At 66.9% G+C, this 57,671-nt stretch carries 45 protein-coding genes, 2 tRNA genes and 1 pseudogene (1 of these 48 only partly in view); 12 read left to right on the top strand and 36 right to left on the bottom strand.

Features of this window, described 5'->3' with window-relative positions; all coding sequences use genetic code 11:
• From BACI349Y_RS08435 to BACI349Y_RS08420, 4 genes are all read left to right on the top strand, one after another.
• On the top strand, nt 1-479 hold the final stretch of the coding sequence (locus tag BACI349Y_RS08435) for a 3-oxoacyl-ACP synthase III (protein WP_159631732.1). 544 nt of this gene lie to the left of the window's left edge; the window shows 479 of its 1,023 coding nt (coding positions 545-1,023); its start codon lies off the left edge, out of view; the stop codon is at nt 477-479.
• Nucleotides 473-3,175, top strand: a complete 2,703-nt coding sequence (locus tag BACI349Y_RS08430; protein WP_159631731.1) for an alpha/beta fold hydrolase — start codon at nt 473-475, stop codon at nt 3,173-3,175. The genes BACI349Y_RS08435 and BACI349Y_RS08430 overlap by 7 nt, the downstream gene beginning before the upstream one ends.
• Nucleotides 3,172-4,143: an NAD-dependent epimerase/dehydratase family protein gene (locus BACI349Y_RS08425; protein WP_159631730.1), complete on the top strand. Its 972-nt coding sequence runs from the start codon at nt 3,172-3,174 to the stop codon at nt 4,141-4,143. Before BACI349Y_RS08430 ends, BACI349Y_RS08425 begins: the two co-directional genes overlap by 4 nt.
• Nucleotides 4,144-4,537: 394 nt before the next feature.
• Entirely contained in the window at nt 4,538-9,295 is a 4,758-nt protein-coding gene (locus BACI349Y_RS08420; RefSeq protein WP_159631729.1) for a DUF4082 domain-containing protein, read from the top strand.
• A gap of 14 nt (nt 9,296-9,309) precedes the next feature.
• Here BACI349Y_RS08420 and BACI349Y_RS08415 read toward each other — a convergent pair whose 3' ends face one another.
• The 8 genes from BACI349Y_RS08415 to coaD all read right to left on the bottom strand — a co-directional run bounded on the left by BACI349Y_RS08415 (nt 9,310) and on the right by coaD (nt 15,497).
• Nucleotides 9,310-10,353: a TolB family protein gene (locus tag BACI349Y_RS08415; RefSeq protein WP_159631728.1), complete on the bottom strand. Its 1,044-nt coding sequence runs from the start codon at nt 10,351-10,353 to the stop codon at nt 9,310-9,312.
• Nucleotides 10,350-11,624, bottom strand: a complete 1,275-nt coding sequence (locus BACI349Y_RS08410; protein WP_159631727.1) for an MFS transporter — start codon at nt 11,622-11,624, stop codon at nt 10,350-10,352. Before BACI349Y_RS08410 ends, BACI349Y_RS08415 begins: the two co-directional genes overlap by 4 nt.
• 2 nt (nt 11,625-11,626) lie before the next feature.
• The gene (locus BACI349Y_RS08405) at nt 11,627-12,271 is read right to left on the bottom strand and encodes a hypothetical protein (RefSeq protein ID WP_159631726.1); all 645 of its coding nucleotides are present in this window, start codon (nt 12,269-12,271) and stop codon (nt 11,627-11,629) included.
• Nucleotides 12,272-12,387: 116 nt separating this feature from the next.
• Nucleotides 12,388-13,353: a bifunctional DNA-formamidopyrimidine glycosylase/DNA-(apurinic or apyrimidinic site) lyase gene (gene mutM, locus BACI349Y_RS08400; protein ID WP_159631725.1), complete on the bottom strand. Its 966-nt coding sequence runs from the start codon at nt 13,351-13,353 to the stop codon at nt 12,388-12,390.
• A 6-nt stretch (nt 13,354-13,359) separates the two neighbouring features.
• A complete protein-coding gene (rnc, locus tag BACI349Y_RS08395; RefSeq protein WP_159631724.1) occupies nt 13,360-14,088 on the bottom strand; it encodes a ribonuclease III in 729 nt (242 codons plus the stop codon).
• A gap of 21 nt (nt 14,089-14,109) precedes the next feature.
• Nucleotides 14,110-14,313 (bottom strand): 50S ribosomal protein L32, encoded by a 204-nt coding sequence (rpmF, locus tag BACI349Y_RS08390; protein ID WP_009356569.1) that lies wholly within the window; start codon nt 14,311-14,313, stop codon nt 14,110-14,112.
• Nucleotides 14,314-14,349: 36 nt separating this feature from the next.
• The gene (locus tag BACI349Y_RS08385; RefSeq protein ID WP_159631723.1) at nt 14,350-14,874 is read right to left on the bottom strand and encodes a YceD family protein; all 525 of its coding nucleotides are present in this window, start codon (nt 14,872-14,874) and stop codon (nt 14,350-14,352) included.
• Between the two features lie 122 nt (nt 14,875-14,996).
• A complete protein-coding gene (gene coaD / locus BACI349Y_RS08380) occupies nt 14,997-15,497 on the bottom strand; it encodes a pantetheine-phosphate adenylyltransferase (RefSeq protein ID WP_159631722.1) in 501 nt (166 codons plus the stop codon).
• 43 nt (nt 15,498-15,540) lie between these two features.
• Between coaD and BACI349Y_RS08375 the strand changes: the two genes are divergently transcribed.
• Together BACI349Y_RS08375 and BACI349Y_RS08370 are read left to right on the top strand one after the other, a co-directional pair.
• Nucleotides 15,541-16,770: an aminotransferase class I/II-fold pyridoxal phosphate-dependent enzyme gene (locus tag BACI349Y_RS08375; RefSeq protein ID WP_201302410.1), complete on the top strand. Its 1,230-nt coding sequence runs from the start codon at nt 15,541-15,543 to the stop codon at nt 16,768-16,770.
• The gene (locus BACI349Y_RS08370; protein ID WP_201302409.1) at nt 16,770-17,558 is read left to right on the top strand and encodes a spermidine synthase; all 789 of its coding nucleotides are present in this window, start codon (nt 16,770-16,772) and stop codon (nt 17,556-17,558) included. The genes BACI349Y_RS08375 and BACI349Y_RS08370 overlap by 1 nt, the downstream gene beginning before the upstream one ends.
• Here BACI349Y_RS08370 and rsmD read toward each other — a convergent pair.
• Genes rsmD through thiL form a run of 4 tightly spaced genes read right to left on the bottom strand, consistent with a single transcriptional unit; the run spans nt 17,555 to nt 22,557 of the window.
• Entirely contained in the window at nt 17,555-18,199 is a 645-nt protein-coding gene (gene rsmD / locus BACI349Y_RS08365) for a 16S rRNA (guanine(966)-N(2))-methyltransferase RsmD (protein ID WP_159631720.1), read from the bottom strand. The genes BACI349Y_RS08370 and rsmD overlap by 4 nt on opposite strands.
• Nucleotides 18,200-18,241: 42 nt before the next feature.
• Nucleotides 18,242-20,512 carry an ATP-dependent DNA helicase RecG gene (locus tag BACI349Y_RS08360; RefSeq protein ID WP_159631719.1) on the bottom strand — a complete coding sequence of 757 codons (2,271 nt, stop codon included), beginning with the start codon at nt 20,510-20,512 and terminating at the stop codon, nt 18,242-18,244.
• A complete protein-coding gene (locus BACI349Y_RS08355; RefSeq protein ID WP_159635397.1) occupies nt 20,502-21,488 on the bottom strand; it encodes a DAK2 domain-containing protein in 987 nt (328 codons plus the stop codon). Before BACI349Y_RS08355 ends, BACI349Y_RS08360 begins: the two co-directional genes overlap by 11 nt.
• Before the next feature lie 22 nt (nt 21,489-21,510).
• Nucleotides 21,511-22,557, bottom strand: a complete 1,047-nt coding sequence (gene thiL, locus BACI349Y_RS08350) for a thiamine-phosphate kinase (protein WP_159631718.1) — start codon at nt 22,555-22,557, stop codon at nt 21,511-21,513.
• A gap of 69 nt (nt 22,558-22,626) precedes the next feature.
• Between thiL and BACI349Y_RS08345 the strand changes: the two genes are divergently transcribed.
• A complete protein-coding gene (locus tag BACI349Y_RS08345; protein WP_159631717.1) occupies nt 22,627-23,130 on the top strand; it encodes a DUF3515 domain-containing protein in 504 nt (167 codons plus the stop codon).
• Between the two features lie 131 nt (nt 23,131-23,261).
• On the opposite strand, the gene BACI349Y_RS08340 is transcribed toward BACI349Y_RS08345, so the two are convergent.
• From BACI349Y_RS08340 to leuC, 6 genes are all read right to left on the bottom strand, one after another.
• Complete coding sequence (locus BACI349Y_RS08340) at nt 23,262-24,410, bottom strand: D-alanine--D-alanine ligase family protein (protein ID WP_159631716.1); 1,149 nt, start codon at nt 24,408-24,410, stop codon at nt 23,262-23,264.
• Nucleotides 24,411-24,412: 2 nt separating this feature from the next.
• Nucleotides 24,413-25,462 carry an NAD(P)H-dependent glycerol-3-phosphate dehydrogenase gene (locus tag BACI349Y_RS08335; protein WP_159631715.1) on the bottom strand — a complete coding sequence of 350 codons (1,050 nt, stop codon included), beginning with the start codon at nt 25,460-25,462 and terminating at the stop codon, nt 24,413-24,415.
• Nucleotides 25,459-26,229 (bottom strand): lysophospholipid acyltransferase family protein, encoded by a 771-nt coding sequence (locus BACI349Y_RS08330; RefSeq protein WP_159631714.1) that lies wholly within the window; start codon nt 26,227-26,229, stop codon nt 25,459-25,461. The genes BACI349Y_RS08335 and BACI349Y_RS08330 overlap by 4 nt, the downstream gene beginning before the upstream one ends.
• A 9-nt stretch (nt 26,230-26,238) precedes the next feature.
• A complete protein-coding gene (gene murA, locus BACI349Y_RS08325) occupies nt 26,239-27,564 on the bottom strand; it encodes a UDP-N-acetylglucosamine 1-carboxyvinyltransferase (RefSeq protein WP_026265620.1) in 1,326 nt (441 codons plus the stop codon).
• Nucleotides 27,565-27,712: 148 nt separating this feature from the next.
• The gene (gene leuD / locus BACI349Y_RS08320) at nt 27,713-28,315 is read right to left on the bottom strand and encodes a 3-isopropylmalate dehydratase small subunit (RefSeq protein WP_159631713.1); all 603 of its coding nucleotides are present in this window, start codon (nt 28,313-28,315) and stop codon (nt 27,713-27,715) included.
• Between the two features lie 9 nt (nt 28,316-28,324).
• Nucleotides 28,325-29,779, bottom strand: coding sequence for a 3-isopropylmalate dehydratase large subunit (leuC, locus tag BACI349Y_RS08315; protein ID WP_159631712.1), 1,455 nt, complete (start codon nt 29,777-29,779; stop codon nt 28,325-28,327).
• A 113-nt stretch (nt 29,780-29,892) separates the two neighbouring features.
• On the opposite strand from leuC, the gene BACI349Y_RS08310 reads away from it, so the two are divergent.
• Entirely contained in the window at nt 29,893-30,612 is a 720-nt protein-coding gene (locus BACI349Y_RS08310; RefSeq protein WP_009356552.1) for an IclR family transcriptional regulator, read from the top strand.
• Nucleotides 30,613-30,671: 59 nt separating this feature from the next.
• Nucleotides 30,672-31,217 carry a DUF1697 domain-containing protein gene (locus tag BACI349Y_RS08305; RefSeq protein WP_159631711.1) on the top strand — a complete coding sequence of 182 codons (546 nt, stop codon included), beginning with the start codon at nt 30,672-30,674 and terminating at the stop codon, nt 31,215-31,217.
• Here the strand turns inward: BACI349Y_RS08305 and BACI349Y_RS08300 are convergent.
• The 4 genes from BACI349Y_RS08300 to BACI349Y_RS08285 form a co-directional block, all read right to left on the bottom strand.
• Complete coding sequence (locus BACI349Y_RS08300; protein WP_159631710.1) at nt 31,214-32,830, bottom strand: GTPase; 1,617 nt, start codon at nt 32,828-32,830, stop codon at nt 31,214-31,216. The two genes, BACI349Y_RS08305 and BACI349Y_RS08300, sit on opposite strands and share 4 nt — an antisense overlap.
• Complete coding sequence (locus BACI349Y_RS08295; RefSeq protein WP_236560768.1) at nt 32,827-34,596, bottom strand: dynamin family protein; 1,770 nt, start codon at nt 34,594-34,596, stop codon at nt 32,827-32,829. The genes BACI349Y_RS08300 and BACI349Y_RS08295 overlap by 4 nt, the downstream gene beginning before the upstream one ends.
• Nucleotides 34,597-34,944: 348 nt before the next feature.
• A tRNA-Glu gene (locus BACI349Y_RS08290) sits at nt 34,945-35,020 on the bottom strand.
• A 128-nt stretch (nt 35,021-35,148) separates the two neighbouring features.
• A tRNA-Gln gene (locus tag BACI349Y_RS08285) sits at nt 35,149-35,220 on the bottom strand.
• 383 nt (nt 35,221-35,603) lie between these two features.
• Between BACI349Y_RS08285 and BACI349Y_RS08280 the strand changes: the two genes are divergently transcribed.
• A complete protein-coding gene (locus tag BACI349Y_RS08280) occupies nt 35,604-37,088 on the top strand; it encodes a hypothetical protein (protein WP_236560767.1) in 1,485 nt (494 codons plus the stop codon).
• Nucleotides 37,089-37,161: 73 nt separating this feature from the next.
• On the opposite strand, the gene BACI349Y_RS08275 is transcribed toward BACI349Y_RS08280, so the two are convergent.
• From BACI349Y_RS08275 to BACI349Y_RS08260, 4 genes are read right to left on the bottom strand one after another with little or no spacing between them, the layout of a single operon-like run.
• On the bottom strand, nt 37,162-37,899 hold the full coding sequence (locus BACI349Y_RS08275; protein WP_159631708.1) for an HAD family hydrolase: 738 nt from the start codon (nt 37,897-37,899) through the stop codon (nt 37,162-37,164).
• A complete protein-coding gene (gene gltX / locus BACI349Y_RS08270; protein ID WP_159631707.1) occupies nt 37,899-39,413 on the bottom strand; it encodes a glutamate--tRNA ligase in 1,515 nt (504 codons plus the stop codon). The genes BACI349Y_RS08275 and gltX overlap by 1 nt, the downstream gene beginning before the upstream one ends.
• A gap of 57 nt (nt 39,414-39,470) precedes the next feature.
• A complete protein-coding gene (locus BACI349Y_RS08265) occupies nt 39,471-40,247 on the bottom strand; it encodes a fumarylacetoacetate hydrolase family protein (RefSeq protein WP_159631706.1) in 777 nt (258 codons plus the stop codon).
• A gap of 10 nt (nt 40,248-40,257) precedes the next feature.
• Nucleotides 40,258-41,076, bottom strand: a complete 819-nt coding sequence (locus tag BACI349Y_RS08260; protein WP_159631705.1) for an MBL fold metallo-hydrolase — start codon at nt 41,074-41,076, stop codon at nt 40,258-40,260.
• A 133-nt stretch (nt 41,077-41,209) separates the two neighbouring features.
• Here BACI349Y_RS08260 and BACI349Y_RS08255 point away from each other — a divergent pair, with 133 nt between their 5' ends.
• On the top strand, nt 41,210-41,803 hold the full coding sequence (locus tag BACI349Y_RS08255; protein ID WP_159631704.1) for a hypothetical protein: 594 nt from the start codon (nt 41,210-41,212) through the stop codon (nt 41,801-41,803).
• 82 nt (nt 41,804-41,885) lie between these two features.
• Here BACI349Y_RS08255 and BACI349Y_RS08250 read toward each other — a convergent pair whose 3' ends face one another.
• The 10 genes from BACI349Y_RS08250 to ilvD form a co-directional block, all read right to left on the bottom strand.
• Nucleotides 41,886-42,998, bottom strand: a complete 1,113-nt coding sequence (locus BACI349Y_RS08250; protein ID WP_159631703.1) for a branched-chain amino acid aminotransferase — start codon at nt 42,996-42,998, stop codon at nt 41,886-41,888.
• Nucleotides 42,999-43,101: 103 nt separating this feature from the next.
• Nucleotides 43,102-44,154: a 3-isopropylmalate dehydrogenase gene (locus tag BACI349Y_RS08245; protein WP_159631702.1), complete on the bottom strand. Its 1,053-nt coding sequence runs from the start codon at nt 44,152-44,154 to the stop codon at nt 43,102-43,104.
• 93 nt (nt 44,155-44,247) lie between these two features.
• Nucleotides 44,248-45,804, bottom strand: coding sequence for a methionine--tRNA ligase (gene metG, locus BACI349Y_RS08240; protein WP_159631701.1), 1,557 nt, complete (start codon nt 45,802-45,804; stop codon nt 44,248-44,250).
• Nucleotides 45,805-45,843: 39 nt separating this feature from the next.
• The gene (locus tag BACI349Y_RS08235; protein ID WP_159631700.1) at nt 45,844-46,599 is read right to left on the bottom strand and encodes an ABC transporter ATP-binding protein; all 756 of its coding nucleotides are present in this window, start codon (nt 46,597-46,599) and stop codon (nt 45,844-45,846) included.
• Nucleotides 46,596-49,394, bottom strand: coding sequence for an ABC transporter permease (locus tag BACI349Y_RS08230; RefSeq protein WP_159631699.1), 2,799 nt, complete (start codon nt 49,392-49,394; stop codon nt 46,596-46,598). The genes BACI349Y_RS08235 and BACI349Y_RS08230 overlap by 4 nt, the downstream gene beginning before the upstream one ends.
• A 217-nt stretch (nt 49,395-49,611) precedes the next feature.
• A complete protein-coding gene (gene serA, locus BACI349Y_RS08225; RefSeq protein ID WP_018768338.1) occupies nt 49,612-51,201 on the bottom strand; it encodes a phosphoglycerate dehydrogenase in 1,590 nt (529 codons plus the stop codon).
• 125 nt (nt 51,202-51,326) lie between these two features.
• Nucleotides 51,327-52,352, bottom strand: coding sequence for a ketol-acid reductoisomerase (gene ilvC, locus BACI349Y_RS08220; protein ID WP_159631698.1), 1,026 nt, complete (start codon nt 52,350-52,352; stop codon nt 51,327-51,329).
• An 85-nt stretch (nt 52,353-52,437) separates the two neighbouring features.
• Nucleotides 52,438-52,950 carry an acetolactate synthase small subunit gene (gene ilvN / locus BACI349Y_RS08215; RefSeq protein ID WP_141160110.1) on the bottom strand — a complete coding sequence of 171 codons (513 nt, stop codon included), beginning with the start codon at nt 52,948-52,950 and terminating at the stop codon, nt 52,438-52,440.
• 2 nt (nt 52,951-52,952) lie between these two features.
• The gene (locus BACI349Y_RS08210; protein ID WP_159631697.1) at nt 52,953-54,860 is read right to left on the bottom strand and encodes an acetolactate synthase large subunit; all 1,908 of its coding nucleotides are present in this window, start codon (nt 54,858-54,860) and stop codon (nt 52,953-52,955) included.
• A 314-nt stretch (nt 54,861-55,174) separates the two neighbouring features.
• Nucleotides 55,175-56,896 (bottom strand): dihydroxy-acid dehydratase, encoded by a 1,722-nt coding sequence (ilvD, locus tag BACI349Y_RS08205; RefSeq protein ID WP_159631696.1) that lies wholly within the window; start codon nt 56,894-56,896, stop codon nt 55,175-55,177.
• 258 nt (nt 56,897-57,154) lie between these two features.
• Here ilvD and BACI349Y_RS08200 point away from each other — a divergent pair.
• Nucleotides 57,155-57,671: pseudogene (locus BACI349Y_RS08200) on the top strand (hypothetical protein); the annotation flags it as partial.

Here is a 57,671-nt window from a genome sequence, read left to right as displayed (position 1 = left end):
GGGAGTTCGCCACCCTGACCCTGGGATCCGGGGCGGCCGCGGCCGTCCTGGGGCCCGCCGACGAGCACCCGGGAGCACACCGGGTGGTGGGCGGCGTAATGCGCGCCGGCACCGAGCACCACGAGTTGTGCGTGGGCGGCATCGACGGCATGAACACCGACACGAAGGGGCTGCTCGACGGCGGCCTCCGGCTCGTGGTCGATGCGTGGCAGGAAGCCCAGCCCGAATGGGACTGGGCCGCGATGGACCGCTACGTCACGCACCAGGTCAGCAACGCCTACACCCAGGCCATCATCGATGCGATCGACCTGGACCCGGACAAGGTGCCCATCACGTTCCCGCACTGGGGCAATGTGGGTCCGGCATCGCTCCCTATGACGCTCGCAGCCGAGGCGCAGTCGTTGGGCAGCGGTGACAGGGTGTTGTGCATGGGCGTCGGATCCGGCCTGAACACCGCAATGCTGGAAATCGTTTGGTGATCGCGGACTGGCCGGGCGTCAACCCCGAGTGGTCGCGCCACATCGATGTCCCCTCCACATCGGGGGCTGACTCCCCCGGCACGGTGCGCCGCTGGCACCTGCTGGACAACGGCGGGGAACTGGCACGCCGCGGCCTGGCTCCCCAGGGAACCCTGTTGTGCGTTCACGGCAACCCCACGTGGTCCTACCTGTGGCGGAGCCTGCTGGCCGCCGGTTCGGATCCCGCGCACCCGTGGCGCGTGGTGGCCGTGGACCAGCTGGACATGGGTTTCTCCGAGCGGACCGGGACCTTCCGGCGGCTGGCGGACAGGATCAACGACCTTGGCGACGTGACCGCCGCCCTGGACCTGGCAGGGCCCGTGGTCTCGGTGGGCCACGACTGGGGCGGGGTCATCAGCCTCGGCTGGGCGCTGGCCCACACCGACCAACTGGCCGGCGTGGTCCTGACCAACACCGCCGTCCACCAGCCCGCCGGCTCCCCCATCCCGCCGGCGCTGCGCCTTGCCCTCCACCCTGCCGTGCACCGGTGGGGCACCACCACTACCGATGCTTTCCTGCGGGTGACGCATTCGCTGGCACACCCGCCGCTGCCCGCGGACGTGCGGAACGCCTTCATGGCCCCGTACCGCAGCGCCCCACGCCGTGCGGGGGTGGGCAACTTCGTGGCGGACATTCCCGTTGACGCCTCACACCCCAGCTTTGCTGCCCTCAACGGCGTCGCGGACGGCGTGCGCGGCCTTGAGGTGCCGGTCCTGATGCTGTGGGGCCCACGGGACCCCATCTTCTCCGACCGCTACCTGAAGGATCTGCTCACCCGCCTCCCTCACGCGGACGTGCACCGCTACGAGGGTGCGGGGCACCTGGTGGCAGAGGACCGGAACATCGCGCCGGCGGTCTTCGACTGGCTTGCCGGCCGCCTCACGCACGGCGGGGACAGTGTTGCTGACCCTGGCCCAGCTGCTGAAGGCGACGCGGTCACTGGACCCGCCGCCCCGGCTGAAGGCCGTGGCTTCACGCCCTTGTGGACGCTTCTTGGGCAGCTGGCCGGCGGCCCGTCCGCGGGCGGAAGGGCCGTCGTCGAAATGGCACCGGATGGCACGGTGGCCCGCTCCCTCACCTGGCGGCAGCTGGAAGAAAGCGTCGGGCACCTCTCCGCAGGCCTGCAGGGGGCCGGAGTAGGACCGGGCAGCCGGGTGAGCCTGATGGTCCCGCCAGGGGTGGACCTGACCATGGCCCTGTATGCCTGCCTGCGGCTGGGAGCCGTGGTGGTGGTTGCCGACGCCGGCCTGGGCACCAGGGGGCTGAGCCGGGCGGTCAAGGGAGCGACGCCCGATGTCCTGATCGGGATTGACAAAGCCCTTGCCGCTGCCCGGGCACTGGGCTGGGCATCCAGGCGCATCAGTGTGCAGGACCTGCCGGCAGGTCGGCGCCGGCTCCTCGGGGTGGAGACCTCACTCGCCGCCCTGGCCAGGGCAGGCGCGGGGCGTGCCGCTGCCGGCACCGCTCCCGCCTCCAGCCCGGACGCGGACTCCCCCGCCGCCGTGCTTTTCACGTCCGGCTCCACCGGTCCCGCCAAGGGCGTGCTGTACACCCACCGGCAGCTTGCGGCCATGCGGGACACCGTGGCGGGAACCTTCGGCATCAAGCCGGGCCAGAAGCTGGTGGCAGGCTTTGCGCCGTTCGCCTTGCTGGGGCCGGCGCTGGGAACCGTGTCCGTAACGCCGGCCATGGATGTCACAGCGCCCCGGACCTTGACCGCGCGCGCCCTGGCCGATGCTGCAGCGGCCATCGACGCCACGGTGGTCTTCGCGTCCCCTGCCGCCCTGCGCAACGTCGTCGCCACCCGGGACGGCCTCAGCCCGGAGGGCACCGCTGCCCTCGGCCGCGTCCAGCTGCTGCTCTCTGCCGGCGCACCGGTTCCGGAACCCCTCCTTGCGGAGGTGCAGCGGCTGCTGCCCGCCGCCTCGTTGCATACCCCCTACGGCATGACCGAGGCCCTGCCTGTCACCGATATCAGCCTCGAACAGATTCAGGCCGCGGCGGCCGACGCCGAAGCCGGAAGAACGCCAGGGGCCGGCAAGGGCGTCTGCGTAGGGCATCCCGTCCAGGGCGCCCGCATAGCCGTGATCCCGTTGGCGGCCGACGGTACCGCCCCGGGGGCCGAGCCGGTGACGGAACCGGGGGTAACGGGGGAAATCCTGGTCAGCGCGCCGCACGTCAAGGACGGCTACGACAGGCTTTGGCTGACCGGGCAGGCGAGCGCCGGGCCGGCCGGCTGGCACCGCACCGGAGATGTGGGCCATTTCGACGCCGATGGCCGCCTGTGGGTGGAAGGGCGCCTGGCGCACATCATCACGGCGCCCCCTGGAGTGGTCACTCCGGTCGGCGCCGAACAGGCCATCGAACGGCTGGACGGTGTTCGGATGGCAGCCGTCGTGGGCGTGGGGCCCGCGGGCACCCAGGCCGTCGCCGCCGTCGTCGAAACCGTACCGCCGGCCCGTAAGGCCGGCCCTGCGGGCACGGAACTGGCCAGGAAGGTACGGAGCGCCGCCCAGGGTGCAGGCGTGTCCGTGGCGGCAGTCCTGGTTGTCCCCGCGCAACCCACCGACATCCGCCACAACGCAAAGATCGACAGGTCGCGGCTGGCCCAATGGGCCTCGTCAGTGCTGGCCGGCGGCAGGCGGGTTGCGCCGTGAAAATCCTGGTCACCGGGGCAAGCGGCCTGCTGGGGCGGGAAGTGGCAGGGCTGCTGGTGCGCAGGGGCCACGCCGTCACCACCTTCCAGCGGCGTCCCTCAGGGGTCGACGGCGCGGCGGACCATTGCGGTTCGCTCACCGACGACGCCGCCGTCAGGACTGCCGTGGGGGACACCGAGGCAGTCATCCACCTCGCGGCCAAAGTATCCTTCACCGGCCGGGCCGACGAGTTTGACCGCGTGAACGTGGAGGGAACACGGCGCCTGGTCCTGGCGGCGCGCGAAGCCGGAGTCAGCGACTTTGTATTTGTCTCCTCACCGTCGGTGGCCAATTCAGGCGCCGCCATCGCCGGACTCGGCGCAGAACCGGCCGATCCGGCACGCGCCCACGGCGACTACGCCCGCACCAAAGCGCAGGCGGAGCTTTTGGCCCTCGACGCGGACGCCCCGGGCTTCCGCGTCGCCGCCGTGCGGCCGCACGTGGTCTGGGGACCCGGTGACACCCAGCTGGTGGAACGCGTGCTGGCGCGGGCGGCCCGGAACCGCCTGCCGCTGCTGGATGCGGGCGCTGCGCTTATCGACACCACGTATGTGGACAATGCGGCCGCGGCGATCGTTGCGGCCCTGGACCGTATCAGTGAAATCCACGGGAGGGCGCTGGTTGTCACCAATGGCGAACCGCGGCCGGTAGGCGAACTGATTGCCGGCATCTGCGCCGCCGGGGGCGTTCCCGCGCCGTCGTGGTCCGTACCGGGAAAGCTTGCCCGGATTGCGGGATCAGTGGTGGAAAAAGCGTGGCCCAGGCTCGGCAAAGAGGACGAACCGCCCATGACCAGGTTTCTTGCTGAACAGCTGTCCACGGCACACTGGTTCGATCAGCGTGAGACCCAAAAACTCCTTGCCTGGACTCCCGCCGTCTCCATCGATGAAGGCCTTGAGCGGCTGGCGGACTACTACCGCTCCCGCTGAGCCCCTTCACCGGCGCTGGGGCGCCAGGCTCCCGTGACGTTGCCGGGACAGCTCATGGGCGCAGGGCCCATATCCCGGTGACGACGGGGCCCCAGGGGCCTGTGTGGATTTCCACACACCTGCCCGAAATGGTTTTCCATTTCCTGCAGGCGCGTCCCGGCCGCCCCTAGACTCTCGCTTACAGGGCAGCCTGCTGGCTGGCGTTGGTGGTCTCAAAAGGTCTTTCGGACCGGTTCCCGCCAACGCCTTCCAACTGCCAGTGCAGACAGCTCCGGTTATTGGGTCCTGACGCAGGGACAACTGAATATCTTGGTTTGGCTGCCCCGGGGGGAGCGGCTTTCGGAAGGGACGCCAATGTCCCACCGATACCTTCGCTTCAACCCAGGAGTTCACAATGCCCGCATCGAAGGCGCATCACCGGCTGGTCCTGAAAAGGACAGCTGCCACGTTGGTACTCGCTCTTCTTGCAGCATTGCTTCCCGCATTTGCACCCCTGGGAGTCCTCCAGTCCGCCTACGCCACGGACCCTTGCGCGCCGCTGCTCAATCCCATTGCGTGCGAGAATTCGAAGCCGGGCAGCCCGTCCTCGGAATGGGACATCGACGGAGCCGGTGACAGCACCCTGCAGGGCTTTTCGACGGACATCAGCGTCAACGCGGGCCAACCGCTGCAGTTCAAAATCGATACAACCGCCAGCAACTACACCATCGCGATCTACCGGACCGGGTGGTACCAGGGACTTGGTGCCCGGAAGGTCGCCGATGTGGTTCCCTCCGCGCTCCGGCAGGCCCAGCCGCAATGTACTTCGGACGTGGCCACCGGACTTTACGACTGCGGCACGTGGGCCGTCTCCGCCACGTGGCAGGTCCCGTCCACAGCCGTCTCCGGCATCTACCTTGCAGTCCTCAACCGTCCCGACACCGGCGGCCGGAGCCACATCACCTTCATCGTCCGCAACGACAGCAGCCAGGCCCCTGTAGTCTTCCAGACCTCCGACCCGACCTGGCAGGCCTACAACACCTACGGCGGTTCCGATTTCTATGAAGGCGGCAGCAACGGGCGCGCCTACAAGATCAGCTACAACCGGCCCGTCGCCACCCGCAGCGGTCCCGATGGACGTGACTTCTACTTCAGCAATGAGTACCCCCTGGTCAGGTTCCTCGAAAAGAACGGCTATGACGTCTCCTACATCAGCGGCGTGGACACTGACCGGAACGGTTCGCTGCTGCTCAACCACAAAGTGTTCCTGTCCGTGGGCCACGACGAGTACTGGTCCGGCGCCCAGCGCGCCAATGTCGAGAAAGCGCGCGATGCCGGAGTGAATATGCAGTTCCTGTCCGGCAATGAAGCCTACTGGCGCACCAGATATGAACCATCGAAAACGGACGGGGCGGCGTACCGCACCCTGGTCTCCTACAAGGAAACCTGGTCGAACGCCAAAATCGACCCGAGCACTGAATGGACGGGAACGTGGCGCGATCCCCGCTATGCCGCACCCGCCAATGGCGGCGGACGGCCGGAGAACGGCCTGACAGGCACGATGTACATGTCCAACTTCACGGACCTGCCGGTCACGGTGAGCGCAGCGGAGGGGAAGTCCCGTCTGTGGCGCAACACGTCCCTTGCGTCGCTCCCCGTGGGAGGCTCCGCCCAACTTGCGCCCCACACAGTGGGCTACGAATCGGACGAAGATCTGGACAACGGTTTCAGGCCGGCAGGACTGGTCAGGCTCTCCACCACTACCGGGGCCGTGGACCAGTACCTGCAGGACTTCGGCAATACCGTGAAGCCCGGCACAACAACCCATAACGTCACGCTGTACAAGGCCGCCAGCGGGGCCTTGGTGTTCTCTGCAGGCAGCGTGCAGTGGACCTGGGGGCTCGACCAGCAACATGACGGCCCCGGCGCGGCTCCTGATCCCCGGATGCAGCAGGCGCAGGTCAACCTTCTGGCGGACATGGGAGCCCAATCCGCCACTCTTGACGCGGCATTGACGGCTGCGAGCGCCAGCACCGACACAGCAGGACCGACGGTGTCCATCACCTCCCCCGCAGACGGCACCACCATCGCGCACGGATCGTCCGTGACGGTATCCGGAACCGCCACCGACACCGGGGGCATCGTGGCCGGCGTCGAGGTGTCAACGGACGGCGGCAACACCTGGCACCCTGCCCAGGGAAAGCAGAACTGGACGTACACCTACATCCAGAAGGGCCTGTCCACCGCCAGCGTCCGGGTCCGGGCAATCGACGACAGCGCGAACGCCGGAACCGCGGCTACCCGGAGTATTTCGCTTAGCGGCCCGTACACCGTCTTCGGGCAGCAAGTCCCCGCGGTGGACGACGGCCAGGACGGCGGAGCCTACGAACTCGGCATGAAGTTCACCCCCACCACCGACGGTTTCATTACCGGCGTGCGCTTCTACAAGAGCACATCCAACACCGGAACCCATGTCGGTTCGCTGTGGAGCCCTGACGGACAGCGGCTTGCCAGCGCTACTTTCGCTTCCGAGACCGCAACCGGCTGGCAAAAGGTTCTCTTCACCCAGCCTGTGGCTGTCACCGCAGGGACGACCTACACCGTCTCCTACACCGATCCGAAAGGACATTACGCGGTCAAGGACTACCAGTGGGCGTACTTCGGCTTCAGCGATCCGCCCATGACGGTGGCGGGAGGATTCGGAAGCCCGGCGGCAGGCGTCTACGGCAGCCCTGATACGTATCCGTCCGCCTCGTACGGCAACGGAAACTACTTCGTGGACGCAGTCTTCGACACCACGGACAACACCCCCCTGACGGCTTCGGGACAGTGGCCGTTGCCGGGATCCTCAAGCGTTCCCCAGTCGACCACCGTGGGCGCTGTATTCTCCAAGCCCGTGACGGCCTCCAGCGTGCAGCTCAACCTCACGGCCGCGAACGGTACCCAGGTGGCCGGAACAACGGTGTACGACTCCGTGAGCCGCAAGGCGACCTTTACGCCGTCCTCCCCGTTGGCGCTGGCGACGACGTACACCGCCGTACTCTCCGCGACGGCTTCCACGGGCGGCACCCTGACGGCGGGAGGGACGTGGTCGTTTACCACAGTCGTCTCTCCGCCGACCCCCGGCACCTGCCCATGCAGCTTCTACGACGACTCGGTCCAGCCCGGCATCCCGGAGGTCAAGGACGGGACGCCGCTGACCCTGGGCATACGCTTCTCCAGCACCGCTGACGGCACTGTGACCGGCGTGCGCTTCTACAAGTCGGCAGGCAACACCGGAACCCACACCGGAACGCTCTTCTCGGGGTCGGGCACCGCCCTGGCGACGGTCACGTTTGCGAATGAGTCAACCTCGGGATGGCAGACGGCCTACTTCAACCAGCCAGTGGCAATGACCGCAAACACCGAATACATCATGGCGTACAAGAGCACCACCGGCACGTATTCGGCCACTGTCAACGGCTTTGGTTCCGGCCTCTCGTCGGGCAACCTCCGGGCGGTGTCCGACGCCGGAGCCTACTCCTACACCAGCGATTTCCCGGCCAACCGCTCGACAACGAGTTACCTGGTGGACGTCGTGGTCCAATATCCGGATCCGCCGTTCACCGCGACCGGCCAAACGCCGCTTCCCGGCTCGTCAAGTGTTCCCCTCAACACCCTGGTATCGGCGACGTTCTCCAAGCCGGCCACAGCCTCAACGGTTGCCCTGGTCCTTACCGGGCCTGATGGTGCGGGAGTGCCAGGGGCCACGGCTTTCGACTCCACGGCCGGAAAAGTGACCTTCACACCGTCCGTTCCCCTGAACCCGTCCTCAACCTACACGGCAACCGTCACTGCCACGTCCAGCACAGGGCAGCAGCTCAGCGCCGGCGGCAGCTGGACCTTCACCACGGTTCCTCCGCCACGGGTCGAAGGCACGTGCCCCTGCACGCTCTACCAGGACACGGTGACGCCCACCACCCTCGAGGTCAAAGACGGTGTCCCGCTGTCACTGGGAGTGCGGTTCGCCAGCTCCGCCAGTGGCAACATCACCGGAATCAGGTTCTACAAAGCCGCGGGAAACACCGGAACGCACACGGGAACGCTGTTCACCGCGGCAGGGCAGCAACTGGCCAGCGTCACGTTCTCCGGGGAATCCACCGCCGGGTGGCAAACGGCAACCTTCAGCCAACCAGTGGCCATAGCCGCCGACACTGAATACATAGCCGCCTACAAGTCCCCCACCGGCACCTACTCCTACACCCAGGGCGGGTTCTCCACCGGCTTCACCAGTGGCCCGTTGCGCACCACGCAGGGCTCGGGCGGATACTCGTACAGCAGTGATTTCCCCGGCAACTCGTCCAGCAACAGCTACCTCGTGGACGTGGTCTTCACAAGCACAGCCACAGCGTCGCTGACGGTCAGCTCCTTCTCACCCGCAGCAAACGCAACGGGGGTGGCGGTGGACACCAAACCCGCACTGACGTTGTCAGCGGCGGTACAGCCGGGCTCGGCGTTGCTGCTTTCCACCGGAGGAACCAGCATCACGGGCAGTTCCGCCCTGTCGGCTGACGGGCGGACCATCACTTTCAGCCCCGCGCAACTCCTGCCGGCGGGCGCTGCCATCACGGCAAGCGCCAGTAACGTGGTTTCCACGAGCGGCGCCGTCCTCGCGCCCACCTCCTGGCAGTTCACCACCGCGAGCCCCCCGCCACCCAGCCAGACGCTCTTCTCCAGCATGCAGCCGCAGGTTGCGACGTCTACGGAGACCCGGGCCATCGATCTGGGTACTGCGTTCCGGACCACGGCGCCCGGGACGGTTACTGCCTTGCGCTTTTACAAGGGGCCAAACAATACCGGAGTCCATACGGGCGCCCTGTGGGACCCGTCCGGCGTCAAGGTGGCCGGGGTGACCTACGCGAACGAGACCGCGAGCGGATGGCAGACAGCCGTCCTCTCAACGCCCGTCAGGCTCACGGTGGGGTCCACGTATGTGGTGTCCTACAACGCCCCAGCGGGCAAGTACTCGTACACCAGCAACTTCTTTGCCAAAGACTGGACCAGCGGGGTGCTCGTGGCTCCAGCCGCAAAAAACGGTCTCTTCAGGTATGGGACGGGAACGGCTGTGCCCAACCGGACATCGTCCGGCACCAACTACTTTGTCGACGTTGTCTTCGCGCCGGATCCGGCCTGAACGTCCGCCGCGAATCAGCGGACAACGGAGGGTGACCAGGCATGTTCGATGAACAGCACAGGATTGGCGGCCGGGTCCACGCCGATCTGCCAGATATCGCTGTCGCCCGCCTCATCGGACCGCGGAAGTCCATAAAGCAGGGTGGCGTTGTCGAGCCACTCCACCTGGTCATCAACACTCGCTGTCTCCCGAAGAACGGTCTCCCTGCCGCTGGCCAGGTCAAGGACAGCGATATTCCAATGGGGATCGAGCGGGCCGGCGGCATTCTTCTTGTAGGCCACGCGTGTTCCGTCCGGAGAGATGGAGGGGCACTCCGCTCCGTCGTAGACAGCAGTGAGGGTGCGTTCCGAAACGCTGCCCTTGACCAACCAGATCCGGCCGCTGGATGCAGCCGTGGCATAAAAGGCATTCGGTTGGCCGGGGACGAACGTCACCCCCCAGATGTTGCGGTCGTTGGCCATGACCTTTTCTCCATTCACCACCAGGGCAAACTCCTCCAGGCTGCCCGATTCACTGCCGGCCCCGAGCGGGGTGATCGAAGTTTCCGTTGAAAAACCTGCGCCGGCGTAGGAATGGCCTGTGACGAAGACTGTGGTGGCGACCGAGTTTCCCGTGCGGTCAATCCTGGCCCGGCTGGGTATGCCGCGCAGCGCCCAACTGCGTTGTTGCTGCCAATTCCTGTCGTACAGGGAAGCCTCAAAACGGGTAACGAGGCCCCGCTGGGTGCGCAGGCAGATGACTGCGCTCCTGGTTCCATAGGTCCGGTCGCAGTCCACGCCGCTGACCGCACGGGCGCCGGCCGGATCGGACAAGGAAACCGTGGCGGCCTGACCGTAGGCCTGGCCCGAGGCCGTGTTGCGGAAGAGGACGAACGGTTCCGCGGGCAACGGAGACCCTCCCGCGGAGACGTCGGATTCGGAGGCCGCCGCCTGGCTTTCCTGGAAACGCTGGACGGCTTGGAAGGCGAAGAAACCGGCTCCCGCAAGGGCCATGGCAGCGACAAGCAGCAGTACGGCCCACCGGCCTTTGTCACCGGTGGGCCTGGCACGAAGGATCATGCATGCACCTTAGCTGCTTTGGCGCGGCCAAGGAGCAGCGGCGAGGCCAGCACTGCGAGGGCCAGCAGGCAACCCACGAGGATCAGAGCTGCGGTGGGCCCCACCGCGAACCACAGGACACCGAATCCGGCCGAAGCAACCATCCTGCTCACCGCCACAACCGTCTGGGCTGCACCTATTCCTGTGGCCAGACGCTCCGGAGAAACCAGTTGGCTTGCCAATGCGGTCAGGACCCCGTCAGTCGCCGCGTAAAAGATGCCGAGGAGGACCAGGCACCCTGCAACTGCTCCTGCGCCCGTGAAAGGGAGGGCAGCCAGCAGGTAGCAGGCCAACAGGGCAAGGTGGCCGGCGACGAACACCTTGGTCCGTCCCCAGCGGTCGGCGAGCCTCCCCAGCGGGATGGCCAGCGCCAGGAAGACGGCGTTGGTGCCCACGTACAGCATCGGAAACCATTGCAGTTCGAAGGCATTGCGGTCCTGGAGTGCCAGGTAGATGAATCCGTCACCGACCGTTAGCAGGCCAAAAAGTCCCGCGGTAATCAGGAGGCGGCCGAGTCCGCTGCGGTGCAGCGTCCTCCACCGGATGATGGGTGCAGGACCCGCCTTTCTGCTTCCGGACGCGGTGCGCAGTTTTAGGGCCGGCAAGTCCGGGACAAATAGCGCCAGTGCTGCCACACCAATCACGGCAAAGGCCAGGGAAACCACAAAGACGGTGGAATATCCGGATGGTATGAGAAGCAGGATGGCGGCGGCCAGCAGGGGACCGAGCGCCGCGCCGACGGTGTCGAGCATGCGGTGGACGCCGAAATGCCGTGCAAGGTGCTCAGGCTGCGCGTTGACTGTGATCAGGGCGTCCCGCGGCGCGGTCCGGATTCCCTTGCCGATCCTGTCCGCGGTGATAGTGCCGGTGAGGCTCCAGAATCCCCCGGCAAAAAGCAATGCCAACCTCGCCGTGGCGGACAGGCCGTAACCGGCCAGTGCAACATATTTGGGCCGGCCGGCGCGGTCCGAATACCATCCGGCCGCGATCCGGACCAGCGAACCCGCGCCCTGGTTGATACCGTCCAGGACACCGAACGCGATCACCGAGAGGCCCAGGTAGCCTGTGAGGTACAGGGGAAGAACCGCCGCCACTGACTCCGAGGAGACATCGGTAAACAGGCTGACGACACCGAGCCAAACGATGGTCGGGGCGAACCTGAAGGGAACAGCAGTGCGTGCCTGTTCTGTCCCGCCTTGGCCGCCGTTACGGTCAGAGACGGAAATATACATGCTTACTTACCCGCACTGGTGTGGAATCTTCCGAGCAGGCTGAAGTGGGTGGCGCCGGTTCCCGTGCTTGTGGCGGAAACAGTTATCTGGTCCTTGCCCCGGACAAGATTTATAGCAGCCCCGCCCTGGCCGGCCTGGGCAGCTTCGCTTCGGAATCCAGTCTTGAACAGGCTCTGTTGGAAGTGGGCAAGGGCCTGGTCAATAGTCAGCGGAGTGATGCCCTCCGCTGTGAACTCCATGGCCCCCTCCCCCGGACTTACGGCGGTGAAGACCGGCACGGTCTTGTCCGGAAAAGAAACAATGTTGGACGGAAAGCCCCGGACTACCGAATTCCTCGCCGAGGCCGCCGCCGGAAGCGGGGCCCGCACCAGCGGGGCCGGAACCGCGGGCAGCGGAAGGGCGCGCGGCGGGGCCTGGACGGGTGGCAGAACTTCCAGCGGCCGTTGCCCCTGCCCGGAACCGGGTGCAGCAGGCAGGGACGCCCGCGGCTGGCTGAGCGCGGCAACTCCTCCGGTTTCCGTGGACGCCAGCATTACTGCCGACGTCTCCAGGGGTTCAGCCGTGGCCTGGTTCAGCACCAGGGCAACGCCGGCCAGCGCGACGGCTGCACCCGCCCCTGTAAGACACAAACGTTTCAGGACCGTCATGAGGGCCACCTCGTGCTGGTGAATGGAACCGCGGGCTTCATCACCCCAGTGTTCCAGCGGATTCCACATTCAGGAACCGCAGAATCCGCAGAGTCCCGCCGTTTCGTCAGGGCAAGTTACCAGCGGCCGTTGCGCGGCCGTGGCTGGCAAACCGGGCAGGTGTGGGACGACCGGTTCATGAACTGGTCCCGCCGAATGATCGCGTTGATCCCCGCTGCGGCACACCGCTTGCACGGCTCGCCCTGGCGGCCATAGGCGCTGAGGGACCGGTCAAAGTAGCCTGAGGCGCCGTTGACGTTGACGTACAGCGAGTCGAAGCTGGTTCCTCCTGCGGCGAGGGCATCGAGCATGACCTCCCGGGCGCTGTCCAGGACGCGCCGCGCCTCGCTGCGGCGAAGGGTGTCGGTGGGCCGGGCGAAATGCAGGCGGGCCCGCCACAGGGCTTCGTCGGCGTAGATGTTGCCAATGCCGGACACCAGCCCCTGGTCCAACAGAGCCCGCTTCAAGCCCGTCTTGCGCTTGCGGAGGCGTTGGTAGAAGAGGTCGAAGGAAAAAGACGGGTCCAAGGGGTCGCGCGCGATGTGGGCAGCTTCCGCGGCGATCAGCGGAAGGGGGGACTCTGCCAGGCCGCCGGGGCCGTCGTCGTCCGTGGGAATTAAAGCGGTAACGAACAGGCCGCCGAAGATCCGCTGGTCCACGAACCGCAGCTGGTCCGGCATGCCCTCCCGTGGACTCAGGCGGAGGCGGACCTTGAGGTGCTTTTCATCGGGGACGTCCGGATCCTGCATCAGGAGTTGCCCGCTCATCCCCAGATGTGCCATGAGCGCGACTTCCGGTACCGGTGCGGTCCCAGGATTTTCCAGTGCAGCGGGGCCGTCCGTCAGCGGCATCCAGAGGAACTTGCCGCGGCGCACGACGTCGGACACCGTTGCACCCTCGAGGTTGCCGGCAAAGTCCCCGGGCCCAAGGGCATGGCGCCGGACGGAGCGCGGATCCAGGACGTCGACAGCACTGATGGTCCGGCCTCGGACCCAGCTCACCAGGCCGCGGCGCACCACTTCGACCTCGGGCAGTTCAGGCATGGAACACTACGTGGCGGTCACGGAGCCCGCGGACGTGCCGGCTGCACTCCGTGTCTCGGCGCTCGAAAGTACACGCCAGGCGTCGGCCGCTGCTTCCTGCTCCGCTTCCTTCTTGGAATGCCCGGAGCCCTTGCCGTAGGCCGTTCCACCGATGTTCAGCACAGCGGTGAAGGTGCGGGCATGGTCCGGGCCGGAGCCATCCACTGCGTAATGGATGCTGCCCAGCTGCCGGCTGGCCGCGAGTTCCTGGATGCTGGTCTTCCAGTCGGTGCCGGCGCCCAGGACGGCGGCATCCTTCAGCAGCGGTCCGATCAGCCGCATGACCAGCTGCCGCGCGGTCTCGATGTCGTTGGAGACGTAGGTTGCCCCGATCAGGGCCTCCATGGTGTCCGCGAGGATGGATGCCTTGTTTTTGCCGTGGGTAAGTTTCTCGCCCTGGCCCAGGTAAATGTACTCACCAATGCCCAGGCTGCGTCCGATGCCCGCAAGGGCACGGGTGCTGACGACGGCGGACCGGCGCTTGGCGAGTTCGCCTTCGGGCAGGTCCGGGTTGTCCCGGTACAGGGCATCAGTGACGGAAAAGCCCAGGATGGAGTCGCCCAGGAACTCGAGGCGCTCGTTGGTGGGGATACCGCCGTTCTCGTACGCGTACGAGCGGTGGGTAAGCGCAAGACGAAGCGTCCCGGCGTCAATAGAGACACCGAGACGCTTCAGAAGCTCTTCAGTTGAAGACATCAGTCAGCCTGTTGGGGCCGATTAGACGTCAGCGACCTTGCGGCCCTTGTACTCAAGGAACAGCGCGGTGCCAGCAGAGTCGGTAACGACCTTTGCCTGGTGCGGCAGGCTGTAGGTGACCTGGCCGTTCTCAACGGTCTTCACCAGGTGGGGGGCGGTCGCCTTCCACTGCGAGCGGCGGGCGCGGGTATTCGAGCGAGACATTTTCCGCTTGGGAACAGCCACGGCTAACTCATTTCTCTCTAGACAAACACGTACAAATCAATTTTGCCGGTCAGGCTTAGCCATATCAGCTAGGGCAGCCCAGCGAGGATCCAGGACCTCGTGGTGGTGCCCCGGCTCGTCTTCCAGGCGAACTCCACATTCGGAGCAAAGGCCCTGGCAGTCTTCCCGGCACACCGGCTGGAACGGCAGATTGGTGACAACCGCGTCCCGCAACACCGGTTCAAGATCGATTACATCGTGCTCGACTCGACGTTGCTCTTCATCTTCTTCTCCATCCGAGAGCTCAATGCCCTCGTAGAAGAAAAGTTCTTGCACATTGACCTCAAGGTCATACGCAAGGGGATCCAGGCATCGGCCGCACTCGCCGGTTACTTCGGCGATAACGGTTCCTGATACCAGAATTCCTTCGTGTACGGCCTCCAGCCTCAGGTCGAGCTCGACATCCGAGCCTTCCTGAACACCAATGAGCGCCACACCAAGATCACCCGGTGCGGGTACATGTTCCTTCAGTGTCCGCATGCTTCCCGGGCTGCGCCCGAGGTCCTTGACGTCGAACGCCAAGGGCGAACCAGCATCTCTGTTAATGAGAACTCCTGTTGAACATATGACCGACGTACCATCTTAGCCTGAAGAGCCATGGTGACTCAAACCGGCAGCGGGCAGCGCCGAAGTACCGATCCAGCCTACCGCTTTGGCTGCTGATCCGGCGAAGGCTCGCCGGAAACCATGCGCCGGTGCACCGACCGGGGCACATAGTCCGAGACGCTGCCGCCCAGGACAGCCACCTCCTTGATCAGGGTGGAGGACAGATGGACGTAGCTGGCCTCTGCCGGGAGGAAGACCGTCTCCACCCCGCTCAACTGCCGGTTCATGGTGGCCATGGGAAGCTCGTAGTCAAAGTCCGACGACGACCGCAGTCCTTTGACAATGGCGGAGACACCACGCTGGCGGCAGTACTCCGCCAGCAGCCCCTCGCCCACCGGTTCCACCACGATGCCCTTAAGCGACGCCAGGGTCTCCCGCGCCATCTCCAGCCGCTCTTCCAGGCTGAACATGTACTTTTTCGCATAGTTGGTGGAGATGGCCACAATGACCTCGTCGAAAAGACCGGCAGCCCGTGCAATGACTTCGAGATGGCCGTTGTGGATGGGGTCGAAGGATCCGGGGCACACAGCGCGTCTCATGCTCCGAACCTACCTCATGGAAAGGCCGGGATACCATGACTGGATGCATCGAGCACGGGAACTTTCCACACCCCTGGCACCTGCTCCGTGGCAGCGCACCGCGCTCGGAGCGAACCTCCTGGCGCCGGACGGCGGACTCGGAGTCACCATCTTCGAAGAGATGACCACCCTGGCCGTCCAGACGGGGGCCATCAACCTGGGACAGGGCTTCCCCGATGAGGACGGGCCGGCGGAAATCAGGGAGGCGGCGCGGGCCGCCATTGCGGCCGGTGCCAACCAGTACGCACCGGGCAAGGGCCTTCCGGAACTCCGGGAGGCGGTGGCCGCGCACCAGGAGCGCTTTTACGGGCTGGCGCCGGACCCGGCAACGGAAGTCATCATCACTACCGGGGCTACCGAGGGCATCGCCGCCTCCTTGCTGGCGTTCGCCGGGCCGGGCGATGAAGTCCTCACGTTTGAACCGTTCTACGACTCCTACGGCGCGGTGATTGGACTCTCCGGAGCCACCCACACCACTGTCCCCCTGGCGGCCCCGGACTTCATGCCGGACCTGGCGGCGCTGGAGGCAGCCTTCAGCGAACGGACGCGGGTGGTGCTGCTGAACAACCCGCACAATCCCACGGGAGCAGTTTTTCCGCCGGCAATCCTGCAGCGGGTGGTGGATCTTGCGGCCAGGCACGGCAGCATGATCATCACCGACGAGGTGTACGAGCACCTCACCTTCGGCGTGAGCCATACCCCCGTGGCCACTCTTCCGGGCGCCGCTGACCGGACCATCACCATTTCCTCCGCCGGCAAGACGTTTTCCCTCACCGGCTGGAAGATCGGCTGGCTGAGCGGCCCCGGGGAACTGGTCGCGGCGGTCCGGACGGTAAAGCAGTTCCTCACCTACAGTTCCGGCACCCCCTTCCAGGCAGCGATCGCCCGGGGACTGGCCCTGCCGGACGGCTTCTACACCGGCATCGCCTCTGCTTTGGAGCAGAAGCGGGACATTCTCAGCGCGGGGCTCCGGGCTGCCGGCTTTGACGTCTTTTCTCCGCAGGGAACCTACTTCGTCAATGTGGATACAGCCCCGCTGGGCATCACGGACGCGCTGGACCTGGCCCGGCGCCTGCCGGCACTGGTGGGGGTCGCCGCCATCCCTGTTCCGGTCTTCTGCCACCCGGAAGGCGCGGAACGGACACGAAGCCTGCTCCGCTTTGCCTTCTGCAAGAGGACCGAAGTCCTGGAGGAGGCCGCCGAGCGGCTGGCAACCCTGCGCGGCAGGCTCTGATGTCCGGCCGCGGCGGCAGTGGCGCCAGCCGCTTCCTGCGGACCACCGGCCAGCACGCCACGATCGAACCCGACGCCTTTACCGATGGCGGTTACGTCCTGCGCATCGGCGGCGCCGAACAGTCACACGTCAACCTTGACCGGCCGGAAGACATCTTCTACGAGTACCTGCGCCGGATCGGGCACCTGGTGGATCTGGCGGCACCGGCCGGGGAACCGATCAGGGCGCTCCACCTGGGGGCAGGGGCTCTGACGCTGGCGCGGTACATCCAGGCGACCCGTCCGGGCTCGACCCAGTACGCGGTGGAGCTGGAACGTGAACTGCTGGACTTTGTCCTGCGGCACCTTCCGATGCCCGAGGGGACAAACCTGACCACCGTCATCGGCGATGCCCGCGAAGCACTCGGTGCGCTTGACCCGCGCCTCACGTTCGACGTCGTGATCCTGGACATCTTCTCCGGCCCGGAGGCACCGGCGCACATCGCCAACAGCGGTTTTTACCGCGAGGCCGGGGAGCGCCTGGGCCCGGAAGGGCTCCTGATCGTGAATGTGGGTGACGAGCCGGCGCTCACGCTCGTCAGGAGCCAGGTGGCGGCGATGCGCGGGGCCATGGCCGATGTGGGCGCCGTTGCCGAGGCCGGCATGTTCCAGGGCAGGTATCCGGGAAACATCATCCTTGCGGGGACCCAGGGCCCCTGGCCGGAATCGTGGACAGCTGAGCTGACATCGCGGGGCCCCCACCCCGCAAGGGTCCTGGCCGGAGTGGACCTGGACCCTTTCTCGGCCTAGGCGCCCGGGGACTCAGCCCCGTCAGCGTCCGCCAGGTCACCGTCAGCCAAGTCACCGGGGGCGATGGCGTCGGGAACAAACGGCTCCGCGAACCACAGCCTGGTCTCCCCGTATTTCTTTTCGGCGAACCTGGTCATCCCCTCGGGCCAGCCCGGTTCCGGTGACCGCGAGGAGCGTTCCACCACCACCACGGCTCCGGGGCCCAGGTGGACCGCGAGCTTCTGCAGCACCGCCGACAGCGTGCCGTCCTCCAGCGGATACGGCGGGTCCAGGAACACCAGGTCCCAGGCAGCCGTTGCCGCCGCGCGGTCAAGGAACGGCTCCACCTTGGAGCGGTGGACGGTTACGGTTTTCTGGCCCAGCACTCCATTGATGAGGTCAGCGTTGCGCTGGCACACGGCGCTGGCCTTGGCGTCCGACTCGACCAGGTCCACCGCCCGCGCTCCCCTGCTGCCGCTTTCCACGCCCAGGGCACCGGAACCGGCATAAAGATCCAGCACCCGGGCGCCGGCGATCACGTCGAAGGCATCGAGGCGGGAGAAGAGCGCTTCCTTGACCCGGTCCGTCGTAGGCCGGGTCAACGATCCTGGAACAGCTACCAGCGGTGTGCCGCCGGCGGCCCCGGAGATGATCCGCGTCACGGCGCCCACCGCGATCCGGCGGCGCCCGGTGCGCCCTCGTTGCTAACCGCGTTCAAGGAACGCCTCCTTCTCGGGGTTGAGGTACTGCTCAATGGCATCGGCGAGGCCGGGGTGGCCGGCCAGCAGCGGGTCACCGCCGACGATTGCCTGGGCGTCGTCCCTGGCCCGGGCTATTACGTCTTCGTGTTCGAGGACCCGCAGCAGCTTCAGGGTGGACCGGCCGCCGGACTGGGAAGCACCAAGGATATCGCCCTCGCGCCGCAGCTTGAGGTCTTCCTGCGACAGGACGAAACCGTCAGTGGTTGCAGCCACGGCCTCCAGCCGCCTCCGACTGGGGTGGCCGGGTTCAAGGGCGGTGACCAACAGGCAGGTTCCGGGCAGCCCGCCGCGGCCCACCCGCCCGCGAAGCTGGTGCAGCTGGGAGATCCCGAACCTGTCGGCGTCCAGGATCACCATCAGGGTGGCGTTGTGCACATCCACTCCCACCTCGATCACCGTGGTGGAGACGAGCAGTTTGATGCGGTTGGCGGTGAACCCGGCCATGGTGTCCGTTTTCACCTCGGGGTCCTGGCGCCCGTGAAGGGGAGCCAGCGGAACCCCCGCCAGTGAGGGCTCAGCCAGCAGGTGGTCCACGACGGCGGTGACGGACGCCAGTTCCCTGGCTTCCTCCGCCTCCACGCCCGGTGGTGCGGCCTCCCCGGGGCTGAAGTCGCCGTCGTCGTCCGTTCCGATCTTGGGACAGACCACGTACACCTGGTGGCCGGCGTCGATCTCCTCCCGGGCGCGCGCCCAGATCCGTGCCGCCCAGGCGGGGTTCTCGGCGAGGCCCACGAGATGGGTGGTGATGGGGGCCCTGCCCTTGGGCAGTTCATCGAGGGTGGAGGTTTCGAGGTCACCGAACACGGTCATTGCCACGGTGCGCGGAATGGGCGTGGCGGTCATGACCAGCAGATGCGGCGGCTTCCGGGCCTTGGCCCGCAGGGCATCGCGCTGTTCCACGCCGAAGCGGTGCTGCTCGTCCACCACGATCAGGCCCAGGTCGTAGAACGAGACGTTGTCGCTGAGGAGCGCGTGGGTGCCGATGATGATCCCGGCCGTCCCTGAGGCCGCATCCAGCATGGCTTGCTTCCGTGCCGCCGTGGACATGGACCCGGTCAACAGGGTGACCTGGACGGACGGCCCGTTGCCTCCGGCCAGGCCGCCCAGGAGTCCTTCGCTGGAGAGCGGACCCAGGGTGCGGCGGATGGAGTCGTAATGCTGGGCTGCGAGCACTTCGGTGGGGGCCAGGAGCGCGGCCTGGCCGCCGGCGTCCACCACCTGGAGCATGGCCCGCAACGCCACGACGGTCTTTCCGGAGCCCACTTCGCCCTGGAGCAGCCGGTTCATCGGCGTGTCCTGCGCCAGCTCCCCGGCGAGGGTCCTGCCGACGGCGGCCTGGCCGGCCGTGAGGGTAAAGGGCAGCGCCTGGTCGAAGGCAGCCAGGATGCCTTCGCCGACAGGGCGCCGGGCGGTGGCTTCCTCCGCGGCGAGCTGGGCCCGGCGCCGGGCAAGCGCTGACTGCAGCACCAGGGCTTCCTGGTAACGGAATCGGTCGCGGGCACGCTTCCAGTCGGCAGCGGTTTCAGGCACGTGGATGAGGCGGTAGGCGTCGGCCACGGGCAGGAAGTTTTCCCTGGCAGCGACCAGCGGGGGCACCGGGTCCGGCACCGCGCCGAGGTCCGAGGTCTCAAGCAGCGTGGCGATCACCTTCTGGATCTTCCAGCTGGGCAACTTGGCCGTGGCGGGATAGACCGGAATGGGCATGGCCGCAAGTTTTTCGGGGTCCTGGCCCCCATCGCTGAAGGGATCCTCGTCCAGGAGCTGGAAGTCCGGGTTGGTGAGCCCAAGCTTCCCTTTGAAGCTGGTAACCCTGCCCGAAAACAGGGCGCGGCGTCCCTGCAGGAGTTCGTTTTTCGCCTTGAACCCGTTGAAGAAGCTGATTTTGAGGGTCCCCGGAACTTTACCGGTGTAATCGCGGCCACCCACCAGACGAAGCCCCTGCTGCCCGTCGTCATCGGAAACGATGACGTCGGTGATGGTCCCGCGGCGTGCCTGCATATGCCGGGTGCTGCTGGACAGAACCCTGGCAATGAGGGTGACGTCCTCATCCAGCGGCAGCTCCGTGATGGGGGTCAGCTCACCGCGGCTCATGTAGCGGCGCGGGAAGTAGTTGAGGAGGCCCTGCACGGTGGCTATGCCGAGATGTTTCTCAATGACTGCCGCCGAACGCTTCCCGATCCGCCGCTCCAGGGCCAGTTCCAGCTCAGCGTTCATGCCCGCCGGTGTTCACCGCATCCGCATCAGGATCCCTGGGCAGCGCCAGTTCGCTGATGGTGATCTGGGAGGGCTCGCCCAGGGACCGGATGATTGCTGCAGCCGGAGCAGCGTCCGGCACGTGCACGTGGACCCGCCACCTGTAGTTTCCTTCCGCGTCCGGCCCGTTGCCAACCTGGCTCATGATCACGGACTCACCAATCTCGTCCAGCCGCTGCCGGAGGGTTGCGGCGTTCAAGGGCGAAAGGCTGATTGTGCACATGACTTCCACGCCGTCGTCGTCCGGCATGGAGGTGTGGATGTGGGGATCGGAGACATCGTAGCCGTGCAGGCCGTCCAGGAGCTCGCCCTGCAGTTCCTGCCCCATGACGGCTGAGCGGAGGCAGTCGAGGATCAACAGCATCCCCACGCCGCCGGCATCCACCACCCGGGCAGACTGGAGTGCATCAAGCTGCTCCTCGGTGTGGATCACGGCAGCCAGGGCTCCCTCCACGGCTGCGTCCAGCGCCAGGCCCAGGGCGTGGTTGCTGTCATCGCCGTCCTGGCCGGCGTCGACGGCCCCAGCCGCACGGGCTGCCGCCTCCATCACCGAAAGCATGGTTCCCGGAACGGGATCACTCAGCGCAGACCAGGCGCGGATCTGGGCACGGTTCAGGGCTGCCGACAGGAGGGTGGACGTCAGCCGGGTGTGCCCGGCCAGTGGCTCGGCGGCTGCGCACAGGAAGACGGAAAAGAGGGTTCCGGAATTTCCCCTGGCCTCCTCCATGGCTGCCTGCCCGGCCTTGGAAAGAACTTCCCCGACGTCCACGGGGGCCGGCTGGTCCGCGTCCAGCACCAGCGACCGGGCGGCAGCGCGGACCGTGAGGTAGAGGTTGGTGCCGGTATCGCCGTCAGCGACCGGGAAGATGTTGATGGCGTTGAGCCGGTCGCTGTGGTTTCCCAGGGCAGTTTCAGCCTTGCCCAGCCACCTCTTCATCGCCAGCGCGTTGGCGGCAACCTTAGTGTGCAAAGTGATCCCATCCCCCGGTGTCCGCGGCCCGGCCAGCTATCAGGACACCCGGGCCTTCGTCGGTGCCGAGTGCATGTATCGAGCCTATCGCAGTGAATCCGGGTGGCAGCTGAACGCCGGCCGGGAATGTGGCCAGCAGCCCGTGGTCCTCCCCTCCGCCCAGGACCCACGGTGCGGCATCTGCTCCCAGCCGCGCCGCTGCGGGGCCCAGCAGGTCCGCCAACTGGGTAAGACGCGCTGGATCGAGTGCCACCGCGACATGGCTGGCCGTGGCCAGCCGCTTCCCGTCGCGCAGGAGTCCGTCCGAGATGTCCAGCATCGCCGTGGCACCTGCAGCGCGCGCTGCCGGGCCGGCTTCCAACGGCGGCCGCGGACGGCACTGCAGGTCGACAAAGGCCTGCTCTGCAGGTGTAAGGGAGTCCAGCGGCACGCCCGATTCGAGCAGGGCCAGGCCCGCCGCCGCGTGGCCGACGGTTCCGGCCAGTGCGAGGATGTCCCCGGGCCGTGCGCCGGACCTGAGGACGGGCCGCCCGCCGTCGAGGGTTCCCAGGACCGCGGCGGTCACCGAAATTTCCCGGCCCCGGCCAAGGTCGCCGCCCGCCACGGAACAGTGGACTGCCCCGAGTTCCCGGATTCCGGCCGTCAGCCCGTCCGCCAGGTCCTCCACCCAGCGGACCGGCGTGTCAACGGGAAGCGTGAGGCTGACCACGATGGACGTGGCATGCGCGCCCATGGCGTTGATGTCGCTAAGATTCTGCGCCGCGGCCTTCCAGCCGACATCGAAACCGGTGGTGCGGTAGCCGTTGGGCCACAGGAGCCGGAAATCCTGGTCCTGGACCTGCGTGTCGATGCTGATAACGGTCTTCCCGTCCGGAGCCGCGACGATGGCGGCATCATCCCCCGGGCCGAGGAGCGTGTTGGAGTTGTGGCCGCCCTCCATGTGCAGGCGCGGAAAGATCCGGGCCAGCAGGTCGGCTTCGGAAAGGCCTGCCACGGTGGGCTGGCGGTCAACGCGGTTACGGAGGTCTTCAGGCACGCCACTACGCTACCGCGCCGGGCCGACATTGTGTCCGGACGGGGACTGCGGCGGCGATAGGCTGGAAGCATGCACCATCCCCAGCTGCCCCTGTCCGCCCGCGCCGCCAGGACCGCGGCGGTTGGGGCCATTGCCGCCCTTTCACTGGCCGCCTGCTCCCCCGCCGTTGATGTCACCGCCGCCAAGGACGCCGCCAACCCGGCGTGTGCGCCCATGATGGTGGCCCTGCCGGATGCCATCGGCGATTCCAAACTGCGGAAGACCAACAGCCAGGCCACCGCCGCCTGGGGCGATCCGTCCCTTGTCATTCTCCGTTGCGGCGTAAACGTTCCGGGGCCGACAACCGACCGCTGCGTCACCGTCAACGGCATTGACTGGGTGATCAAGGAAGGCGACCCCGTGTGGACGCTGACCACCTACGGCAGGGAGCCCGCCACGGAGGTCCTGATGGACCCGGACAAGATCAGCTCCGCGACAGTGCTTGCGGACCTGGCAGCAGCGGCCGGCAAGGTTCCGTCGTCACGGAACTGCGTAGGCCAGGAGGATCTGCAGAACCTGCCCAAGAGCCAGTAACCTGCGGTGGGTGGGCCCACGCCGGCAGGGTTCCCTGGCCGAAGCGGAGCGAGGTTAGGGTGCCGGTGGGTGGGCCCACGCCGGCAGGGTTCCCTGGCCGAAGCGGAGCGAGGTTAGGGTGCCGGTGGGGATCAGCGGAGTCCGGTGTTGCGGTTCAGTGCCAGGTAGATCAGTTCGTCGATGAGGTCGGCGTAGCCCAATCCTGTTGCCGCCCACATCTGGGGGTACATGCTCTTGGGCGTGAAGCCGGGCATGGTGTTGATCTCATTGATGATCAATTCGCCCTCGGGAGTGTAGAAGAAGTCCACCCTGCTGAGCCCCTCGGCCCCAACTGCGTCAAAGGCGGCGGCAGCCAGCTCACGGACCCGGGAAATAGCGTCCGCAGGCATGTCGGCCGGGCAGCTGAGGGCTGCGGCGTCATCCTCGACGTACTTGGCGTTGAAGTCGTAGAACTCGTGGGTGCCCCCGGCGACGGAGATTTCGCCGGGCATCGACGTCCGAGGCGCGTCCGTGCCCCGGCCCTCCAGGACCGCGCACTCGATTTCGCGTCCAACAATGCCGGCTTCGATCACGAGCTTGAGGTCGTGGCGGCGGGCTTCCTCGATGGCGGCGTCCAGCCCCTCGAGGGAGTCGACTTTCGAAATGCCCATCGAGGACCCGGCACGGGCCGGCTTGACGAAGACGGGGAACCCGAGGCGGTCCACCTGCTTGCGCACGGCTTCGGGGTCCTTGCGCCACTGCCGGTCGGTCACCACTACATACGGGCCCACGTGCAGCCCGGCAGCTTCGAAGACCACCTTCATGTAGTGCTTGTCCATGCCGACGGCCGATGCCAGGACCCCGGCGCCGACGTAGCGCGTATCCGAGAGCTCGAGGAGACCCTGGACGGTCCCGTCCTCGCCGAACGGGCCGTGCAGCAGCGGGAAGACCACGTCAACGGCGCCCAGTTCCTGCGGAACCTGGTTGGGCGCGGCCACGATCAGCTGGTGTTCCCCGCCGATCTCGGCCAGGGTGACGGTTTCCGACGACGGCACAACTTCCGGGAGCGATGATGCCGCCAGGGACCATTGGGCCGTCTCGGCGGGGGCGAGAACCCACTGCCCGGTCTTGGCGATCCCGATGGGGATGACCTCGTACTTGTCCTTATTGATGGCACCCAGCACACCTGCCGCCGTGACACAGCTCACGGCGTGCTCGCTGGAACGGCCGCCAAAAAGCACGGCAACGCGCGGCTTCCTGGTGGGGGCCGTTTGGCCTGTGGTGGGTTTGTCTTGGGACATGGTCAGTAATCGCCTTCAGGTTTCAATTCCCGGGACAGCAGAACCGGCCCCAGTTGGTCAACGGACAGCTTGCCTGCCAGCACCGCCACGACGGCGGCAGTAATGGGCATTTCGACGCCGAGTTTGCCGGCAAGTTCATGGACGGCCTGGCCGGACTTGATGCCTTCGGCGGTCTGGGTCATCTTCCGGCCCACCTCTTCCAGCGTCAGGCCCTGTCCCAGCAGCCGGCCGGCGGTGTGGTTCCTGGACAGCGCGGAGGAACACGTTGCCACGAGGTCGCCAAGCCCCGCGAGCCCGGCCATGGTTTTCGCTTCGCCGCCCAGTGCCAGCGCAAGGCGGGATGTTTCCGCAAGTCCCCGGGTAATCACCGAGGCCTTGGTGTTGTCCCCCATCTGCCTGCCCTCGCAGATGCCCACGGCCAGCGCGATGACGTTCTTGACGATCCCGCCAATTTCGACGCCGACGACGTCCGCCGTGGTGTACGGGCGGAAGTAGGGGGCGGTGCAGCTCCTGGCAAGCCAGCCCGCCGTCGCGGAATCCGTGCAGGCCACAACGGACGCGGTGGGTTCCTCACGGGCAATTTCCATGGCGAGGTTGGGGCCTGAGACGACCGCGATGCGTTCCTGCGGCAGGCCCAGTTCCTGGCTGATGACCTCACTCATCCGGGCGTCGGTTCCCAGCTCCAGGCCTTTCATGAGGGAGACGACGACGGCCCCGGGGGCGATCATGTCCTTCCACTCCCGCAGCTGGGGACGCAGCGACTGGGCCGGAACGGCCACCACCACCAGCTCTGCCCCTGCCAGGACCTCGCGGACGTCGGTCGACGCCGTGATGCTTTCCGGCAGGACGATGTCCTTGAGGTAGTCGCTGTTGCGGTGGCTGGTGTTGATCTCTTCCACCACTTCGGCGCGCCTGCCCCACAGCTTGATGGCGCGCGGCGTACCGGTGGCGGTGGCGGCGTCGGCCAGGATCTTCGCGAACGTTGTTCCCCATGATCCTGCACCGAGGACGGCCACAGTGCGGGCCGCTCCCGGCTTTGCGTCAGCAGTCACTGCGCTTCCGTTCCTGCGCCCGGCTGCTGCCCGCGTTCCACGAACCGCCCGTGCTTGGCCTGCTGCTGCTTGGCCGGATCCCAGCGTTCCGCGGGAGGCTGCTCACCGCGCAGGCCCGCCAGGAGCTCCGTGATGGCGTCCATGATCAGTTCCGTGGCCTCGCTCAGTGTGGCCTTGTCCAGGGGACGGCCCTTGAAGGCGCTCAGGTCCACGGGATCGCCCACCACCACGCGGGAACGCTTCCGCGGGAACAGGTGGAACCGCTTGCCGTACCTGGGGAAGACCTCGTGCGCACCCCAGTGGGCGATGGGCACCACCGGGATGCCCCCTTCGAGGGCAAGCCGTGCCGCCCCAGTGTGTCCCGTCATCGGCCAAAGCCCGGGGTCGCGGGTCAGCGTGCCCTCCGGGTAGATGATGATTGCGCCGCCCTCAGCCACAATCTCCTGGGCCACCTGCAGCGACCGGTTCGCTCCCGCCGTCGAACGCTCCACCGGCACCTGCTTGGTGGCGCGCAGGAGCGGGCCCAGGCCGGGCACCTTGAAGAGCCCGGCCTTGGCCAGGAAGTGCGGGGCCCGCTTCTGGTTGTAGAGCATGTGCCCCACCACCAGGGGGTCGATTTCGGTGCAGTGGTTGGGCGCGGCAATGAAGCCGCCTGCGGGAAGCTTCTCCGTGCCTTCCCAGGTTTTGGACATCATGAGGTTCATCAGGGGCCGGACGACGCCGGCGATGAACACAAATGTGGCCCTGCTCTTGGCAGATTCCTTCACAGTCCCGCTCTACTTCGTGGTGGTGATGTCGAAATCGGCACCGAGTCCGGCAAGCTTCTCGGTGAAGCGCTCGTAGCCGCGGTTGATGATGTCGATGCCGGTGACCCGTGAGGTTCCCGTGGCCGCCAGGGCGGCGATCAGGTGGCTGAACCCGCCGCGCAGGTCCGGAACGTCGATGTCGGTTCCCTTGAGCTGGGTGGGGCCGGAAATGACCGCGGAGTGCAGGAAGTTCCGTTGGCCGAAGCGGCACGGGACGCTGCCCAGGCACTCCCGGTGCACCTGGATGCTGGCGCCCATGCGGATGAGCGCGTCCGTAAAGCCGAAGCGGTTCTCGTACACCGTTTCATGGACAATCGAGACGCCCTCGGCCTGGGTGAGTGCCACCACCAGCGGCTGCTGCCAGTCGGTCATGAAGCCGGGGTGGACGTCTGTTTCGAGGACCAGCGGGTTCAGCTTGCCGCCCTTGTGGTAGAACCGGATGCCGTCCTCGCCGATGTCCATTCCGCCGCCCACTTTGCGGTAGGTGTTCAGGAAAGTCATCATGTCGCGCTGGGAGGCACCCTCGACGAAGATGTCGCCGCGGGTCACCAGCGCCGCCGACGCCCAGGACGCCGACTCATTGCGGTCCGAAAGGGCGCGGTGGTTGTAGCCGCCCAGGTCGCGGACGCCTTCGATGCGGATGGTGCGGTCAGTCTGGACGCTGATAATGGCGCCCATCTTCTGCAGCACGGCGATGAGGTCGATAATTTCCGGTTCGGTGGCGGCGCCGGAAAGTTCCGTGATGCCTTCCGCGCGGGTGGCGCTCAGCAGGACCTGCTCCGTGGCCCCCACAGAGGGGTAAGGGAGGGAGATCTTGGCGCCATGAAGGCCTTTGGGCGCCGAGATGTGGATGCCGCCGGGGCGTTTCTCCACCACGGCACCGAACTGGCGCAGGACGTCCAGGTGGTAGTCGATGGGCCGGTCGCCGATCTTGCAGCCGCCCAGGTCCGGGATGAAGGCTTCGCCGATCGCGTGGATCAGCGGCCCGCACAGCAGGATGGGAATGCGGGAGTCGCCGGCGTGGGCGTCGATCGCGGTGCTCGGCGCCGTCTTGGCAGCCTTGGGATCGAGGGTGAGGTCACCGTTGACGGGGTCTTTCTCCACCGTCACGCCATGCAGCTGCAGCAGGGAGGTGACTACCTCGACGTCCTTGATTTCCGGCACGTTCCGCAACACCGAGGGTTCGTTGCCCAGCAGCGCCGCCACCATTGCCTTGGGGACAAGGTTCTTTGCCCCACGGACGCTGACGCGGCCTGTAAGCGGGACACCGCCGCGGATTGTCAGAACACTACTCATATACCGGTTTCCTCACGATCACTAGCCCCCAAAACCTTGCAAAGGCTCCAACCAAGCATAGGAGGTCGCGTTACCGAACCGAAATAAGGGGGCGCCGGCGGCGGGGCGTGGCGGAACGGGCACCCGCCGCCGGATGGCGCACCCCAGGCTAGGAAAGCTTCGCCGGCAGGGTCTTCGGCTTGAAAGCCGGGCGGGTGGCCTCATAGGCCGTGATGTCGGCTTCGTGCTGCAGGGTCAGCCCGATGTCATCCAGGCCTTCCAGGAGCCTCCAGCGGGTGTAGTCATCGATCTCAAAGGGCGCCACGATGTTGCCGCACACCACGGTCTTGGACTCGAGGTCCACCGTGACCTGGGTGCCCGGGGCGTTCTCGAGTTCCTTCCAGATGAGCTCGATGTCGTCCTGGGCCACCTGCGCAGCCAGCAGCCCCTGCTTGCCCGAGTTGCCGCGGAAAATATCCGCGAAGCGGGACGACAGCACGGCCTTGAAGCCGTAGTCCTTCAACGCCCAGACGGCGTGCTCGCGGGAGGAACCGGTACCGAAGTCCGGGCCGGCCACCAGGACCGAACCGGCGTTGTACGGCTCCTGGTTCAGGATGAAGGAGGAGTCCTTCCGCCACGCCGAGAACAGGGCGTCCTCGAAGCCGGTCCGGGTGATGCGCTTGAGGTACACCGCGGGGATGATCTGGTCGGTGTCGACGTTGCTCTGGCGCAGCGGGACGCCAATGCCGGTGTGCTTGGTGAACTTTTCCATGGTGTTGTCCTAGGCTGCGTCGATGCGGATGGCTGCGGGTTCGGGAGCCGGTTCAAGGTCCGACGGCGAGCTGAGCGTGCCGCGCACGGCCGTGGCTGCGGCCACCACCGGCGAGACCAGGTGCGTGCGTCCGCCCTTGCCCTGGCGTCCTTCGAAGTTGCGGTTGGAGGTGGAGGCGCACCGCTCCCCCGGCTCCAGCTGGTCCGGGTTCATGCCCAGGCACATGGAGCAGCCGGCGAAGCGCCATTCGGCACCGAAGTCCTTGAAGACCTTGTCCAGTCCCTCCGCCTCGGCTTCGAGCCGGACGCGGGCCGAGCCGGGCACCACCAGCATGCGGACCTGCGGGTCCTTTTCGCGGCCGCGGATGATGTCCGCGGCAGCGCGCAGGTCCTCGATCCGGGAGTTGGTACAGGAACCGAGGAAGACGGTGTCTACCCTGATGTCCTTCATTGGTGTGCCGGCCTCGAGTCCCATGTACTGCAGGGCGCGCTCGGCGGCAGCCTTGGCGTTCTCGTCGCCGAAGTCCTCGGGGGACGGAACGGCCTGGGACAGGGACACGCCCTGGCCGGGGTTGGTGCCCCAGGTGACGAAGGGCTCCAGCGTGTCGGCGTCCAGGTCCACCTCGACGTCGAAGGTGGCGTCGTCGTCGGTCCGCAGCGTGTTCCAGTACTCGACGGCGGCGTCCCAGTCAGCGCCCTCCGGCGCGTGCGGACGGCCCAGCATGTAGTCGTAGGTGGTCTGGTCGGGTGCCACCATGCCGGCCCTGGCGCCTGCCTCGATGGACATGTTGCAGATGGTCATCCGCGCTTCCATGGACAACGCCCGGATGGCCGAGCCGCGGTATTCCAGCACGTAGCCCTGGCCGCCGCCGGTGCCGATCTTTGCGATCACGGCGAGGATAATGTCCTTGGCGGTAACGCCCGGGCGCAGGGTGCCCTCCACGTTAATGGCCATGGTCTTGAACGGCTTCAGGGACAGGGTCTGGGTGGCCATGACGTGCTCCACCTCGGACGTGCCGATGCCCATGGCCAGCGCGCCGAACGCACCGTGCGTGGAGGTGTGCGAGTCGCCGCAGACCACCGTCATGCCGGGCTGCGTGAGGCCCAGCTGGGGACCTACGACGTGGACGATGCCCTGTTCGGCGTCGCCCAGGCTGTGCAGCCGGACCCCGAACTCCGCGCAGTTGTTGCGCAGGGTCTGGATCTGGGTGCGGCTGGTGAGGTCGGCAATGGGCTTGTCGATATCCAGGGTGGGGGTGTTGTGGTCTTCGGTGGCGATGGTCAGGTCCGGCCGGCGCAGCTTGCGCCCGGCCAGGCGCAGGCCTTCAAAGGCCTGCGGGGACGTGACTTCGTGGACCAGGTGAAGGTCGATGAAGAGAAGGTCAGGCTGGGCGTTGGCACCATCGCCGTCACCTTTGCGCACCACGTGTGCGTCCCAGACTTTCTCGGCCAATGTCTTTCCCATGGCCCTCTCCCTTCACTGCTGTTTGGCTGAATGGTCCAACTGAATCAGGAGGGCTCCACGCCGCGCCACCCGAAAGATTTGCATCTCAGATAATGAGACGGCAATATCATTACATGGACAATTCTAGTGGAGTCGGTGTCATTGATAAAGCGGCCCAGGTGCTCGATGCCCTCGAGGCAGGACCCACCACCCTGGCGCAGCTTGTAGCCGCCACGGGCCTGGCCCGCCCCACTGTCCACCGCCTCGCTTTGGCGCTGGTGCACCACCGGCTCGTCAGCCGCGACATCCAGGGCCGCTTCGTGCTCGGCAGCAGGCTTGTTGAGCTCGCCTCGGCAGCCGGCGAGGACCGCCTGATCGCCTCCGCCGGCCCGGTCCTGATGCAACTGCGCGACGCCACGGGCGAGAGCGCCCAGATCTTCCGCCGCCAGGGCGACTGGCGCGTCTGCGTCGCCTCCGCCGAGCGGCCCATCGGCCTGCGCGACACCATCCCCGTCGGCACCCAATTGTCCATGAAGGCAGGTTCCGCGGCCCAGGTCCTGCTGGCGTGGGAAGACCACGACCGGCTCCTGGAGGGCCTGCAGTCGGCCCGCTTTACGCCCACCGTCCTGGCAGGAGTACGACGACGGGGCTGGGGGCAGAGCCTGGGCGAACGCGAGCCGGGGGTCGCGTCCGTCTCGGCACCGGTGCGGGGTCCGTCCGGCAGGGTGATCGCCGCCGTCTCCATTTCGGGCCCCATCGAACGCCTGACCCGCCAGCCGGGACGCCTCCACGCCGAAGTGGTCTGCAATGCAGGACGCATCCTGACCGAGGCGCTGCGGAAGAACAACGACTAGGCGCAACAGCGAAGCCTTAATTCCACCCCCCGGCTTACCCGCGCCGCTAGGCTGTGCCCATGGGCAGCTACGCAGTGTTCCTCCGCGGCATCAACGTCGGCGGAATCAATATTAAGATGGCGGACCTCCGCGAAGCACTGAAGGATTGCGGCTTCGCAGACGCCAAGACCCTGCTGGCCAGCGGGAACGTGGTGCTCTCCAGCGGCCTTGACGCGGCAGCGGTCAAGCGCGAATGTGAAAAGTGCCTCCGCGCAGCTTTCGGCTACGAGGCCTGGGTTGTGGTCATGGACGCCGGGCGGATTGCCGGGCTGGTCGACGCCTGCCCCTATCCCGGGGACAACAAGTCCACCCATACCTACATCACCCTGTCCTCAGACACGGCCGTGCTTGATGAACTGGAAGCGGCAGGGGCTGCCCTTGAGGGCCACGACCAGGAGCGGCTGGGACCGGAGGCACTTGCCTGGCTGGCCCCGGCCGGCGGAACCCTCGAGAGCCCGTTCAGCAAGATCAGCGCAAAATCGAAATTCAAGGCCGCCACCACCACGCGCAACCTCCGCACCCTCATCAAGGTCCGGGATGCCGCGGCCGCCCTGGCGGCCTCCTAGGCTGCGCCCGCCTTCTTCAGTGCCTTGTTGAAGGCTGCCAGCCGGGCAATTTCCTCCGCCACCGGCGTCACCACCAATTCCTGGGCCGCTGCTGCAACGGCACTGTTGAGCCGCCGTCGTGCCCTTGCCGCCCGCGCCCGGGCAGCTCCTGCCGCAATGAACCGGCCCGTGACGGCCAGGAGGATTCCCAGCGCCAGGCCGAGGGCAATCATCAGGGTGGGCACCGGCCACCCCTCAACGCGCGGCACCTCGGGGACCGGCAGCTGGAGGTAGCCCAGGCCGGCCAGGACGCCGAGCCACCCCAGGCCGCCCACGAGGATCAGCAGTGCCAGCCACTGCACAACGTTGAATGCGCCCCACCACCAGGCCCTGCGGTTGGCACCAAGGTCGGTCCCGGCAATGGCCTGGTCCAGGGCATCGGGCAACCGGTCCCGGCCGGCCCGCGCGGCGTTCCTGATGGCAGCCCGCCAGGGGCCCGGCGCACCCTCGCTGGCCGACTCCGCGAATTCCCGGACCGCGGCATCGGCGCGCGCCCGCCCCGGGGCGCCGGCGGGCGGCAATGAGGTCCTGTTCACGGCGGCGGGAGAGCTGCCGCGCAGGTTGAGCCGCCGCAGCGGGTCTGCCCGGAACCTGGCGAGCCAGCGGGTCACGGGCCAGCCGGTGCGCCGTACGGACTCGAGGCGGTAGGACTGCCCGACGGCCCGCACCACGGCAGGGACGTTGGCCGCCACGGCAAGTTCCTCCGCGAGCTGTGTCCTGGCGGACGAACGGATTCCTGCGGCGTCGCCGTCACCGGAGGCGTGCCGCAGGTCCTCTGCGGCCTTGCTGATGTCCGCTTCCAACCGCCGGGACTGGGCCTGCCGCTGCACGGCCACCTTCCGGATCGCTGCCCGCACCTCCCCAATCCCTTCCCCCGTCAGGGCGGATGAAGCGAGTACGCGCACCTGTCCCAGCCCCTCGCCGGCAAGGATCGCGTGCAGCGAGTCAAGCACCGGCTGCACATCGTGCGCGGGAAGCCGGTCCACCTGGTTGAGGACCACCAGCGTGACGGCCCCGTGGGACGCCAGCGGCGCCAGGAACCCGTTATGGAGCGCCGCATCCGCATATTTCTGCGGATCGAGCACCCACACCAGGACGTCCACCATGCCCACCATGCGCTGCACGATCTCGCGGTTGGCGGCGCGGGTGGAGTCGAAGTCGGGGAGGTCCAGCAGGATCAGCCCGGTCCGTTCGTCCGCGAAGCCCTCCACGGGCGCGGCGGGGTGCCGGTTCCCCACCTCCAGCCAGTCGAGGAGCGCTTCACTGCCCGCCGCTCCCCAAACCCCTGCCAACGGTTCCGATGTGGTGGGCCGGCGAGCGGCCGCCGTCGCGATTTCCGCGCCGCTGACGGCGTTGAAGAGGGACGACTTGCCGCTTCCCGTTGCCCCAAAGAAGCCGACCACTGTGTGGTCACCGGACAAGGAACGGCGGGAACTTGCGCGTTCCAGGACGTCGAACGCTTCCTGCAGCGCCTGGTCCGGCAGGACCCCCTCCCCCAGTTCGCGGGCGTCCTGGAGCGATTGGAGCCGGGCATCCAGCCGCGAGGACTCCCGCGCTCCGCTGTGCCGGCTCACGCGCTCTCCGCCAGCCGCGCCAGTCTTCCGGCCTGCACTGCAAGTGTCTGTGCCAGGTCCGGGTTGTCCGCCGGCAGCCGCTGCAGAAACTTCTGCTGCTCGTCCATCAGCAGCTGCCGGCAGCGCACGGCCAGGTCCTCGCGCGCCTTGTCCGCCATCCGGCGCACGGCGTCCTCGCCGAACACAGCCTCCAGCAGGCGCTGGCCCACGACGGCGGTGCCACCGGCCACACCGATCTCCAGTCCCGTAAGCCCCGCCGTCATCGAAAACACCACGATCATCAGCGCGGCACCGAGGCCGTTGATGCCGAACGACAACCAGCGCGCCTGGGTGCGTTTGCCCTGGCCCTCGGTGCGGATCAGCTCCATCAATGCTTCCTGCCAGGCCCGGATCTCCGCAGCCGCCCGGTCAGCGAACCCGGGCGCCGTCCCTGACAGGTCGTCCGCGGCCAGCAGTTGCCGGCCGGCCGGGTCCGAGCGCCACCGCTGGTCGGTGTCTTCGGCAGCATTGGCTGCCTCGTCGACAATGACTGCCTGCAGGCCGGTTTCGATGGCCGCTTCCACCCGCACGGCCGGCGCGGGTTCGCCACGGAAGAATGCCCCCATCCGGTCCCTGAACCGGCCCACGTTCTGCTCCAGCGTGCGGAAGAATTCGCCGGTGCCCACGAAGTCCTGCCAGCGGGCCAGCACCTCGCCCCGCAGCAGGGCTCCGTCGCGGGTGGCGTCCAGGATCCGGGTGGCCGCATTTTCATAAGCCGCCACGGCGTCGGATTCGAGCCGGGCAGCTGCCTGTTCCTGTGCACGCACAGATTCGGCGAGGTCCGCAATCCGCTGGGCCAACGCACGGACCGTCCCGTTCAGCGTTCGGCGTGCCACGTCGGCCCGCCCCGCGGCATCGGACGCCAGCGACGCCAGCCACTCCCGCAACTCGTCCACGGCCCCGGCGGGCAGCATGCCGTGACTATCCAGCACTGTTTCGGCGATGATGAACAGGCGGCTTCCGGCCAGGCCTTCGCGGTCCAGCAGGCCACGGAGGTCCTGGCTCACCTCCGCTTCGGCGCCCTGCGGCACCCGGTCCAGCACCACCGCCACCGTAATGTCCCGGGAAGCGGCATCCAGGAGGAGCTTCCAGGGGACGGCGTCGGCATACCGGTTTGCAGTGGTGACAAACACCCAGAGGTCGGCGGCGGCCAGCAGCTGTCCGGCCAGGAGTCGGTTCTGGTCTGAGATCGAGTCGACGTCGGGCGCATCGAGGAGGGCGATGCCGGCAGGTACTGCCGCATCAGCCACCAGGACCAGGGAATCGGTGGCAGCGGCCGGCTCCCCCGCGTGGCCAGTGGGCGCCGGACTGGCAGCCAGGGTTCCCCGGATCCGGCTTAGCCCCGGCAGGACGCGCTGGCCCTCAAACCAGGCAGCTTCGGCGGGGTTGTGCAGCAGGATTGGCTGGCGGGTGGTGGGCCGGATGGCTCCCGCGCGGGTTACCGGGTGCCCCACGAGTCCGTTCACGAGGGTGGATTTGCCCGCGCCCGTGGAACCGCCGACGACGGCAAGCAGGGGTGCATCCAGGCTGCGGTACCGGGGAAGGATGTAGTCGTCCAGCTGGGCCCTTGCGGCTGCGGCGCCGCGCCGCGCCTGGTCTGCACCCGGCAGGGCCAGCGGCAGCGTGACATCGTCCAGCCCACTGCGGATTTCCTCCAGCAGCGTCACCGCCGCCAAGGATTGCGGTGGCGACTGGGCTGGGCGGCCGTGCTCGTCATGGGTGGTCACAGCAACATCATGCCAGTTGAGTCGTCGAGGAGAGCGGCCGCGGCGCGTCCGCAAGCCCGGATATACCGCGGCGGCAGGCATGAAGCTTTCCGTACCCATGACTGGAAGTGATGGGGCGTTCCCAAAAACACGCCAGGACGTGATGGGGCGTTCCCAAAAACACGGCAAGACGTGATGGGGCGTTCCCAAAAACACGGCAAGACGTGATGGGGCGTTCCCAAAAACACGGCAAGACGTGATGGGGCGTTCCCAAAAACACGGCGGGACGTGATGGGGCGTCTGGGCCGGCAGCCTCTGTTGTCGGGATAACAAAAATGGTCCCGGGCTGTTGCCCGGGACCATTTCCGATGGTGACCCCAGCGGGATTCGAACCCGCGTTACCGCCGTGAGAGGGCGGCGTACTAGGCCGCTATACGATGGGGCCGTGTACTTCCGGCAGCGTTTCCGCTGCTCAAGCTCAGTGAGTATTTCACACACTTTGCCGTGGTTTCAAATCGGCGAACCGAGTGGAAACCTTCTGTTTTGCGGCTGAAATCAGCACTCAAACCAGAGCTGGGATACCAGGACTCGAACCTAGAATGACGGTACCAGAAACCGTAGTGTTGCCAATTACACCATATCCCAATGGCACTTTCGGGCCGGATTTCAGGGCGTTTTCCCTGCTCCGTGCGCCTCAGCACGAGAAATTACTTTACCCGAGACTTTCGGCTCGCACAAATCGAGAGTCGGCCGGCCCTGGAACCCGGAGTGAACCGGTCGCTCCAAACCCCTTGCCCACCTTCCGGTCATATGGTTACCCTCGAGTAAGTTACCCATCAGTAACAACCTCCCTGCCCCTTCTTGTGGGGACCCACGAGGAAAACGGGAACGCCTTACCAGCCACGGTTTTTCGCCCCCGGGCAGCGTCGTCCGGCGGAAGTTAGGAAGTGTCAGCGTTGACAACCCGCACAGCAACCATTGCCGCAGCCAGGCCCAGACCCCGGTCACAATCCATCGCAATCATCGCTTTGTCCCTCTTGCTCACCCTGTTCCTTGCGTTCTACACCTACCTCACCGGCCAGATCTCCAACGGTGCCGCCCAGCTCATGGACGGTGCCGGGCAGGCGGCGGCGGGGGCGTCGCAACTCAAGGACGGCTCCGGGCAGCTGGCCACCGGGGCGGGCGCAGCGAGCAAGGGCGCAGTCCAGGTCAAAGACGGCTCGGTCAAGGTCAAGGACGGAAGCGCCGAGCTTAATACCGGGGCTGCAGCCCTGCAGGCGGGTGCCGGGAAGATCTTCTCCGGAGTCCGCGACCAGCTGGCGCCCGGGGTAGACAAGCTGCATGCCGGCACCACCAAACTGCAGAATGACGTCCTGAACAAACTCGTTCCCGGCGTCTATCAGGTGGATGACGGCGCCCGAAAGCTTCAGGCCGGCGCCGTCGCCCTGTCCGCGGCGCTGACTCCCACTGCTGCCGGAAACGCGCCGAACAACCTGGCCGACGGTGCGGGACAGCTGGCGGCGGGCACGGGCCGGCTCGCCGCAGGCGCCGGTCAGCTCGACGCCGGCGCCACCAGCTTGAGCGCAGGGACAGCGGCGCTGAAGAACGGAACGGCGCAGCTGAAGGGCTACCCGGGCGCGGGGAACGATCCGGCCAAGGGAGACGGGCTCGCAGCGCTCAGCCAGGGCCTGGACCAGCTTGAAGCGGCTGCGAACGGGCCCCAGGGCCTGGTTCCCCTGGCCGTCATCAAGGACCAGATCGCCAAGTTGGCGGACGGCGGACGGCGCGCCTACGCGGGAGCGGGGCAGCTCGATGCGGGAGCAGCAAAGCTGAACGACGGCGCCGGGCAGCTCAAGGCCGGAACCGGCAGCTTGACCACGGGAGCCGCCCAGCTGGATGAAGGGGCCGGCCGGCTGAAGGCAGGCTTCGCCACGCTGGCCGGAAAGCTCAATGCGACGGACCCGCAAAATCCGGGCGTGGTACTGGGCACCTCCATGCTGGCCGAGGGCACGGCCAAGATCAGGGTGGGAATGGACGGCGTCCCCGGCAACCCGGACAGCCCCGGGCTGATTTACGCGGCGAACAACCTCCAGGACGGCACCACCAAACTCAGCGCCGGAATCAACGGCGGCGAAGATCCCGCCAACCCGGGCCTGCTGGCCGGAACCGAGGCGTTGTCGGACGGAACAGTGGCCCTGAGCCGCGGCACAGGCCAGCTGCAGGCCGGATCCGCCCAGCTCGCCGACGGAACAGGCCAGCTCGCGGACGGCAACGGCAAGCTGGACGACGGCTCGGTCAAACTCGCCGACGGTGCGGGCAAGCTGGCGGACGGCAACGCGAAAATAGCGGCCGGCACGCAGGAGCTGCACTCGAAGGTGGCCGCTGTCTCGCCGTCGTCGTGGCTGGACAACCCTGCAGTCGCACTTGTGGTGGTGGCGCTGCTGGTGGCTGCCGCCGTCGGGGCCTACCTGGTCCTCCGCAGGCGTTCCCTGCGGCCGGAAGCTGCGGCCTGACACCTGGAGCACTTTCGCCGACACAGCGGCCGCCGCCCCTCAAGAAGGGGCAGCGGCCGCTGTGGCCGGAAGCTTATCCCAGCAGCTGGTCCAGGGACGCGACCATGCCGCCATTGAAGTCCTCCACGACCTCCCCCACGCGGTTGAGCCACACACCCACCAGGCCCGCCGCCGTCGAGCCCTCTGCATCCAGCAGCCGGTTGTCGCCTACATACAGCGTTTCGGCAGGGCCAGTGCCCAGGAGCCTGACGCCTTCGAGGTACATCGCCGGATGCGGCTTGGCGACGCCCAGGGTGTCGGTGCCCACGAGGTGGGTGATCCGCTCCAGCCCGGCGCCGTCCAGCTTGGCCCGCTGGTAGTCGTGGACGTTGTTGCTCACGGCGCCATACGGGATGCCCGCCTGGTCCAGGGCATCGAGCAGGGGCAGCACATCGGGAAACGGCTTCACATAAGCGGGCTGCTTCTCCATGTAGGCGCTCAACCACTGGTGTGATTCCTCGCCGTCGGCCAGTTCCACGCCGAAGTGCCCCAGCGCCGCCCTTCCCCGGAGCAGGCGCTGTTCGTTGAACGTCAGCTCACCTGCAAGGTAGCGGTCGTAGTAATGCGTGGTTTCGTGCGTGAAGATGCGCCCGAACCGCTCCCATCCGGCCTGGTCCAGGCCGGGCAGGAGGTGTTCACTGACCTCGCGCAGGGCGGTGGTCATTGAATATTCGAGGTCCACCAGGGTGTCGTCGATATCGAACAGGACACCCCGGACAGCGCCGAATGGTGTCTGCAACATGCCGGCGGGTGCCTGGCTGGGGGCGGTCATCAGCCGCGGAAGGCTTGGAGCCGGCGCAGGGACGACTCTTTACCCAGGATCACCATGGACTCGAACAGGGGCGGCGACACGCGGCGGCCGGAAACCGCCGTGCGGACCGGACCGAAGGCGAGCCGCGGCTTGATGCCCATGTCTTCCACCAGGGCCTGCTTGAGGGCAGCCTGGATGTTCTCCGCCGTCCAGTCCGCCACGGGCTCCAGGGCGGCGATGGCAGCGTCCAGGACCTCGGGAAGGTTGGCGGGGAGGCCCTTGCGGGCGTCATCGGCAACGTCGACGGCGTCTTCTGCCTTGAACAGGAATGCCAGCATCTCGGGTGCTTCGCCCAGCAACGTGATGCGCTCCTGGATCAGGGGTGCCGCTTCGGTGAGGATCTCCTCCTCGCGGTCGGTCAGGATCTCCCCCACCAGGCCCGCCTCGCGCAGGTAGTGCGCCACCCGGTCGCGGAAGACCTTGGGTTCGAGCATCCGGACGTGGGTGCCGTTGATGGCCTCCGCCTTCTTCAGGTCGAAGCGCGCGGGGTTGCCCAGGACGTCGTGGATGTCGAAGTGCTCCACGAGCTGCTCCACCGTGAAGATGTCCTCGTCTGCACTGAGGGACCAGCCCAGCAGGGACAGGTAATTGAGCAGCCCTTCCGGAATGAAGCCCCGCTCGCGGTGCAGGAAGAGGCTGGACTCGGGGTCCCGCTTGGACAGCTTCTTGTTGCCCTGGCCCATGACGTAGGGCAGGTGTCCGAACTCCGGCATGTACTCGGCAACACCGATGGCGTAGAGGGCCCGGTACAGGGCAACCTGCCGGGGCGTGGAGCTGAGCAGGTCCTCCCCGCGCAGCACGTGCGTGATGCCCATCAGTGCGTCGTCCACGGGGTTGACCAGGGTGTACAGCGGCGCACCGTTGGCCCGTACCACGGCGAAGTCGGGGACCGACCCGGCCTTGAAGGTGATGTCGCCCCGGACCAGGTCGGTGAACGTGATGTCCTCGTCCGGCATCCGCAGGCGGAGCACAGCCTGCCGGCCTTCCGCCCGGTACTGCGCCAGCTGCTCATCGGTCAGGTGCCGGTCAAAGCCGTCGTAACCGAGCTTCGGGTCGCGGCCTGCGGCGCGGTGGCGGGCCTCGATCTCTTCCGGGGTGGAGAAGGACTCATAGATGAATCCGCCTTCATGCAGCCGCTTGATGACATCCTGGTAGATGTCGCCGCGCTGGGACTGCCGGTACGGCTGGTGCGGGCCGCCCACCTCCACGCCCTCGTCCCAGTCGATGCCCAGCCACTTCAGCGCATCCAGCAGCTGGTGGTAGCTTTCCTCGCTGTCCCGAGCCGCATCCGTGTCCTCGATCCGGAAGACCAGCGTGCCCTTGGTGTGGCGCGCGTAGGCCCAGTTGAACAGGGCCGTCCGGATCAGTCCCACGTGCGGGGTGCCCGTGGGCGAGGGGCAGAAACGGACCCGCACGGGCGTTTCCGCGGTGACGGGGGGAATGGAGGCGGCAGGTGACGAAGAAGCGATACTCATAGTGGCTTCAACTTTACCCGCCCGGCCGCATGCCGCCTCCCGCCCTGCGGGCCGGTGCTAGCGGCGGACGATGGGGTTGGACAGCCGGCCGATGCCTTCGATTTCCACCTCGAAGCGGTCGCCCTCCTTGACCAGCCCCACGCCGGCAGGGGTACCGGTCATGATGACGTCGCCGGGCAGCAGGGTGAACGCCTGGGACACCACGGAGACCAGTTCGCGCACGCCCCGGATCATCTGGCTGGTGCTGCCGTCCTGGCGCACCTCGCCGTTCAGGCGGCCCTGGATCTGCAGGTCCTCCGTGTCCAGGTCGGTTTCGATCCAGGGGCCCAGCGGCGCTGAGGTGTCGAAGCCTTTGGCGCGGGTCCACTGCAGGTCGGTTTTCTGGACGTCGCGGGCCGTGAGGTCGTTGCCGCAGGTGTACCCGAAAATTACGTCGTCCACGCGGTCTTCCGGCACGTCCTTGCAGATGCGGCCAATGACCACGCAGAGTTCGGCTTCGAAGGAGACTTCCTCGGAGAACTCCGGCAGCACGACGGGGTCATTGGGGCCTACGACGGCGGTATTGGGCTTCAGGAACAGCAGCGGCTGGGCGGGGACCTCGTTGCCGAGTTCGTGGGCGTGCGCCACGAAGTTGCGTCCCACACCGATCACTTTGCTGCGGGGAATGATGGGTGCAAGCAGCCGGACGTCCTCCAGCTTGTGGCGCACGGAGGTGCGCTCCACGCCGTTGAAGAAGGGGTCGCCGTGGATGACAGTGATTTCCTCACTGCCGGGGGCACCTTCCACAACGCCGTACAGGGGATCGGAATCGACGACAAACCTGGCAATACGCATGGCTCCTACCCTACCGTCCCGGCGGCGCCGCCTGCCCTTCCCTGCCGCCGCGCAGGTACGAGAGCTGGGCGGCCACGGACAGTTCGGCGGCGCGCCGGACGGAAGGTCCGACGCCGGCATAGACGGCGTCCGCCACCTCACCCACAGTTGCGTCCCGGCCCAGCCGGGTCAGTGCCGCGCGGATTTGCGCCAGCCGTTCCTCCCGGTGCGTCCGGTAGTCGCGGGCCGCAGACTCCAGGGACGGCAGCACCGGGCCGTGCGCAGGCAGTACCGTGGCGGGTCCCAGGGCCTCGAGCAGGTCCAGGGACGCGAGGTAATCGCCCAGCTTCCCGTCGGGATAGTCCAGCACGGTGGTCCCCCGGCCAAGGATGGTGTCCCCCGTCAGCACCGATCCGTTCTGCCCGTCCGCCGGCAGGTGGAAGCAGGCGGAGTCGGAGGTGTGGCCAGGTGTGGCCATCACTGCGATCTCCAGCCCTGCCACCCGGATAACTTCCCCGGACGCCAGGGGTTCTCCCCCGCCATGGCAGTGGTTGGCATCCATGGCGCGGACTGGTGCGCCCGTCAGCTCGTGCAGGCGCGCGGACCCGGCAGTGTGGTCGGCGTGCCGGTGGGTCACCAGGATCAGCTCCACGGTGCCAACGCCGGCCAGTGCGGCCAGGTGCGTTTCATCCTCCGGTCCGGGATCCACCACCACCACGGCAGAATGCGCGGGCGCGCGCAGGACGTAGGAGTTGGTGCCGTCCAGGCTCATGGGACCCGGGTTGGGGGCAAGGAAGAATTGCGTGAGTGCGCTGCTCCGCTGCAGGACCGGGCCGGGATTGAAAGTCACGGACCCATCCTTGCATCCATGGCCACCCCTCCCCCAGCGTGGCCCCTGCGCGCCGGCGGAATAAGAGGGCGCCGGCTGCGGGTTGGCACCAGTGACAGCACCACGATCTCCATCAGGAAGCCGGATCCCGCCCATGAGCACAGCATCACTCGCAGACCTTCTCGCCCAGGCGGACGCCGACGGACACGACCACTCGGCCACCGAAAAAGCCACCGGCCTGCTGCACGTCCACAACCACGCCACGGGCAGCATCGTCTGGTTCCCGACGTGGCGGAAGTTCCGTGAAACCACGGACTGGTCGGAGGCCGTCGCCGGCATCGCCGCGGAACTGGCCGATGCCTCCGCTCCCGCGGACCAGGCCGGCTCGGCGCTGCTGGCGGCGGATCTGGAGACGCTACTGGAAGCGGCCTCCCAGTCAAGCGATGCGAACGTGTTCGTCCAGGAGAACCTCACCCGGCACCTGACCAGGACCTGGGCTGTGGGCGATGCCGTGACGAAGGCCACCAACAAGGACCCGTTCACCAGCGGCCCCACCCCCGCCGTCTTCGCCGGCTACCCGTACGACGTCTATGCCCAGGACGGTGGCGTGTTTGCCACGGCCCTCTGGAACGACCTTATCGACGCACGGCGCAACCGTGCTTTGGCGGAGGAAGCGGCCCGCAAAGCACTGAAACCGGTCTCCCGCAAAGCCATGAAGAACGCGGCCCGGAAGGCAGCACACCGCTGACCAACCCGCCGCCGGCTGAAACGCAGAACGGCGCCTGACGGACCAAAGTCCGGCAGGCGCCGTCGTACGTTGAAGTTTGAAACTATGCCAGGCGGGTGAGCCAGCCGTGGGTATCCGGCTCGGCGCCGGTCTGGATGCCCAGGAGCTTCTCCCGGATGGCCATGGTGACCTCGCCCGCCTTGGCGTCCTCGGAACCGATGAACTCGGTATCGTCCTTGAGGACCCCGATGGGAGTGATCACAGCTGCGGTACCGCAGGCGAAGACCTCGGTGATCTCACCGGACGCCACGCCGTCGCGCCACTCGTCCAGGGTGATCTTGCGCTCGGCAACCTCGCGGCCCATGTCCTTGGCCACCTGCATGACGGACATGCGGGTGACACCTTCCAGGATGGTGCCGGTCAGCGCGGGAGTGGCCAGGGAGCCGTCCTTCATGACGAAGAACACGTTCATGCCGCCCAGCTCTTCCACGGCGTTGTCGTTGGCCTGGTCCAGGAACAGCACCTGCTTGCAGCCGTTGGCTTCGGCCTCCTGCTGCGCGATCAGGGAGGCAGCGTAGTTGCCGCCGCACTTGGCGTCGCCGGTGCCGCCGCGGCCTGCCCGGGCGTACTGGCGCGAGATCCAGATGGAGACCGGCTTGAGTTCGCCGCCGAAGTAGTTGCCGGCCGGCGATGCGATCACGCGGAAGGACACTTCACGGGCTGCCCGGACACCCAGGAAAGCCTCGGTGGCGATCATGAAGGGCCGCAGGTAGAGGGCTTCGCCGTCGCCGGAGGGCACCCATTCCTTGTCCACGGCCACCAGCTCACGGATCGCGCCAAGGAAGTATTCGGCCGGCAGCTCGGGCAGTGCAAGCCGGCGGGCGGACTTGTTCAGGCGTGCCGCGTTGGCTTCGGGACGGAAGGTCCAGACGGAGCCGTCCGCGTGCCGGTAGGCCTTTAACCCTTCGAAAATCTCCTGGCCGTAGTGGAAGACCGCGGCGGACGGGTCGAGCACGATCGGACCGTAGGGTTCGATCCGGGCGTCGTGCCAGCCGCCGTTGCCGTCCGCGTCCACGCTGTAGTCGACGATGGCGGTGTGGTCGGTGAAGTAGTTGCCGAATCCCGGGTTTGCCAGGATGGCTGCACGCTCCTCGGCGGACTTCGGGTTCTCCGAGGGCTGCCGGGTGAATTCGACGCCATGGGCGGTCTGAGTCATGGTTCCTCCACGATCGGCCGCCCGGGGTTCAGCGCTGAACGGGAAGGCGGCATTTGGTGATTCGAGTAAAGCTTACGCCCGATGCCGGCGGCCCCGGCGCGGGCTACAGGCCGGCGGCGATGGCGTCGCCCACGGCGCTGGTGCTGCGTGCTGTGCCGTCGCGCTTTTCGACGTCGGCAACCACTGCGGCTTCGATCCTGCGGGCAGCGTCGGTGTAGCCGAGGTGGTCCAGCAGGAGCGCGGCGGAGAGGATGGCCGCGGTGGGGTCAGCCTTGCCCTGGCCGGCGATGTCCGGTGCGGACCCATGGACCGGCTCGAACATGGACGGCGCGGTGCGGTCCATGTTGATGTTGCCGGAGGCTGCCAGCCCGATGCCGCCGGTGACTGCCGCGGCGAGGTCGGTGATGATGTCGCCGAACAGGTTGTCCGTGACGATCACGTCGAAGCGGGACGGGTCGGTGACCATGAAGATGGTGGCGGCGTCCACGTGCAGGTAGTCGTGGGTGACCCCGGGGAATTCCTGGGCCACGGCTTCGACGGTGCGCTTCCACAGGTGCCCGGCGAAGACCAGGACGTTGTGCTTGTGCACCAGGGTGACGTGCTTGCGCTCCCGCAGGCTGGCGCGGCGGAATGCGTCGCGGACCACGCGCTCCACGCCGTGGGCGGTGTTCAGTGACACTTCGGTGGCTACCTCATGCGGGGTTCCCGCCCGCAGCGTGCCGCCGTTGCCCACGTACGGACCCTCGGTCCCTTCGCGCACCACGATGAAGTCGATGATGCCGGGGTTGGCCAGGGGGCTGCCGACGGTTCCGTAGAGCCGTGACGGCCGCAGGTTGACGTAGTGGTCCAGGCTGAAGCGCAGCTTGAGCAGCAACTCACGCTCGATGATGCCGGACGGGATGCGGGTGTCGCCGGGGGCGGCACCCACGGCGCCGAAGAGAATGGCATCGCGGGTCTTCAGGTCGGCGAGGACTGCATCCGGCAGGGTCTCCCCCGTAGCCAGCCAGTGCTCGGCACCGAGCTCATAGTGCGTCGGCTTGAGCTCCACGCCCTCCGCCGCCACAGCCTTTTCCAGGACTTTGAGGGCCTCGGCAATGACCTCGGGGCCGATGCCGTCGCCGGGAATAACTGCAAGATCGATGGAGGATGCGCTCATGGTTTCAGGGTAGCCAAGACATCCATATGCTGGTCAAAACGTCTCAGCTTTTGGACATGAGCGCATCCGCCGGGAGCCCGCGGAGGAAGGAACCTACTCCGCGGGTTCCTCGAACTTGGGGAACACCGGGGTGGGAGCGGGCAGCGCCGTACCGGGCACGATCGGGGTTGGGATCGCCGCGAACTGCCTGGCGTCGCCTTCCGGCTGGCCGAGGGCATCCAGGAGCTTGGCGGTTGCGTCGGGCATGACCGGCTGGGCCAGGACCGCCACGATCCGCAGGACCTCCAGCGTCACGTACAGCACGGTGTTCATGCGTTCGACGTCGGTCTTCCGCAGCACCCAGGGCGCCTGCTCGGCGAAGTAGGCGTTGGTGTGGTGCAGCACGCCCCAGATGGCCTCCAGCGCGCGGCTGAACTCCTGCTTGTCGAAGGCGGCGCGGGCGGCTTCCAGCAAACCGTTCGCCTGGGCGAGGATCGCGTTGTCCTCCGCCGTGAACGCTCCGGGCGTGGGAACGGCGGCCCCGCAGTTTTTCGCCACCATGGACAGGGAGCGCTGGGCCAGGTTGCCGAAGTTGTTGGCCAGGTCCGCGTTCATGCGGCCCACGATGGCCTCGTGGTTGTAGCTGCCGTCCGCGCCGAAGGGCACCTCGCGCAGGAAGAAGAACCGCACCTGGTCCAGGCCGTAGCGGGCAACGAAGTCCGCCGGTGCCACCACGTTGCCCAGGGACTTGGACATCTTGACCCCGTTGTTGTGCAGGAAGCCGTGGATCATGACGCGCTTGGGCAGTTCCAGCCCGGCGCTCATCAGGAAGGCGGGCCAGTAGATGGCGTGGAACCGGGAAATGTCCTTGCCGATGATGTGGACATCGGCGGGCCAGTACTTCCGGAACTTCTCCGAGTCCACGTCCGGGTACCCCACGCCGGTCAGGTAGTTCGTCAGCGCGTCCACCCAGACGTACATGACGTGCTTGTCGTTGCCCGGGACGGGAACGCCCCAGTCGAAGGTGGTCCGGCTGATGGACAGGTCCTCCAGGCCGCGCTTGACGAAGCTGATGACCTCGTTGAACCGGTACTGGGGTGCGCCGAACTCCGGGTGGGATTCGTAGAGGGCCAGCAGCTTGTCCTGGTAAGCGGAGAGCCGGAAGAAGTAGCTCTCCTCCGCCGTCCACGTGACCTCGGTGTCCGTCTCTTTCGAGTAGCGCACGCCGTCGTCCTTCACCACCGTCTCATCCTCGGCGTAGAAGGCCTCGTCCCGGACGGAGTACCAGCCCTCGTACTTGTCGAGGTAGATGTCGCCGTTGGCTTCCATCTTCTTCCAGATGGCCTGCGAGGCAGCGTAGTGGTCCGTGTCCGTGGTGCGGATGAACCGGTCATAGCTGATGCCCAGGGCGGAGTGCGCCCCCATGTAGACCGCAACGTTCCGGTCCACCAGTTCCTTGGGGGTGATGCCTTCCTTCTCCGCCGTCTGGGCAATCTTCATGCCGTGCTCGTCGGTGCCGGTCAGGAACATCACGTCAAAGCCGTCCAGCCGCTTAAAGCGGGCCATGGCGTCGGTGGCAATGTACTCGTAGGCATGCCCGATGTGCGGCACGCCGTTGGGGTAGGTGATGGCCGTGGTGATGTAGAACGGCGTTTTCTCTGGAGCAGTCACGGTGCGGACGGTTACCTTCGGTGCGTAAGGGGGGGCGGACTAGATCAGTTCTGTCAGGGTATCGCTCAGACGCACCAGTTCGTGGTCGTGCGAGGCCACCAGGACGGCGATGCCGTCGGAAGTGGTGTCCTTCAGGATGCTGATGATGCGGTTGGCGGAGGCACGGTCCAGGGAGGCGGTGGGCTCATCCACCACCAGCACCCTGGTGCCGAGGATCAGCGCCCGGGCGATGGCCACGCGCTGGCGTTCACCGCCGGACAGTTGGGCGGGGCGGTGCCGCATGCGGCGGCCCAGGCCCACCAGGTCCAGCAGGTCCTTGGCCATGTCCCGCCGCTGCTCCACTTCGCCGTCCGGAACGGCGGGCAGGAGGACGTTCTCCAGGGCGCTCATGCCGTCGATCAGGGCGCCGCCCTGGTCCACGTAACCGATCAGGGCACGACGGCGGTCGGCGATTTCGTCGTCGCCCATGCTTTCGAGCGAATCACCTTCCCAGAACACCCGGCCCGACGTCGGCAGGGTAAGTCCCGCGCCGACGGTCAGGATGCTGGTCTTGCCGGAGCCGCTTCGGCCGGCGACGCAGTGCATCTCACCGGCGTGCAGGGTCAGGTCGAAGCCTTCCACCACGCTGACGGCCTCGGCACCGCCCTTGCCGCCGCCATAGCGGATGGTAATGTCGCGCATCTCCAGCGGGGTGGCGTGGTCGGCCGACTTGACGATGGTATTGGCCCGGGTCTGCAGGGGGACCTCGTTGGAGCCGCTCCTGCGGCTGCGCTGGACGTTCGTCGGGTTTGTCATTGGACCACTTTCGTTGCAATCGGTATCCAGCAAATTACAGCCACCAGCCCGGCCACGGCAGCCCAGATGGCTGCATAGGGGGCCAGCAGCAGGCCGATGCCCAGGGCGCCCAGCACGCCCAGCGGCAGGGCCACGGTTCCCACCAGTGCGTTTTCGAACAACCGGACCTGGCGGAGCATGTCCGGGTTCCAGCCCATGGCCTGGAGGATGCCAAGGTACTGCCGTTTGGCATTGAGCTCGAACCGGCCCGTCACCAGGGTCAGCACCAGCCCCACGGCCACGCCGGCCAGTGCCAGCAGGATGCTGGGCAGCGTCACGCTCGCTGCGGCCAGCCCGCTGAGGGCGCTTGCACCGGCGGCGCGCGGAATGTCGATCAGCAGGGCGATCAGGCCGCCGACCGCGGCACCGAAGACACCAACCGCGACAGCCAGGGACAAGGTGTTGAACTTGTTGGTGCTCAGCTGCCGGTTGGCGAACGTCAGTGGCGAGTCGACCGGAATGAGGCGCTCGTCGTGCTGCGGTTCCTGGTCAATGACGTCGCGGTGCCGGAGCTGCCGGGCGGCAAACAGAGCCGCAGCGCAGTAGAGCACCAGGACGGCGGCGCACACCAGGGCGGTGGCCAGGCTCCAGCTCAGCAGGCTCAGCACGATGCCTGCTGCGGCGAGCAGCACGGCGCCGACGCCGAATTCCTCCAGCACCCAGCTGCGGATCCGCCGCTGGGTCCAGCCCATGGCCCGCAGTGTTCCGGCCTCGCTGCGGCGTTTGCGGATGTAGCTCACGGTCGATGCGCCCGTCAGGAGGGCGGCCCCGCACAGCGTCAGGAAGAGCAGGGTGATGTTGGTCCCGGAAAGAGCTCCGGCCACGGCTTCGGCGGCGTTCTGCCGGACCCAGGACTGCTGGACCGTGCCGAGTGCCGATTCCTTGCCGGCACCGTCCTTGGAGTAGCCCGGAACGAAGATGCTGGTGTCCTCACGGGCCGAGCCGGCCACCACGGTGGCGTCCAGGCCCATGTCCCGGATTTCGGCGGCAAGCTTCTCCACCTCGGGCTGGGCGTCCTTCCAGCTGCCCGGCGCCTTGGCGCGGACGCGGACGGCGTCGATGACGGCGGCGTTCTGCTTGTAGCCACGCGCTGCGGCGAGTCCGTAGTAGTCGGTGATGGCACCGGCGGACTGGCTGGCCAGGCCAGTGGCACTGAGTGATGGCTTCAGTTCCGCCGCCGGCACGTCCTTGCCGGCCGCGTCCTTCTCCAGGGTGAACGGCGTGGGGTCGTACCCGCCCAGCGGAAGCTTGTTGACGTCACCGGAGGCCGCCTCCACGGCGGCGGGGTCGAACGTTCCGTAGACCATGGGCAGCGGCGTAGCGGCCTGCTGCTGGCCGGTGGGCAGGTTGTCCCGGTAGGACCGCTCGTCCACGGGGTCGCGCTGGGTCTGGTCAACGGGGGCGCCGTTGGCGGCCTTGTCCGGCAGCCGGTTGACGGTGACCCATTCGCCGGGAACGGCGGTCTTGTCCACGGCGCCGTTGGCGGCCGTGTCACCGTCCGTGTACTTGGGGGCACCGGCAAAGTTCGTGCTCCACTTGGCCGGCGTGTACAGGCCGGGGTTGAAGTTCCCGTTGCTGCCCAGCAGGGACGAGTGGTCCGTAGAGCCAGGCCAGGACAACACGAAGGGGTCCTTGGAAACGAAGGGCAGGTAGTCCTTGCCCAGGGACTTCGAAACGGTCCCGATGTCCTTGACTACCTTGCCGGCGTCGTCAATTTCCTCGATCTTGACGTTGTACTTAAGGTCCAGTGACGTACCGGAGCGGACAATCAGCGGAACTGCCTGCGAGCCGCTGGTCAGCTGGCCGGCGCGCTTGGCCTGCTGGTACTGGGTCATCAAGGGGGCCCAGTACTTGAGCTTGACGCCCAGGAAGTCCGGCCCTTCCTTGAGCTGGTCCATGCTGATGCCCTTGGTGAAGAGCCCTTCGAGGTAGCGGCCCACGGCGCCTGCGTCCCGTGCATCAGCGGGCGGCGCCTTCTCCAGCGGAGCAAGGAAATCACCGGCGGAGCCGAGCAGTGCCCGTTCGGCGGCAGGGTCGACGGCGACGACGGGCTCGGTGACCTCAGGGGCCAGCGGCAAGGCCACGGAGAGGTTGAAGAGGTTGTGCTCGGAGCCGCCGGCGGGGGCGGGGAACTTGATGCCGGTCTCCCCTTGCGCCGGGGCGATGCGGATGCTGCTGCCGCCCTGTGCCTTTTCCTCCACGAGGCGGGCCTTGCCCAGGCTGCCCTCGGCCGTGGTCTTGAAGAGCGTCTGTTCGGAGTGTCCATCGGAGCTCACGGCGCTGGCGGTCAGGCGGTACTTCTTGGCAGCATCGGTCAGCACCGATTCAGCGGCTGGCCACTTGTCCGGGGCGGTGGCGCCGGCAGCCTGGTCCGCCGTGGCCGTGCCTGCCAGCCCGGCGTTGTAGCCGAGGTAGTCCATGGCGTCGAGGCGGGGGGTCTCAAGGTTCTGGGTGACGCGGGAGACCAGGCTGATGGGGGCCGCCACGGACGTGCCGGACAGCTTCCTGATGGAGTCCAGCTGGTCAAAGCCGATGCCGCCCGCGCCGTTGGCGATCTCGGGCTGCAGCAGCGCCCCGGAGGGCGCCTTCGCCTGGACCAGGATGTCGTAGAGCCCCCTCGAATTTTCATTGACCGTCCGGTTGAGCGCAGCCTGTGACTGGCTTTGGACGACGACCGACAAGCACATGGCTGCGATCAAGATGGCCGCGGTCAACAGCAGCACCCTGCTTCTGATGAACCTCTGGACGGCGTTCATGGAACTCCCTGAAACCTGGATTGCGTGCGCGCACATCCATCCCCCGGGCAGACGTGGGCAATGACGGACGGATGTGCAAAAGGTATTGGCCGGTCTGCCGGCTATGGTCCTGAATCAGGACGTAGCCATTGTAAGCAGACCGGCCAATCATACGTGGCTCCGCACGGACGTACCCCTGCGGAGGAGCGGCTTTCGGCGTTTCGGCCGGTGTGTCGCGTTAGTCTTCCAGGTCCACTTCCCGGACCATCTCAGCGCCGATGCCGGCCTTGATGGCGTCCAGCACCTGCTGGGGAACGGAGCTGTCGATGGTGAGCAGGGCCAGGACCTGGCCGCCCTCGTTGGAGCGGGCCACCTGCATGCCGGCGATGTTGATGTTGTTCATGCCCAGGATGTGGCCGATGGTTCCGATGACGCCGGGGCGGTCGGTGTAGGCAACCACCACAAGGTGCTCGCTGATGGGGATTTCCACCTCGAAGCCGTTGATGCCCACGAGCTTCTCGATCTGCTTGGGGCCGGTCAGGGTGCCGGCCACGGAGATCTGGCTGCCGTCGCTGAGGGCGCCGCGCAGGGTCAGGACATTGCGGTAGGACTCGGTCTCCGGCGTGGTGATGAGGCGGACGTTGATGCCGCGCTGCTCGGCGATGACCGGGGCGTTGACGTAGGAAACCTGTTCGGTCACGACGTCGGCGAAGATGCCCTTCAGCGCCGCAAGTTCCAGCACCTTGACATCGAGGGAGGAGATTTCGCCGGCGACTTCAACGTCGAACTGCGTCAGGGACGCGTGGGTCAGCGCGGTGAAGATGCGGCCGAGCTTCTCGATCAGCGGGATGCCCGGACGGACGTCGGGGGCAATGACGCCGCCGGCGACGTTGACGGCATCCGGGACCAGCTCTCCCGCGAGGGCAAGGCGGACGGACTTGGCCACGGAGACGCCGGCCTTTTCCTGCGCTTCGTCGGTGGAGGCGCCCAGGTGCGGGGTGACCACCACGTTGTCGAGCTTGAAGAACGGCAGGTCGGTGCTGGGTTCCTTGGCGAAGACGTCCACGCCCGCGCCGGCGATTTCGCCGTCCTGCAGGGCCGTGAAGAGCGCTTCTTCGTCAACGAGGCCGCCGCGGGCCACGTTGACCACGTAGGCGGTGGACTTCATCTTCTTGAATGCGTCCGCACCAAGCATGCCCACGGTCTCGGGGGTCTTGGGCATGTGGATGGTGATGAAGTCGGACTGGGCCAGGAGCTCGTCCAGGGTGACCAGCTGCACGCCGAGCTGCGCGGCGCGGGCCGAGGTGATGTAGGGGTCGTAGGCCAGGATCTTGGTGTCGAAGCCCTTGAGGCGGGCGGCCACCAGGGCGCCGATGCGGCCCAGGCCGATGATGCCGATCTTCTTTTCGAACAGTTCGATGCCGGTGTACTTGGAGCGCTTCCATTCGCCGTCCTTGAGGGCGGCGCTGGCCTGCGGAATGTGGCGGGCCAGGCTGAGGATGTGCCCCACGGTGAGTTCCGCGGCGGACACGATGTTGGACGTGGGGGCGTTGACCACCATCACGCCGGCCTGGGTGGCGGCCTTGATGTCCACGTTGTCCAGGCCGACGCCGGCGCGGGCGATGACCTTCAGGTTCTTGGCCGCGGCGATCGCTTCGGCGTCCACCTGGGTGGCGGAGCGGACCAGGATGGCATCCACGTCGCTGATCGCCGAGAGCAGCTGGGAACGGTCGGCGCCGTCGGTCTGTCGGATTTCAAAGTCCGGGCCAAGGGCCTCGACGGTGGCGGGGGAAAGTTCTTCGGCGAGCAGTACTACGGGTTTTGACACGGCTGATCCTCTGCGTTGCAGTCCTGGGGATGGAAACAAGTCTAGGCCGACGGAAAGGCCGGGCTCACATTGTTAAGTGTGAACCCGGCCTCACCATTGGGGTCTATGCGGTTGCGCTGGCAGCCTTAGCGGGCTGCGGAGCCTTCCACGTAGTCCACGTCCTGCTGCTGCCAGGAGAACAGGGAACGCAGTTCGCGGCCGACAGCCTCGATGGGGTGCTGCTCAGCCTTGGCGCGCAGTTCCTTGAACTCGACGGCGCCGTTGTCCTGGTCTTCGATGAAGCGCTTGGCGAATGCACCGGACTGGATGTCGGCCAGGACGGCCTTCATGTTTTCCTTCACCTCGGGGGTGATGACGCGCGGGCCGGAGACGTAGTCGCCGTACTCAGCGGTGTCGGAGACGCTCCAGCGCTGCTTGGCGATGCCACCCTCCCACATGAGGTCGACGATGAGCTTGAGCTCGTGCAGCACCTCGAAGTAGGCGATCTGCGGCTGGTAGCCGGCCTCGGTCAGGGTCTCGAAGCCGTACTGGACCAGCTGGGAAACGCCGCCGCAGAGAACTGCCTGCTCGCCGAAGAGGTCGGTTTCGGTCTCTTCGGTGAAGGTGGTCTTGATGACGCCGGCGCGGGTGCCGCCGATGGCCTTGGCGTAGGACTTGGCCAGCTCCCAGGCGTTGCCCGATGCGTCCTGTTCGACGGCGATGATGTCCGGGATGCCGCGGCCAGCTTCGAACTCGCGGCGCACGGTGTGGCCCGGAGCCTTCGGGGCCACCAGGATGACGTCAACGCCTTCCGGTGCCTTGATGTAGCCGAAGCGGATGTTGAAGCCGTGGGCGAAGGCCAGGGCCTTGCCGGCGGTCAGCTTGTCCTTGATGGAGTCGTTGTAGATGGCGCGCTGATGCTGGTCCGGCGCGAGGATCATGATGACGTCGGCCCATTCGGCAGCGTCGGCAACGTTCTTGACCGTGAAGCCGGCGTCCTCGGCCTTGGCGGTGGACTTGGAGCCGTCCTTCAGGGCGATGACGACCTCGACGCCGGAATCGCGCAGGTTCAGCGCGTGGGCGTGGCCCTGGGAACCGTAGCCAACGATGGCAACCTTGCGGCCCTGGATGATCGACAGGTCGGCGTCATCGTCGTAGAACATTTCAGTCACTTGCGTAACTCCTCTTGAGTGGTTGTAGATAGTGGTCTTGCGGTGCTGCGGTTACGGGCGCGTGGTCCCGCCTGGACGCAAATGCCTAGGCGGAGCGGAGCGCCCGGTCACTCATGGAGCGGGATCCCCGTCCAACGGCCAGGGTGCCGGACTGCACAATTTCGCGGATGCCGAAGGGCTCCAGCACTGAAAGCAGGGCTGTGAGCTTTTCGGGGTGGCCGGTGGCCTCGATGACGACGGAGTCTGTGGACACGTCGACCACTGAGGCACGGAACAGGTCTGCGGCCTGGGTTACCTGCAGGCGTGTTGCGGCATCCGCACGTACCTTGACCAGGATGTGGTCGCGCTGTACGGAAGATTCTGGGGTCAGCTCAACGATCTTGATGACGTTGACCAGTTTGTTGAGCTGCTTGGTGACCTGCTCGATGAGGTCGCCGTCGGCGTCGACCACCACCGTCATGCGGGACACGCCCGGCACTTCGGTGGGGCCCACGGCCAGGGAGTTGATGTTGAAGGCGCGGCGGGCAAAGAGGCTGGCCACGCGGGTCAGGACGCCGGGCTTGTCCTCAACCAGGACGGAAAGTGTGTGGCGGGTCATGCTCAGTCTTCCTCTTCCCATTCCGGGGTCATGTTGCGGGCAACCTGGATCTGGTCGTTACTCACGCCGGCGGGCACCATTGGCCACACCATGGAGTTGGGGCTCACCACGAAGTCGATGACCACGGGGCGGTCGTTGATTTCGAGGGCCTTCTGGATGGTGGCATCGATGTCTTCTTCGCGTTCAACACGGAACGACGCGCAGCCATAGGCCTCCCCCAGCTTGACGAAGTCCGGGATGCGGACCGTGTCATGGCCGGTGTTGAGGTCGGTGTTGGAATAGCGGCCCTCGTAGAAGAGGGTCTGCCACTGCCGCACCATGCCCAGCGAGGAGTTGTTGATGACAGCTACCTTGATGGGGATCTTGTTGATGGCGCAGGTGGCCAGTTCCTGGTTGGTCATCTGGAAGCAGCCGTCGCCGTCGATGGCCCAGACCACGCGGTCCGGGTTGCCCACCTTGGCGCCCATGGCTGCCGGGACGGCGTATCCCATGGTGCCGGCGCCACCGGAGTTCAGCCAGGCGTGCGGGCGCTCGTACTTGATGAACTGGGCGGCCCACATCTGGTGCTGGCCCACGCCGGCCACATACACGCCCTCGGGGCCGGTCAGCTCGCCGATCCGCTTGATGACCTTCTGCGGTGCGATCAGGCCGTCGTCCGGTTCCGTCCAGCCCAGCGGGTAGGTTTCCTTGAGATTGTTCAGGAAGGCCCACCACGTGGTGAGGTCCGGAGTCCCGGAAGCATCGAACTGGCTGCGCACGGCCTCGGTCAGTTCCGGGATGATCTCCTTGACCGACCCGACGATGGGCACATCAGCGGTGCGGTTCTTCGAGATTTCGGCAGGATCGATGTCGGCGTGGATGACTTTGGCGTTGGGCGCGAAGGTCTTCAGCACGCCGGTGACGCGGTCATCGAAGCGGGCGCCGAGCGTGATCAGCAGGTCTGACTGCTGCAGGGCCGTGACGGCGGAGACGCTGCCGTGCATGCCGGGCATGCCGACGTGCTGCGGGTGGGAGTCCGGGAACGCACCCTTGGCCATCAGGGTGGTCACCACCGGAGCGCCGGTGGCTTCGGCGAGGGCCAGCAGCTCGGCCGAGGCGTGCGCCTTGACCACGCCGCCGCCCACGTACAGCACAGGCTTGGTGGACGCGGCAATGAGCTTGGCCGCTTCGCGGACCTGCTTGTTGTGCCCGCGGGTCACCGGCCGGTAGCCCGGCAGGTCGATCTTCGGCGGCCAGGAGAAGGTCATTTGGCCCACCTGGGCATCCTTGGCAACATCCACCAGCACGGGGCCGGGACGGCCGGTGGAGGCCAGGTGGAAGGCCTCTGCCATGACGTGCGGGATGTCGTTGGGGTCGGTCACCAGGAAGGAGTGCTTGGTGATGGGCATCGTGATACCCACGATGTCGGCTTCCTGGAACGCGTCGGTGCCGATCACGCCGCTGGATACCTGGCCGGTGATGGCCACCAGGGGCACGGAGTCCATGTGGGCATCCATGATGGCGGTAACGAGGTTGGTGGCGCCGGGGCCCGAGGTGGCGATGCAGACGCCCACCCGCCCGGTGACCATGGCGTAGCCTTGCGCGGCGTGGCCGGCTCCCTGTTCGTGACGGACCAGCACGTGGTTCATGGTGGAGGCCATCAGGGGGTCGTAGGTGGGCAGGATCGCGCCACCAGGCAAACCGAAAATGTCGTCGACGCCGAGTTCTTCGAGCGAGCGGACGATTGCTTGCGAGCCGGTCATCACCGTCGGGGGTACGACGTTGTTCGGCCCAAGGACAGGAGAGACGGCAGCAAGGTCGGCGACGACGGCGGCATGGTCAGCCGTCCGGTCGGCGCGTTCCGGAGCCTTGGGGGCTCCAGCGGACTTGGTGGCCATCAGCGAGGGGCTGATGGGCGATCCTTTGCTCATCGGACTCTTCCTTGTGGATCTTCTCTGGTTCTGGAACTGGTTTGGAACGGTGGGAATAAAAAAACCCCTCGGCCTGGCGGCTTGGTGAGGGGTTTGCGCGTGACTGTTCGTTACCAGGGGCTAATGTGCCACGCGCTTGGTAAGGACGACGACGACGGTGCCGGCGGTAACGAAAGTCATGCGTTCAGTTTTCCCTCTTGGCAAGATGGGTGTCAACGAGCAACAACCCTATCTCACCATGTGGACTCCGTTGTCCACCCTTTGATCCTACCCCGGCGGATGAGGCGGGCCGCGCCGCATCCGTTGGGAAGGGATCACACGCCGGTGTAGGCGCCTTGGCTGGCGCTGTGGACCAGCTTCGCGTACTTGGCGAGCACGCCCTTGGTGTACCGGGCGGGCAGCGGCTCCCAGCCCACCTTGCGGGCCTCAAGCTCAGCGTCATCCACCAGCAGGTCGAAGCTGCGAGCTGCGATGTCCACGCGGATCCGGTCACCGTCCTTCACGAAGGCGATGGGGCCGCCGTCGACCGCTTCCGGCGCCACGTGGCCGATGCACAGCCCGGTGGTGCCGCCGGAGAAGCGTCCGTCCGTCAGCAGCAGGACGTCCTTGCCGAGTCCCGCGCCCTTGATGGCGCCGGTGATGGCGAGCATTTCGCGCATGCCCGGTCCGCCCTTGGGACCTTCGTAGCGGATGACGACGACGTCGCCGGCCTTGATCTCCCCCTTGTCCAGGGCGTCCAAAGCGCCCTGCTCGCGCTCGAAGACGCGGGCGGTGCCCTCGAAGACGTCGGCGTCGAAGCCGGCACTTTTCACGACCGCGCCTTCCGGAGCCATCGAGCCGTGCAGGATGGTGATGCCGCCGGTCTTGTGGATCGGGTTGTCGAGTGCGCGCAGGATCTTGCCGTCGACGTCCGGCGGGTTGATGGCCGCGAGGTTCTCCGCGACGGTCTTGCCCGTGACGGTGAGGCAGTCGCCGTGCAGCAGCCCGGCGTCGAGCAGTGCCTTCATGATGACCGGCACGCCGCCGATCCTGTCGACGTCGGTCATGACGTAGCGGCCGAACGGCTTGAGGTCACCCAGGTGCGGGATCCTGTCCCCGATGCGGTTGAAGTCGTCCAGGGTGAGTTCCACCTCTGCCTCGCGGGCAATCGCCAGCAGGTGCAGGACGGCGTTGGTGGAGCCGCCGAAGGCCATGGTGACGGCGATGGCGTTCTCGAACGCCTCCCTGGTCATGATGTCGCGGGCCGTGATGCCCAGGCGCAGCAGGTTGACCACCGCTTCGCCGGACTTGCGCGCGAACTCATCACGACGGCGGTCTGCCGAGGGCGGCGCGGCAGAGCCGGGGAGTGACATGCCCAGGGCCTCCCCGATGCAGGCCATGGTGTTGGCCGTGTACATGCCGCCGCAGGCACCTTCACCCGGGCAGATGGCCTTTTCAATGCGGGTGAGGTCCTCCATGCTCATCTTGCCGGCAGCGCAGGCGCCCACCGCTTCGAAAGCGTCAATGAGGGTGACTTCCTTTTCGGAGCCGTCCTCGAGCTTGACCCAGCCGGGCATGATGGACCCCGCGTAGAGGAAGACGCTGGCAAGGTCCAGCCGGGCGGCGGCCATGAGCATCCCGGGCAGGGATTTGTCGCAGCCGGCCAGCAGGACGGAGCCATCAATCCGCTCGGCCTGCATGACGGTCTCCACGGAGTCGGCGATGACCTCGCGGGAGACCAATGAGAAGTGCATGCCTTCGTGGCCCATGGAGATGCCGTCGGACACCGAGATGGTGCCGAACTGCATGGGGAAACCGCCGCCCGCGTGGACGCCTTCCTTGGCGCCCTGCGCCAGCCGGTTCAGCGAAAGGTTGCAGGGGGTGATCTCGTTCCAGGAACTTGCCACGCCCACCTGGGGCTTGGCGAAGTCGTCATCGCCCATTCCGACGGCCCGGAACATGCCGCGGGCGGGGGCCGCGTGGATGCCGTCGGTGACGACGCGGCTGCGGGGCTTGATGTCCGGCGTGCTTCCGGTTGTGGTCTGGGCGTCACTCATAGGGGAAAGTCTAGGGCTCGGATGCTGCCTGAACGACCTCCCGTGGCCGGATCCGGCGAAAATCCCGAAAGATCCCGGACCAACCAGAGGATGGGGATCTCATACTGTGAGACCCGGACGACGTTGCGTTCCACGGCAGCGCTCCGGCCGGTGTTTTCAGCGGGCCTGTCCGGCGTGCCGCGGCATCTCTGGACAGCAGTGGTGACCCGACGTAGCGTCGGGGACAGGACACCCGCCACCCGTAGAGAAGGGCCTGCCATGGACATTGTTTTCTGGATCATCCTCATAGCCGTCGTCGCCGTCATCATTTGGTGGCTGGTCAACCGCAACAAGTCTGCCAACGCGCCGGGTGGATCATCAGCCGGCGCGACGACTGACCGGCCCCGCGCCGATGGAGCCCTCGAAGGGGGCAGCGCCGCCGCGTCGGCCGCGGCCGCCGGGACCACCGGCATTCCAACAGCAGCCGGATTCGGAAAAGCCGCAGAACCGGCAGCGCCCGCCACGGCCGAAGAGCCGGCCGACTCGTCCGCCACGGCCTCGCCGGCGGCCGGGACCTCCACTCCCGCGTCCCGTGAGGCATCCGGCGAGGCAGGCCACGGTGCTTCCGGCGCCGGGTTGCCCGCCAGCGCCACCGGACACGTCGAACCACGGTCGCAGGACCTGGATGCAGACCAGGCCGAGTGGGAAACCCAGTGGTCCGAGGCCGGCTCCGGGTCCCGGTCCGGCTCCTCCGTTGCCGGTGGGGCGGCAGCCGCCCCAGAGGTCGCGCCCCACC

Origin of the sequence: Arthrobacter sp. 8AJ (assembly GCF_902506025.1) — a bacterium.
Taxonomy (GTDB): Bacteria; Actinomycetota; Actinomycetes; order Actinomycetales; family Micrococcaceae; genus Arthrobacter.
Note: the sequence above shows the minus strand (reverse complement) of the source record. Positions and strands in the feature narration are given on the sequence as shown.

Excerpts from the sequence above, each read along its gene's own strand:
- BACI349Y_RS08420 (WP_159631729.1), top strand. The coding sequence starts at position 4,538 with ATGCCCGCATCGAAGGCGCATCACCGGCTGGTCCTGAAAAGGACAGCT.
- BACI349Y_RS08415 (WP_159631728.1), bottom strand. The coding sequence starts at position 10,353 with ATGATCCTTCGTGCCAGGCCCACCGGTGACAAAGGCCGGTGGGCCGTA.
- BACI349Y_RS08410 (WP_159631727.1), bottom strand. The coding sequence starts at position 11,624 with ATGTATATTTCCGTCTCTGACCGTAACGGCGGCCAAGGCGGGACAGAA.
- BACI349Y_RS08405 (WP_159631726.1), bottom strand. The coding sequence starts at position 12,271 with ATGACGGTCCTGAAACGTTTGTGTCTTACAGGGGCGGGTGCAGCCGTC.
- mutM (WP_159631725.1), bottom strand. The coding sequence starts at position 13,353 with ATGCCTGAACTGCCCGAGGTCGAAGTGGTGCGCCGCGGCCTGGTGAGC.
- rnc (WP_159631724.1), bottom strand. The coding sequence starts at position 14,088 with ATGTCTTCAACTGAAGAGCTTCTGAAGCGTCTCGGTGTCTCTATTGAC.
- coaD (WP_159631722.1), bottom strand. The coding sequence starts at position 15,497 with ATGAGACGCGCTGTGTGCCCCGGATCCTTCGACCCCATCCACAACGGC.
- BACI349Y_RS08375 (WP_201302410.1), top strand. The coding sequence starts at position 15,541 with ATGCATCGAGCACGGGAACTTTCCACACCCCTGGCACCTGCTCCGTGG.
- BACI349Y_RS08370 (WP_201302409.1), top strand. The coding sequence starts at position 16,770 with ATGTCCGGCCGCGGCGGCAGTGGCGCCAGCCGCTTCCTGCGGACCACC.
- BACI349Y_RS08360 (WP_159631719.1), bottom strand. The coding sequence starts at position 20,512 with ATGAACGCTGAGCTGGAACTGGCCCTGGAGCGGCGGATCGGGAAGCGT.
- BACI349Y_RS08355 (WP_159635397.1), bottom strand. The coding sequence starts at position 21,488 with ATGAAGAGGTGGCTGGGCAAGGCTGAAACTGCCCTGGGAAACCACAGC.
- BACI349Y_RS08345 (WP_159631717.1), top strand. The coding sequence starts at position 22,627 with ATGCACCATCCCCAGCTGCCCCTGTCCGCCCGCGCCGCCAGGACCGCG.
- BACI349Y_RS08340 (WP_159631716.1), bottom strand. The coding sequence starts at position 24,410 with ATGTCCCAAGACAAACCCACCACAGGCCAAACGGCCCCCACCAGGAAG.
- murA (WP_026265620.1), bottom strand. The coding sequence starts at position 27,564 with ATGAGTAGTGTTCTGACAATCCGCGGCGGTGTCCCGCTTACAGGCCGC.
- leuD (WP_159631713.1), bottom strand. The coding sequence starts at position 28,315 with ATGGAAAAGTTCACCAAGCACACCGGCATTGGCGTCCCGCTGCGCCAG.
- leuC (WP_159631712.1), bottom strand. The coding sequence starts at position 29,779 with ATGGGAAAGACATTGGCCGAGAAAGTCTGGGACGCACACGTGGTGCGC.
- BACI349Y_RS08310 (WP_009356552.1), top strand. The coding sequence starts at position 29,893 with ATGGACAATTCTAGTGGAGTCGGTGTCATTGATAAAGCGGCCCAGGTG.
- BACI349Y_RS08305 (WP_159631711.1), top strand. The coding sequence starts at position 30,672 with ATGGGCAGCTACGCAGTGTTCCTCCGCGGCATCAACGTCGGCGGAATC.
- BACI349Y_RS08275 (WP_159631708.1), bottom strand. The coding sequence starts at position 37,899 with ATGACCGCCCCCAGCCAGGCACCCGCCGGCATGTTGCAGACACCATTC.
- gltX (WP_159631707.1), bottom strand. The coding sequence starts at position 39,413 with ATGAGTATCGCTTCTTCGTCACCTGCCGCCTCCATTCCCCCCGTCACC.
- BACI349Y_RS08265 (WP_159631706.1), bottom strand. The coding sequence starts at position 40,247 with ATGCGTATTGCCAGGTTTGTCGTCGATTCCGATCCCCTGTACGGCGTT.
- BACI349Y_RS08255 (WP_159631704.1), top strand. The coding sequence starts at position 41,210 with ATGAGCACAGCATCACTCGCAGACCTTCTCGCCCAGGCGGACGCCGAC.
- BACI349Y_RS08250 (WP_159631703.1), bottom strand. The coding sequence starts at position 42,998 with ATGACTCAGACCGCCCATGGCGTCGAATTCACCCGGCAGCCCTCGGAG.
- BACI349Y_RS08245 (WP_159631702.1), bottom strand. The coding sequence starts at position 44,154 with ATGAGCGCATCCTCCATCGATCTTGCAGTTATTCCCGGCGACGGCATC.
- BACI349Y_RS08235 (WP_159631700.1), bottom strand. The coding sequence starts at position 46,599 with ATGACAAACCCGACGAACGTCCAGCGCAGCCGCAGGAGCGGCTCCAAC.
- BACI349Y_RS08230 (WP_159631699.1), bottom strand. The coding sequence starts at position 49,394 with ATGAACGCCGTCCAGAGGTTCATCAGAAGCAGGGTGCTGCTGTTGACC.
- ilvN (WP_141160110.1), bottom strand. The coding sequence starts at position 52,950 with ATGACCCGCCACACACTTTCCGTCCTGGTTGAGGACAAGCCCGGCGTC.
- BACI349Y_RS08210 (WP_159631697.1), bottom strand. The coding sequence starts at position 54,860 with ATGAGCAAAGGATCGCCCATCAGCCCCTCGCTGATGGCCACCAAGTCC.
- ilvD (WP_159631696.1), bottom strand. The coding sequence starts at position 56,896 with ATGAGTGACGCCCAGACCACAACCGGAAGCACGCCGGACATCAAGCCC.